This window comes from Neobacillus sp. C211 (genome assembly GCF_051842875.1).
Taxonomy (GTDB): Bacteria; Bacillota; Bacilli; order Bacillales; family Cytobacillaceae; genus Neobacillus.
In genome coordinates this window covers 1-57,671 of the sequence record NZ_JBPXRO010000023.1, presented here as the reverse complement: position 1 = coordinate 57,671, position 57,671 = coordinate 1, and the positions used below count along the sequence as shown (strand labels likewise).

Genomic DNA, 57,671 nt, shown 5'->3' with positions numbered 1-57,671 from the left:
AGCATCAAAGGTTCAGCCTGGCCAATTGTGGTTAAAGCGTGTCATTGCTGAGATGGGCGGCAAGGATGGGGTTGTTGTCGATGAAACAGCCGACTTAGATGCAGCAGCAGCGGCGATTGTCGCATCCGCTTTTGGCTTCCAAGGACAAAAATGTTCCGCTGGCTCGAGAGCAATTATTGTGGAATCGGTTTATGATGCAGTGGTTGAGAAAGTAACGGAGTTAACAAAAAATCTAACGGTGGGTCTTCCTGAAGAGAACTATCCGATTGGACCGGTAATCGACCAAAAATCAGTGGATAAAATCATGGGCTATATCGAAGTTGGTAAAACAGAAGGCCGATTGCTTACAGGCGGCTCAAGAGCAAATGGGAACGGCTTCTACATTGAACCAACAGTGATTGCGGATGTTCAACCAAAAGCGCGGATCATGCAGGAGGAAATCTTTGGCCCGGTCCTTGCCCTAGCGAAAGCAGCTGACTGGCAGGAAGCGATTGAAATCTATAATGATACGGACTATGGATTGACAGGCGCTTATCATTCCCAGGATGAAGAACGCATTCAGTATGCCCTTGAAAACATGTATTGTGGAAATCTTTATATTAATAAAAAGTGTACGGGTGCATTAGTTGGTGCCCATCCATTTGGCGGATTCAACATGTCAGGCACCGATTCAAAAGCTGGCGGATACGATTACCTGCTGTTGTTTACGCAAGCGAAACTGAAATCTAGAAAACGTTAATCACATCCTAAACGGGGAACCCCCTCTACAGGGGGGGGGATTCCCCAAAAAACAACCGTGTTTAAACTTTTATTGTAAGCGCTTCATATGATTTTTGGAATCAAAAACAGAATGGGGGATGAGCTTTTGAATACACAGATTCTTATTTCTATCGGTATTTATATGGTGGGTATGCTGATCATTGGTTATTTTGCTTACAAGCGAACGTCTAATCTAGAAGATTATATGTTAGGCGGAAGAGGGCTGGGGCCTGCTGTCACAGCACTAAGTGCTGGGGCATCTGATATGAGCGGCTGGCTGCTCATGGGTCTTCCCGGGGCGATGTTTTCTCAAGGAGTGAGTGCCTCATGGATTGCGATTGGTTTAACCATAGGGGCCTATTTAAACTGGCTTTATGTAGCACCACAGTTAAGAACTTATACAGAGAACGCCAACAACTCGATGACGATTCCTGCGTTCCTGGAAAACCGTTTTGGTGATCGTTCGAATATGCTGCGTTTGACCTCTGGACTCATTATTATTGTCTTTTTTACTTTCTATGTATCGTCGGGAATGGTTTCAGGCGGGGTTCTTTTTGAAACCACTTTTAATCTGCATTACCAGGCAGGACTTTGGATTATCGCTGCAGTTGTGATTGCCTATACCTTATTTGGCGGATTTCTAGCGGTGAGCTGGACCGATTTTGTACAAGGTTTAATTATGGTAACTGCACTTATATTAGTTCCAGCTGTGACCATTATGGAAATAGGCGGATTTGGGTCCGCATTTCAAGAAATTAAGGGGATCGATCCTAAGTTATTTGATATTTTTAAAGGGACCACTTTTTTAGGAATTGTTTCGTTGATGGCATGGGGCTTGGGGTACTTTGGCCAGCCGCATATCATTGTCCGCTTTATGGCTATTTCGTCCGTTAAAGAAATTAAAAAAGCAAGACAAATTGGTATGGGCTGGATGATTTTTTCTGTCGGTGGTGCGATGTTTACTGGTTTCATCGGCTTGGCCTTTTATTCGAAACAAGGTCTCACACTATCTGATCCTGAGACCGTCTTTATTGAACTTAGCAGAATTTTATTTCATCCATTAATTACTGGATTTTTACTAGCCGCATTATTAGCAGCGGTGATGAGTACGATCTCTTCCCAGCTGCTTGTGACAGCAAGCTCACTGACTGAAGATGTGTATAAGACGTTCTTCCGCCGCTCCGCATCAGATAAAGAACTACTGTTTATCAGCAGACTATCGGTGTTAGTCGTTGCCATTATTTCAGTTGTGATTGCCTTTGATAAAAATGGAACCATTTTATCGCTGGTCGGATACGCGTGGGCTGGCTTTGGAGCCTCTTTTGGGCCTGTCATTCTGCTGAGCCTTTACTGGAAACGGATGAACAGATGGGGCGCTCTTGCCGGAATGGTTGGCGGTGCCGTCACGGTCATCATTTGGGCTAGTGTACCGGTATTAAAAAATAGTTTATACGAAATCATTCCAGGATTCATCGTAGGCTTGACTGCCATCTGGATTGTCAGCTTAATGACACCCGAACCGAGTGCGCAATTACAAAGAGAATTTGATCAGTATAAACACTCGGCATGACCATAATCCTGTTGACCCTGAAACAGGTGGTTGAACCAAAAGAGTAGGTTTATAGAATATTTTTGTGAAAATGCTGATACCCGAATAATCATACGGGTTCAGCTTTTTTTATTAATGTTCATTCATATTAGGATAGTCCTACTGTTGTGCTATTACGATATCACACCTAAAAGGGCTGGTTCGCTAGAATAGCCGTACAATTTATGTTAAAGTGAAGAAAAAGCATGAAAGGATTTTAGTATGTTCAAAAGTGCACCATTTATACTGGATGACTCCTTTACAATAGTAAATTATCATATACCCTTACTAGAAATAAAAAAGAAACTTAACGAGTACAATTTTGTTATTGTGTCTGGTGGAACCTACTTTATCATTACTCATGATGAAAACAGTCTGATGGCCTTAGGCGACGACTCCATACCCATTATTGATTGGCTTGAACAGCTCCATTGGCTGAAATCCACTGTCATTTCTGATGTCAATGAAATCGATACCGCTGTTGATTGGCGCAGACCGGTTCTTGTTAAAAACGAACAGGGAATGATCGGTGTTCTTTCAGCTGAAAAGCGGATTGAAATGCTAGAGGTTGAAAACCGCCAAGTTTCAGCTTATTTTCAGACATTAGCGGAGACGATTAATGAATCGGTTACAGCAGTCGATCATGCTGGACATGTCGTCTATTGGAATACGACAGCGGAAGAAACCTACAAGATTAAAAAAGAGTACATTCTCGGAAAAAAAATAGGGGAACACTTTCGTGATGAATCGATTGTCCTTCACCGAATTTTAAATGAAGGACGCCCGGTAAGAGGACAATATCATCGGCCTGATAAGGATACACATGTTCTCATTAACGCTTCACCCATCATGATCGAAAATAAGATTATTGGCGGCGTCGCGACCGAACATAATATCACGAATATTATCCGGCTTAACGAAGAATTGGATTCAAACTCAACCTTACTTGTTCAAAAGTCCAATCCCTTTTCAACCCTGGTAAGCGGGAGTCCTAAATTTCAGGAAACCTTGAAGATTGCGCAAAAGGTCGCCCATGCCGATATCCCCATTCATTTAACAGGGGAACCTGGGTCTGGAAAGGAAATGCTGGCACAAGCGATTCATTATGGGGGCACAAAAGCCGAAGGTCCTTTTATCACCCTCAATTGTTCGGTCATCCCTCCTGCCTTGTTGGAAATGGAACTTTTCGGATTTCAAAAGGAAACCTTTACAGCGGAACAACAAACCTTACAAATCGGCCGGATCGAGCAAGCATTAGAAGGTACGTTATTCATAGAAGATATTGATAAGATGCCGCTTCAGGTCCAAGGGAAACTATTAAATTATATGGTTGATCAAGGTTTTTACCGGGTGGGTGGGGTTGAGAAAATTACCTCGCCCACACGAATTATTACTTCCACCTCAGAATCGATTGAGGTTCTCGTGAAACAAGGAAATTTTAACGAGCAGCTTTATTTTCATTTATCCGTTATTACCATCGATATCCCGCCATTAAGAACCAGAAAAGAGGATATCATTGCTCATGCCCAGAATTATATTCAAGAATTCAGCTCTAAGTATAAAAAGCCTGTCCCGGAAATCACTTCGGAAACGATGAACCAGTTAGTGAACTATGATTGGCCAGGAAACATCCGTGAGCTTAGAAACACGATGGAACGGTTGGTTCTCCTTAATGATAAATCCGTTATTACCGAGGAACATTTGCCTGATACTATGAAGAGTAAGTTGATAGTGAAACAAACGAACAGCCCAATAGGGGAAAGCGATCAACAGGAAGATGTTGTAATAAATTCTGAAGTGTTAGAGATTGAAGAAGCATTACGAAAAACGTATGGAAATAAAAGTGCAGCGGCAAACCTTTTAGGGATTTCAAGAGGGACATTATATAACAAAATAAAAGAATTTGGATTAAATTAAACGGAAAATACACTCAAAAGTTATATTTAGGTTATATAAGTAAACCACTTGAAATTAAAAGGACCACACATTTTAGATATGTCTAATAGTGTGGTGTGAATTTAAAATAAGTTTTGTTTAAAATCCTGTATTAATTTAAACAGGATTTTTCTTTTTATGTTCTTGTCGATTTTGTAATTCTCCAGTATGATACTCCACTAAAGGCCATTAAATGGAAGAATTCCTCAATTTTAGTGCAAAGGAATTGGGCTTTTTAATATCGGAATTCCCTTAACGTTGTAAATCCGCATTTTCCTGACGCTACCCTGAAGGTCCCCCCTACTTTGAGAAACATGGCTACGTTTCGATATAAATTCATACCATAGATAAATTATCTGAGATAAAGGGGAAAGAATATTTATGAATTAAAGATCTATGAATGGTTAGGATTTATAATGAATGAATTTTGTCTATTTTTGTAATGTTTTGATATCTTTTGTAGAAACTATGTTTATTTTTCTTAATATGATCCATAATATTTTTTGTGGAATTAAAAAATATAATCTAAAGTGGTCCCAATGAAGGAGTGACGGATCTTGAAAGAATAAAAAAGTAACAAGAAAAATTTTTTTACACCAATCGGGACATTTTATGTCTATGCGGGACGAATTAAGTCCTGACGCATTATGTATCAATTTATTCAAAATATATTAAAAACTTCAAGGAGGATTTATTATGCCAACAAACGTATTATCCTTAACAGCTTATCCTTTTTATATAAATGGGGAATGGAGAGAAAGTAAGTCTAGTGAAACAATTAAAATCACGTCACCTTATCTTTATGAAGAGATTGGAGAAGTACAGGCGATTACAACTGAAGAGGTAGATGAGGCAATTTCTGATGCTTATATAGCCCAAAAAAGTTGGGCAGAAACTTCCCTTCAAGAACGAGCAAAGTTTTTGTATAAATGGGCAGATGAATTAGTGAATATGCAAGATGAAATTGCTGAAATCATTTTGAAAGAAGTAGGGAAAAGTTTGAAAGATGCAAAGAGTGAAGTCGTACGTACTGCCGGTTTCATTCGTTACACGGTTGAAGAAGCAATGCATATGCATGGTGAAAGTATGAAGGGAGATAGCTTCCCGGGCGGTTCTAAGTCTAAGATTGCGATTGTTGATCGTGTTCCACTCGGAGTTGTCCTAGCCATCCCTCCATTTAACTATCCGGTCAATTTAGCTGCTGCTAAACTGGCACCTGCACTTATTTCAGGGAATGCAGTCATCTTTAAACCTGCTACACAAGGCGCGATCAGCGGGATTAAAATGATTGAGGCTCTTCACAAAGCAAACTTTCCAAAAGGTCTTGTCAATATCGTGACAGGTCGTGGTTCGGTTATTGGTGATTACTTAGTGGAGCATAAAGGAATTAATATGATTTCCTTTACAGGTGGAACAAATACCGGAACTCGCTTAGCGAAAAAAGCGGGCATGATTCCACTTGTCCTTGAGCTTGGAGGGAAAGATCCTGGTATTGTGCGTGAAGATGCTGATTTAAATGAAGCGGCGAAACATATTATCAGCGGTGCATTTTCTTATTCTGGTCAGCGTTGCACAGCGATTAAACGCGTATTAGTTCATGACAGTGTTGCGGACGAGCTTGCTTCGATTTTAAAAGAAGAAATTGAAAAACTGGTGGTAGGCTCCCCGGAAGACGGCAGCACGGTTGTCCCGTTAATTGATAAACAGTCTGCTGACTTTGTTCAAGGATTAATTGAGGATGCCATTGAAAAAGGTGCAACTCTTGTAACAGGAAATAAGCGTGAACGCAATTTAATTTACCCTACTCTTCTTGATCATGTGACAGAAGACATGGCCGTAGCTTGGGAGGAACCGTTCGGACCTGTGCTGCCAATAATCCGTGTATCCTCTGATGAAGAAGCGATCAATATTGCGAATGAATCTGAATTTGGTTTACAGGCAAGTGTCTTTACCAAAGATATTAATAAAGCATTTGCGATTGCGAATAAAATTGAAACAGGCTCAGTTCAAATAAACGGACGTACCGAACGCGGCCCGGATCATTTCCCATTTATCGGTGTAAAAGGATCCGGAATGGGTGCGCAAGGTATCCGTAAGAGCCTTGAATCGATGACGCGTGAAAAAGTAACTGTATTAAATCTTGCTGAGTAATATAAATTTATAAAATTGTAACTTTAATTCCTAATAGAGGGGTCCTTGTTGGCCCTTCTTTGTTAATTTCCTTTGGAAGCTTTAAAAGCAATTTGCGTTGCATTGGCCCCAGCAAGTCCAGGGGTCCCACCAAATAAAAGGAGTTGGAAGATTTATGAAGAATACTAATAGCCTTACTATAGAGGAATTAGAAAGACGAATTGCCCATTTTGAGGATCGTCTTAAGGATTTTATTATTACCGAGGAACAAATTGAGTTTATCAAAGAAAGGTTAAGGGAACTAAAAAACGCTAAAGAGTGTTTTTCATGGGAATCGGTCCGGTACCTGCCAGTCAAGTAGCGTTACAGAAAGCAGGGCTTAACATGCATTATCAATCTTTCTGGCTCGATTTTTTGTAAATCAAAAAGAGGTGACTAGATTGAAAACAAAACAAGAAATACTTGAAGAGTTGAAAACAGAATTGCTACGGATTGGTTCAACCAACCAAAGGGATTATGATTTGTTGAAGAAGAAAGGACAAGTTTTTAGTACAACTATTTGTCGCAGGTTAAAGTTAAGCTGGCCTGAAGTCGTCAATCAAACTGGATTAAAGTTTTTTTTACATAGACATAATTCGTAAAAAATAAACTTTGTTTAACGAGATCAAAACCTTAATTTATATAATTAAGCTTGTCGGTAATTAATTAGGAAAAATAATTTTCTAATTAATTTTTCTATTATTTTTAACTAACAGAATTGTTTTGTTATTCAGACATGTTATAATAGACCGATCTAAATAAGAAAAGAGTGTTATAATGCGTAAGCATAAAAAATCATTTGAAGAGTTAATAAAAGAGAATAAGCTAGAATTACTTAAAGATAAACAAGCAATCGAAACAATTGAAAAGCGTATAGAAAAACGCCATGAGGTTAAAAAGCTAGCTTAATATAGCTAGCTTTTTTATGTTTTATGAACTATTTTACATAATCAGTGAATTTTAGGAACTGGATAGATTTTAAAAACGTTTATAAACCAACCTTTCGTTCGCTTCACAATTTTCTCTATTATGCATGATTTTATACATCGTTAATAAATCAGTTTAATTTCTGAATTAAGAAAAAGTTTAAGTTCAACAGAAAACTTATTGGGTGTTTTTGGAACATTAATGATACGATTGAATTTGCCAGACTAATCGTTGCAGTCATGTCATTTACATAAAAATAGGAGGTAATGTTTTGACATTTATTCCAAAGCAACAGCATGATAAGGTGAGTTCTTATAAAAATCTACGTTCTTTATACGAGCGAAACATCACGGTGAACAGTATTTCAGAAACTATGGATACTTGTCATCTTCATGACGATGCCGAAATGATTCAAAGTATGATGGTTATAAAAGACTATGATGTTTTGGGTGTTGAAGATAACGGAATCGTCATTGGTTATGTAGTAAGAAATGAATTGAAGGAAGGATCCTGTAAAGAATATTATCGGAGTTTTAGTCCGACGGAACTTGTCTCGGAATCAACACCACTTATCGATACGTTATTTTTTTTAAAAGAGATAGAAAGAATATTTATACTAGAGGGAAATAGGGTAACAAAAGTTGTGACACTTGCCGATCTCCAGAAACCTCCGATTCGAATGTTATTATTTGGGTTGATTTCATTATTAGAGATGCATCTTTATCGGATTATTAATCATTATTTTCCTGAAGATACCTGGAAGACACATTTAAGTACCAATCGAATTAGCTTAGCTGAGGAATTATTTTCTCTTAGAAAGTCACAAAATGAAGCGATTCAATTAAGTGATTGTCTACAGATTTGTGATAAAAGAGACATTGTCCTTAATGAAAAACAATTAAGGGAACTTTTGGGTATTGAAACAAAAAGCAAGGGTAACCATTATTTCAAACAATTAGAAAAATTAAGAAACAACTTGGCGCATTCCCAGAATATTAATACCCAAAATTCTTGGGATGAAATGTTCTTGTTAATTGAACAGACTGAGAAATTATTAGGAGCATGTGAAAAGATATGATTTTGAATTTCTACAGAAAGTGTTTCAAGTGGTATGTAAAAGATTAATAAACTACAAGGTGAAGGTAATGGGTTAAGTTGTGAAAACATCAATATTAGTGGAAAAACTGTAGGTAAGAATCCTACAGTTTTTTATTTAAATCCTCAGAAAAAAGCTGACTTCAAAAGATCACATTTTAGTGATTTGAAATCAGCTTTTTTTCGTATTTTAATTCGCCGACTTGGACACGCTCTTTTATAATTTCAAGCTGTTCTTCACGGAGTCGGACGGCTCCTGTATCTACCCGAGAGGTATACAATTGAAACATGTAAAAATAGAAATGAAGTATAATATTTTCTTAAAAAAATAGGAGGTTTACCGAAAAAACAAGTCAAATAGGCACATTTCTAGAGCTACATTTTTGTTTCGAAATTGACTAAAAAAGCGACGCAAAAAAAAACGGAATAGTAAACGCAAAAAACATCAAAGAAATTGCTTTGATGTTTTAAAAACCTTTTTCATTAACAAATAGATATTTTATTAGGCATTTTTATTATAAATCGTTTCTTGCCATTTGTGATAACCATAAATAATTATCGATAAAGAGACAAAGAGAACAAATCTGCCCCAAGGAGTAATGTTTATTAGTTGGTAAATTTTTAATTTATCTTGAAACAAATAATGAATGGGGAAAATCGCAAACATAAAGTCTAATATTAGATTTGTTATTAAATACACCCAAAATTTCCCATATGTATAATAAAAAATCCAAAGAGTTACTATCAAAAAAGCTCCTAAAATTCCAGGCATAAAAAAATGTTTGAACCATGGTACTATTGTAACTTTTACAATCCAATGCTTTTGATTGTATGCTATAACATTATAAAGAAGCATTAAAAAAGACGAAAAAATAGATACAGGCATAAATCGTTTTATATCGTCCTTCTTTAGAAAAAATAAAGAGAACCAAGGAGCAATAAGAATAGTCCATAATACAATTTTATTTATCATATTGTTCATTACAGCTCCTTCAAAAAGAATATGAAGTTAATATTTGTTTTTTTAGGAGTAAATATTCAATAAATTTCCTAAGTTATGAAAAGAATGCTTAACGTCACACTTGAAAAAACATTTACGAAATTAAAAATAATAACCAACGTAAATGTGACGTGTGCCAACCGCCAAAAGCGACACGATAATGTATAGGGAATAAACGAAGTGCCGATTTCTATAAAAGAAAAGTTGGCACTATTTTTATTTATAGGGGGAATTATGATAACTTTAAAGTATAATATGAAATATGTTTGTAAGGAATAGTAACAAACATATTGAAAATGAATATCTTCTGCACGAATTAGGTTTGAACAGATTATGAAAGGTAACAAAAATGAGTATAATAAAGGATTTTTTGCTGCAATTAACGTTTATGGTAATACCCATTTTTACGTACTTTACATTTATTACGGAGAGGGTAAAAGGTGATAAAAATAGAAACGTAATAATGTCCATTTTGTGGGGCATATCAATATTATTTTGCATGTCCTTTCCAGTGAGTTTTGGCCAAAATGCTCGTTTGGAGTTAAGAATTATTCCTCTATTATTAGGGACCTTATACGGCGGATTTTGGCCAGGCATCTTCCTTTCAGTGCTAATTATACTTTATCGACTTTATTCTGGAATCAGTTTAGGATTTTATAATACTTTTCTTGTCTTATTATTTACATTGCCTGTTATATTGTTTTTTCAAAAGTCATTTGCAAGTTCGCATAAAGAAAAAAGGATTAAAATTGCTGTTGGTCTTTCCTTTTACTACTGTCTTATTGGCCTTACTTTTTTTGGTATTCTAAGAGGTTTTTCCGTAGATCATCTTAAAGTACCGATTATTCATCTTATCTTTGTAGTGGTAGTTACTTGGTTCTTCACTATGTTAAATGAAACGATTAGGGAGATTCATCAGCTTCGATCAGAGATGCAGAACTCAGAGAAATTACGAATGATAAGTGAGTTAACAAGTGTTTTCGCTCATGAAATTAGAAATCCGATGCAAGTGACCCGTGGCTTTCTGCAACTTCTAAATGAGCCTGATTTGCCTAAGAAAAAGAAGGAATATATCCAAATATCCATTGAAGAATTAGATCGTGCAAATGAAATTATTAATGACTTTTTATCTTTTGGAAAACCCACAATGAATAACAGCGATAGAATCGACGTAGGTTATCAGTTACAACGTGTAGTAAATATCATTCAAGGTTACTCGCTGAACCAAAATGTTGAGATTAAAACTGATTTTTTGGATAACTGTTGGATTTATGCTAATCCTCAAAAATTGAACCAGTTTTTGATTAATATTTTGAAAAATGCGATAGAGTCTATGCCGAATGGTGGAATGGTTTGGTTTACATGTACTTCAACAGATGATGGATATATAAAGATTACCATTAAGGATCAAGGAATTGGTATGACAAAAAAGCAAATAGATAGGCTTGGATCTCCGTTTTATTCCTTAAAGGAAAGTGGTACAGGACTTGGAATGATGGTAAGTTATCAAATTGTCCATTCTTTCAATGGTAAAATACAAGTGAACAGTGAAAAGGATATGGGGACAGAATTTATTATTCTTTTACCCCAGATAACCTAAAGATTAGCCATTAATGTGAGAATGCTGCACAATCCCTTTTTTTGATAAGGAATAATAACAATTTTTCTGCAGAAAATACTTCTATTAAATTCAAAGTAGGAGTGTATACATGGAACAATCACTTTATGAAAAAGTTGGCGGAGAAGAAGCGATTGCAAAAGTTGTGGACTATTTTTACTCCGAGTTGGTTCTTAAAGATGAGACTGTTAATCATTTCTTTAAAGAAACGGATATGGAAAAACAACGCCGTCATCAGTCAAAATTTATTAGTTTTGCATTAGGCGGTCCAAATCAATATTCTGGTCAATCTATGGCAAAAGCTCATCAAGGAATGAATCTCCAACCAGCCCATTATAATGCTATTGTAAAACATCTTCACGATGCTCTTGCTCACTTTGGAGTGAATGAAAGAGACATAGATACAGCTTTAACTCAAGTAGCTTCACTAAGAGACGATATATTATATCAATAACTGTTATTCTGCTAACGGATCCAAGAAGGGAAGATCGAGCTGCCACTAAGGTAGCTTTTTCTTTTAAACAATGTCAGTTTGGACGTTTCTTTCTTAAGAATATTGTTAATCCGTTCCTGGCACGACCCGAAGAATGTTCTTTAAGAAATGTTTTACTTTCTAAACTCATTTAATCTTTCGTAGGTTTCAAGTAAGAAATCATAAAACAATGCTTCGGTTGGGAGCAGTTGACGTTGTGTCGGGTAGATGACACCGACTGTGCGTGTGAGACTCGCATCTGATATGGGAATCACGACAGTGGACCGCGGTGTGTTATCTACCAATGTCATCTCTGGCATCAATGCTACCCCTAAGCCAGCAGACACTAACCCTTTTAATGCATCAATATCTTTCCCTTCGAATGCGATTTGTGGTGAAAAGCCTGCATCCTTACATGCTTGAACAACCTGTTCGCGAAACACAAATCCTTCAGGCAGGACACAAAATGGGTCATTTCTTAAATCCCGTAACCGAATCGATTCCCGATCAGCTAATGGATGATGAAGAGGGATGAGGGCAACGATATTTTCTGTAAATAACGTAGCTCCTTGAATTTTTTTTTCTTTTTCCGGATTGGGCATGGGCGCCATCATGGCCAAATTAAATTCCCCATTTACCACACCATCAATTAAAATCATAATAAAGGGCATTGCTCATTTGAAATTTCGCATCCGGGTACCGAATGCGAAAAGCATAAATGATGGAAGGTAATGTATGGGCGGCCATGCTAATAGGGAATGCAATTCGAACGGTTCCTTTTTCCGGATTTAAATTTTCTTCTACTTCTCTTTTTGCGTCCTCCATCAAATACCACACTTGTTTCATCCGTTCATAAAAGATTCTTCCTATAGGGGTTAACTTTACGCTTCTTCCCTCACGAATAAAAAGTTTCACACCTAATTCGTCTTCTAAATTGAAGATTTGCCTGCTAACGGAAGACTGGGCAACATGCAAGACATCTGCTGCCTCTGTTACATGCTCTCTTTTAGCCACTTCCAGGAAATATTGAATTTGCCTCGTCTCCATTTTTTAATCACTCCAGATTCATGCGTTAAATGCATTAATTTCATCGGAAATTAAGATTGAAACTATTAATTATAAAATTATAAAATGAAAATACATTTAAGAAAAGTAATTTTTCATTGTTTTTAATAAATTTTAGGGGCGAACGTTATGAAAATGCTGGACAAAATAGAAGAAAATCAAACGCAAATCGTGAAAGATTACGTAAATCGTTTATTTGAAAGTGTTCAAATGCGGAATCCAAATGAATGGGAGTTCCAGCAGGCAGTTAAAGAAGTACTTGATTCTTTAGTACCGGTCCTTGTGAAAAATCCAATATATATCAAACAGGCCGTTCTAGAAAGAATAGTCGAACCAGAGCGAATGATTACCTTTCGGGTTCCATGGGTAGATGATAAAGGGAATGTAAAAGTGAATCGTGGATTTCGTGTACAGTTTAGCAGCGCGATTGGCCCTTATAAGGGAGGAATAAGATTTCACCCGTCTGTTAACGCAAGTATTATCAAGTTTCTCGGGTTTGAGCAAATCTTCAAAAACTCATTAACTGGTCAGCCGATAGGCGGTGGAAAAGGCGGTTCTGACTTTGATCCAAAAGGTAAATCTAATTTAGAAATTATGCGCTTTTGTCAGAGCTTTATGACAGAGCTTAGCAGACATATCGGGCCGGATATCGATGTTCCCGCTGGGGATATAGGAGTAGGGGCAAAAGAGATCGGTTATATGTTCGGGCAATATAAAAAATTAAAAGGAGCTTATGAAGCAGGTGTGCTAACTGGAAAAGGCATTGGTTATGGTGGAAGCTTAGGCCGGAAAGAAGCGACAGGATATGGATTGGTTTATTTTGTAGAAGAAATGCTGAAACATCAGGCATTAAGCTTTCAAGGAAGTACCGTTGTGGTATCTGGTTCAGGAAATGTTTCGATTTATGCAATGGAAAAAGCGATGCAGTTTGGTGCAAAAGTGATAGCATGCAGTGATTCAAACGGCTATGTTTATGATCGAAATGGAATTAACCTAGATACGGTTAAACGATTAAAAGAAGTAGAGAATAAAAGAATAATCGAATATGTCAAAGAACATCCAGATGCTATCTATCAAGAAGGGTGTTCAGGCATCTGGGCGATCCCGTGCGATATTGCTTTACCGTGTGCAACGCAAAATGAGGTAAATAAGGAAGCGGCAGAAATGCTAGTTTCAAATGGGGTAAAGGCAGTGGGAGAAGGTGCAAACATGCCTTCTACGCTAGAAGCCATCGATACGTATTTGGAGCATCATGTTTTATTTGCACCTGCCAAAGCAGCAAATGCAGGCGGGGTTGCAGTCTCCGCGTTAGAAATGGCGCAAAATAGTGCAAGGCTGTCTTGGACACAAGAAGAAGTGGATATGAAATTACAAGACATCATGAAAGATATTTATAGTAAGAGTATGAAGGCATCAGAAGATTATGATGCTCGAGGAAATCTTGTTGTCGGTGCTAATATAGCTGGATTCGTAAAAGTAGCTAATGCCATGATTGAACAGGGTGTTATCTAAAATATAATATCTTGCTATCATAATAATAGAATATAGATACCGTTCAAAACAACGATGAAAGGTCACAAATTGGTGGCCTTTCATCGTTGTTTTTTCATATCTATCAAAAGTAATCCGATTTTGTCAGCTTAAAGGAATATTCCTTATAATTCCCCCAACAGCGAAGATAAATAGACTTACAAAACTAACTCCACATAAAATAGACTCTTTTACGAGTTTTACATAATATGGTATAATTACAATTGATTTAGAAGTAAAAATAAGTGCGGTATAAACAACACTCAAAAATATTCGAATAGCCATGCAAATCGGATGAATAGTAAAAAAGGAGAAATAACAATGCCAAAACAATTTTGGATTAACTTGCCGGTAAAAGACATCAATAAATCAAAAGAGTTTTATAGGAAAGTAGGATTTATGGTTAATGAGCAACATGGCAATAGCGATCAAGCACAATTGATCATCGGGGATCATAATGCTAGGGTTATGCTTTTTCCAGCGTCTACTTTCGAAAAATTTACCAGACAGGTAATTGTTGATACAAAGCAAGCTACGGAAGTATTGCTATCCGTGGATGCCGACAGCAGAGAAGAAGTAGATGTAATGGCAAAGAATGCAGTAGAGGCTGGCGGTACAATATTTGGAGAGTCTTCAGAGAGCCAAGGATGGATGTACGGCTGCGGTTTTACTGATTTGGATGGTCATCGGTGGAATTTGTTGTATATGGATATGAGCAAAATGCCGAAAGAATGAGATAGGATTATAAAGGAAATATTCTCGGGCGATAAGAGCATTTCTGTATAATCCATAGTAGCGGATGCCTTCTGCGATACGTTCACCTGCGTTGGGCCATCCGCCTTTACTTATTTGTTAACGAAAATTTTCAATAAAGTTTACGACATCTCTCACAGTTTGAAGCGTCGCTGCAACTTTGTCACTAATTTCGATTGCGAATTCATCTTCAATTTCCATCGTCAGGTTCACCATATCAAGCGAATCAGCTTCGAAGTCATCTTTGAATGATGCCTCCGGTTTGATATTCTCCATTTTCACACCCAGTTGGTCTGCAATAATAGGTTTTAACTTTTCAAATGTGGTCATTGTGACATCCCCCTAGATATTTCATAGCCTCCATTATAACAACCAATCTCGGAACGTAAAACATAAAAGTATTGCCAATATCCGGCGAACAGCTCACTTTCTTCGTGTGCCCATGGTTGATTACTTAAACACTACAAGACAATACCTTGTTTGATGATTTCAACTTTTACATTCGTATTAATCTTTATATTTTTAAAATAAACCTTCTTATCTAGCTTTTCCCAAGTATTGGGGTGAAACGCGATCAATCTCCTCCCAATTCCGAATGCATCACAATTCGCTTGCTGTAATTTTGTTATAACCAGTTTCGCGTCTTCTGTAAGCTCCTTTGATAACACCTTGTTTAGTCGTTCTATATCTTTTGGAACATCCCCTTTGGGATATTCTTCTATGTTGATCTTTAAATGTAGGTTTAATTGAACAGAAACCTCTCCATTTTTTACATGAACTTTTAATTTTCTTTTCATATTGTTGACATTAAATGAAATATAATTTTTTATTTTCTGCTGCTTTTCTTTATTCACTCGTTTTGTAAATCGTGCGTATTTACCTTTTTTGTTATTCAATAAAAGAAGGAGGCATGAATCTTGCGGAGATAAATTTCCCGAATATTTTTTTTCATCCATTAGGGCTAGGCCGACCACTACTGCGCTTTTCTTTTTATTCATTTTAAGATAAGGGAGGACAATATCTTCTCCCGGATCAAGCATTTCTGAGGCTAGTGTCTGGATGGTTTGAAATGGAACGATCGAGTTTTCTTCTGCGCTAGTAAGAGCTTCTTGGATATATTCGCTAACGTTTGGCTCATGTTTTGGATTAATTTCAAGCAGATCCACCGCTTCACCGGCCACTACCCCTAGTGTCGCCCCCAGTGAATTGCGCGGATCTCTCCAAATCACATCTAATGGTGGATAAATACCTGCAGCCGCCATCCGCTCGCCGAACAAAATCAGTTTATTTTTAGATGAATCTAATATTCCAGATACTTCCCGATCGATTTTAAGCCGACAATCCCTTGGTGTATGACCTTTTGCAGAAAGTGTTTCACTTTTTACCCTAGCTTGCGGTCCCTCGGAGGACTCCTCGACTATGGGAATGGAAACCCCTAATAACATTTCGTCGTTATCTGCTAAATCAAAACTTAATATCTGTACCAATACTGCATTTTTCATCAGGTGCTGGTCCCAGCATCCAGTAAGTAATAAACATAAAAGTACAAGGATAGGCTTTTTGCTTTTCATGGCTTATTCACCAATTCTTTTTTCGACAAAACCCACGAGAGAATGAGTAGAAGTACGGGTATGATGCCGATAAAAATATAGTGCGTCGGCCCAAGAAAGTGATTAAAATTTTCAAAGTCTCTTCCTTGATCAGGAAGAAGAGCCAAAATTAAATTGACTCCTGCAACAATTGGCAGTAAGCGGGCATAGTTTTTTTTTCTAAAAAGACTGGCCAACCCCATTGCAGATAATAATAGCCAGTTCGCAATCGAAGTTGCAACGACTACAAGCCAGAGCGATAAGAAAAATAAATCCGTCCTTTCGAGAACCTGAAACGAATAGGCTTTAATCATATATAATAATGGCTCTGGAGTCAGTCCGATATCTATATTGGGCTCGAAATAGACAAGGGCTGCAAACACCAAAAAAGTATAAAAGAAGGTGACAAAAATATTCGCTGTTGTGATGGCGATCAGCTTCTCTTTTCCGGAAGCTTGCACATAGGGATGGATAAAAAGAAACAGTTCAAAGCCCAACATAGAGAAAGCAGCTTCTTTTGAACCTTTCAATATCGTTAGAATGCTATGGTTCCCTACTGGAAAGATATACAGGAAGTTCGCATCCTTCATTGCATACACAATCAACACTAATAATACAAATAGAATGGGGGATACCAGTACATAAAATCTCGCTATACTGGTTAAACCTGCACTGACGATGTAAATGCAGGTGATGAGGATTAAAACCATTGTAATCCAATTAGGGGTACGCGGTAAGATCCATTTATCCAGGATATCACTATATCTTGCTAAAACTAAGCTCCCCGTTACCATAAAATAGAGTGCATAACTAAGAATGAATAGCTTCCCGACAACTTTCCCCAGTAATTTTGGAAGTATTTCGTACAAAGATGACGAAGGAAATCTTCTGCTTAGTCCCCAAAATGCAAAAATAATCGCCTGCGAGATGACTCCTGCTAGTAGAGTGGAAATCCAGCCATCCTGTTTGGCTAATAATGCCACATCATGGGGCAACGATAATATTCCTACACCAATTTGGGCCTGGATAATCATTAAGACAAGCTGTTTGTTCGTAATGCTATTCTTGTTTTGTTTCATTACTATCCCAGCCCCTTGCCAAAGATTGCTTTTTCAGCGTGTTCGGTTTTGAATCAAGCGGACGTGAATTAAATTTCCATAGGGGTAAACGGATAAACGTATCTTTCATGTCTTTTAATCGAAATGGTGCCCAAGGTGCAAAGTAGGCTGTGCCAAATGATTCTAACCTGCATAAATGAGCTAAAGTAAACATAAACCCAAAGGTAATCCCTACAAATCCAAAGGTTGATGCCAAAATCATATGGGGAAAACGCAAAAATCGTACGGCATCACTCATTTCTGTGGTCGGGATGCTGTAGGCTGCAATGGCCGTAATCGCCACAACCACAATCATGGTATTCGAAATGAGACCTGCACGGACAACTGCATCACCAATAACCAAACCTCCGACAATACCGATGGTTTGGCCAATCCTTGACGGAAGGCGTACCCCTGCTTCACGAATCAGTTCAATGGTCAACTCCATGACAAGTGCTTCAATTAACGGAGGAAAAGGTATATTTTTGATGGAACTTACAACAGGGAGAACTAAATCATCCGGCAGTACTTCAAAATGAAAACCAATCACCGCGATATAAATAGCAGGCAAATTAACCGCAATGAAGATGCTTACGAGCCTCATGGAACGGATAAAGGTTCCGATCATCCAGCGTGAATTATAATCATCAGGTGAATGGAAAAATGCAAAAAAAGTGACGGGAATAATTAAACAAGCAGGAGACCCTTCCATCAACACCGCCACTCGTCCTTCATTCAGATGACTTACAACACGATCTACTCTCTCTGTACTTAAAACCTGAGGAAAGGGTGACCAGGTGGAATCTTCGATCAATTCCTGAAGAGCTCCAGTACTGGGGATATAATCCATTGAAATATGATGTACCCTTCGTTTGAATTCGGTGACCATGTCATTATTGGCAAGGTCTTTCATATAAACCATGGCTATTTTGGATTGAATCTGGTCACCCACTGTTATTTGTTCCATGGTAAGGTTTGCGGTCCTACACGTTTTCCTAATTAAATGAAGATTGGTTGAAAGATTTTCGATAAAACCTTCATGAGATCCCTGAATGACTTGTTCATTACTAGGTTCTATAATGGTCCTCTCTTTGGAGAGGCCAACCTCTATCATGTAGAATTCTTTGACACCATCCAAGAACATGATACAAGACCCATTCAAAAGTGCTTCTTTAGCTTTGAATAAGTTATCTGATTTAAGAAAGTTAGAATAAAGTACACTTTCGAACGGGGCACACTCCGATTCCATCATCGGTTTTACAATATCTCTTTGAATCTTATCCTTATCTGCCATCGTATCTAAGAAAATCAAAATTCCCCGATTATTTCTTTCATTTAATTCCTTAATCATTAAATCAGCTGAATCAGAAAATGTATGTTTAAAAAAAGAAATATTTTCATCGATTGCATGGAAAACCTCTTTAAACGATATAGAGTTCTGATTTAAAGCAACTGGTCGGATATCCCTTTTTATGAACTTTTTTAAAGCGAGGTTAATGAATTTCATTTTTTTACTCCATTATTAAAATGTTTCCATTATCATCCCCAAAATATGGTATAACTATGTATTTTTTTGTGGCATGAAGGAAGTAATACTTAAGAAGACCCTGCTCGATCGTTAAAAAAAAAGAGGAGAGCGATAATTAATAAGTCTATGGATTAGGGTTGACTGGATTAAGGTCAGTATCAGTATTGACACTTCCTAACCATTTTCATTCTCTGTGGTGAAGCGCCGATTTTTGCGCTTAAATGGATGGCAACCAATGGAATAAAGTAAAGACCCACCATAACAAGTTAGTCTCACTCCTTAATAAAAATTATTATAATCTCATTTTCACAAATAGGTGTCTTTTTTAAATGGTATAGCTTTACATGTATATGCAGATAATACCTTTAGAAAAAATCCAGAGGTGGGAAAATGTTTAATAATAATGGCAAAAATCTTTTTTTATCAATATTGGTTGAAGTTCTTTCTAATGTTGTATATTCAGTTTTAATTTCTTCAAAATCATATGGTAAATGAAATAATTATTCGGTTCCCTTTCAAAGACCGAACAGAAGAGATAAAAATGAAAGTCTCTTTGACATCTGAAGACATGAATAAAATTAAGGATGCTGCAGGAATGAGTATGAAAATAATAGTAAAGCAGTCAGAAACAGGTACAGAAAAAGTATTTACTGTGGCAATAGAACGTTTCAATCAAATAGATGGAAAAGTGATAGCTATTCCTAGTGAATCATCTGTAAACGAGATTGAAGAATTCATGTACGGGAAAAACAAAGGGTTATAGCGTATCGTAAATCTTAAATACTTATTTCTTTTTTAGTTTTGGCTGATTTTCTTTTTCCAGCACTTTCATTTTGCCCAGGAACTAATCCTGCCCAATTCTTCATTCTTCTTCTTCATACTACGTCTAAAGGCACCTAATTTTATCGAGCCGAAAACGAAGAAAAAAAGGAATCATGGAGAGATTCGCAGTCTTTCACCAGAGACACGAACAAGTTAAATGATCGCTATAAAAAAAGAGGCAACGAACCCAATCGGGGGCGTTGCCTTTTCTTTTATCTGGTAAAAAGCAGGTAGAAAACAAATTGATTCAATTACCTTTTATTATTTGAGCCCTATCCTCCATTTGTGGAGGTTCTTCAAACCACCTATGCTTAATCTTAATTTCAATTCCTTCTTGTCCGTAGAAAAATATATCTTTGGCAATTAATGAAAATTTTATAGATATATCATTTCTTAAGCTAAAAAAGGTTCCAAAACTACCTCCTACAAGTCCAAATCCATTGAGAAGGTAGACGCAATGCATCATGAGCCTATCCGAAAATGGAGCGATTGTTGAAGTAGTTACCGTGCTTCCAGATGTAGCAGAGAAATGAACATTGCTTTCTAAAAGCATTTCCTCACATGTTTTGATTTGTTTCTTACAAAGTTCAATTCCTTTTACAAAATATTGTTTAACATCTTTGTTCACTGCACATTGTGCGAAACCAGTAATCAATTGCATTCCAATATTATTTGTCTCAATTCCATGGTGAAGAATACCAAGCTCAAGGTCATTTAAAGTCCTCTTGTCACCAAAAGGGTTAAATCCTTGCATGTACCTTTTGTTTTTAATAAATTCATTTGTTTTTGGCATAGTAACTTTTGGGGGAAGGGTTAGAATCCCTCTTTCCAACAGATAAAGGGTAGACAATTTATAAATTTTTTGAGTAACAGAAGTAAGACCCTCATAAATCTGCATAACTTTATCGTTATATGCCATATTCATATTAATGGTGTACATACCCATGCTAACTTCTTTTAAAATACGGACGAACATGATATCAAATCCATTATCGAATAACTTAGGAGCTTCTACGTTGACGTCTTCTTTTGTGTATCCAACAGGTTTCACCATTTTTTGGTCTCTAAATATCTCTTCCATTTGCAAAAGAAAATAATTCAGTTCTTGCCACAAACCGCCCATAATATTCGTAGCTTGTGGGTCATCCGATTTTTCTATAAAGTATTCCAACATTCTCATAATAAGGGTTTTTTCTATGTATGTAAGCCAAAGTGTTCCCACCTCTGGTGCACTTATAGGGTTTGTTAGAATCAAATCTATATCCTCCATGACTTTTTAATTTTAGTGTGTTCAAAGGGAGGGAAATTAGTCAATTTTAAAACGTTACTTCAATAAGGAGTCGATCCTCCTTCTTTTTTGGAATAATTTTTAACTTTTATACCATAATAAGACAATAAAAGAAAAAAGAGGTTACTGTAATGTTTTTTAAAGAATCTACAACAATCTCTAAAAATTCAAATGAAAATCTTGAGAAATTAAAATCTGTTCTTTCTAACTGTGAAGATTTAAAAATCTTTCCGTGGCAATATGGACCGGATTTAATCTATAACGCTTTCTCGGTTTATTTCGAGACATTGGTTCAAGAAAAAGCCGTAAATTATATGAAAGAATCCATGCAGGATTTGGTACCACATGAAGTTGGTCCAGCAACGATGATTAAACCGAGAGATATCATAAAATTTTTCAGTCAACATGGAATATCTGGTCAAAACGCTGTTCTAGTTGATAGCTTTGACCAGGCTGTGGACAACGTTTTACAAGGACACATTGTGATCTTTTTTGATGGTTGGAACAAAGTGTTGTCTTATGCGCAAGCGAGTCAAATTAACTCACGACAAGTCTCTGAACCTGTCACTGAATCTGTGGTACAAGGCCCCCGTGAAGGAACCGTTGAAGATCTGCAAAGAAATATCGGGTTGCTTCGAACACGATTACAGAACCCTCATTTTAAAATTGAGAAATTTAGAGCAGGAGGAGCTACTAAAACCGAGATCGCCTTTGGTTATTTAGAGGGAACGGTTAACGCGGAAATGTTAGTTGAATTTAAAAACAGGATTGAAGTTGCTAAAAAAGGAGACGTTTTAGAAACAGCATATATTGAGGAGTTAATTGAAGATTCAACTTATTCACCATTTCCCCAATATCGGTCTACTGAACGACCTGATGTAGCTATTTCTGGTTTATTAGAAGGGAAAATAATTGTAATGGTACAAGGTACCGGAACCATATTAATTTGCCCCGGATTATTAACGGAATTCTTCCAAGCAAGTGAGGATTATTATCATCGTGTCGTGTTTTCATCATGTATTCGTCTATTAAGAATTGCTGCCTTTTTTATCGCTCTATCATTACCGAGTATTTATGTTGCTTTAACGACTTTTCATCCTGAACTCATACCAACCACCCTTTTAATGGCCATTCTTGATACTCGGGAAGGGCTTCCTTTTCCGGCGTTTGTTGAAGCAATCATAATGATTTTTTTCTTTGAATTACTCCGAGAAGCCGGCATTCGTTTGCCAAGGCCAGTTGGTTCGGCGGTAAGTATTGTTGGAGCCTTAATAGTTGGTGATGCAGCCATTACTGCCAACATCGCTTCTCCTATTATTGTTATTTTAGTCGCATTAACTGGAATTGCTTCATTTTCTATCCCTCACTATAGCATCTCTATCAGTTTACGGATTCTCCAATTCCCTTTAATGGTTTTAGCTGCTGTATTGGGGGGATTTGGGATTATGATCGGATACCTGCTCATTATGTTACATATAACACAGTTAAGGTCATTAGGACAGCCATACTTTAGTCCACTAACTCCATTCAGACCGAGGCTGTTACTCGATGTATTAATTCGTGCACCAATTAAAACATTGTGGAAGTCCCCACGAGTACGTGGAATGCGTAAAAATTAAATCACCTAAGAAAGTATGGTAGACAATGAATTCAAGCGCCATGAAAGCTTTGCCTATTATGTTTTTATTACTATCTTTAACAGGATGTTGGGACAGTAGGGAGTTAACGGAATTTGGATTTATCATGGGGATTAGTTTAGACCAAACAGAAGAAGGCAGTATTGAAATAAACGCTCAATCCTATTCACCGACAGAAACGACAGGAGGAATGGGCGGCGGGGAAAAACAAGCCTATACAAATATAAAAGCGATAAATGAAAGTGTCTTTGACGGAGTTCGTGACATAAATCGATATTTAGGACGTTTACCCCGTTGGAGTCATATGCGTGTCATATTAATTGGAGAAGAGTTTGCAAAGGAACACGATATTGGGGAGATTCTTGACTTTTTTAATCGTAATGAAGATGTTCGCCTCACTACCTTGGTTATTGTTACTAATGGAAAAGCGGCTGATTATTTGACAATAAAGCCGTTTATTGAAAAAACAGTAAGTCAGCAATTGCAAACTATTATCGAAAGTTCTACCAAATATGCAGGTAAGACAATTAAAGCTAGCATGTTAGATATAGATTTGCAATTAAAAAGTAAAGCGAAAACGGCTTTAATCCCGTATTTTAAAATAAAGGAAGATCAACAAAAAGCTCCCTATAGCAGCGGGGTGGCAATTATTAGTAAAGGGAAAATGGCAGAACTCCTAGAACCGAGTGACGTTCAAGAAGTTCTTATGTTAATGAATAAATTTAAAAGCGGGATAATTGAGTTTCCTTGTTTGGATGAAGGGAGTCAAGATTCTTCGAAAATGGAAGCGTTAGAAACTTCCTTAATTAAAACAAAAATAACTCCCAAATTCACCATGAAACCACCCACTATTCACATGTTGACTAAAATAGAAGGGACGATTGGTGAACTAAGTTGTACTACTATAACCAATGTTGGCGAAGAAAAAAAATTAGAAGATCATATAAAAAAAATAATAGAAAAGAAGATCGAATCCGTGATTGAACGTATGCAGGAAGAGAAAGTGGATGTGTTGGGAATGGGGAATAAACTGTATCAACAAGACCCTGCCTTATGGAAAAAATGGGAAAAGGATTGGGACGACATTTTTGCTGACATCCACTTTATCATTGATGTTGAAGTGAATATTAGAAGTACGGGCATGCCTATTGGCGAAAAAGTAACGGGGGAATAGACATTGTTTGAGAAAACTGTTTTTCTTGTTATCGTGTGCGTAGGTATTTTGTTTTGCGACGCTCCAAAATTAAAGCAATCAAATCGTAGAGATCGTATCGTTTATGGACTACTGGCGCTGCCCATCCTATACCTTAGTGGCGTTTATGTGTTGGATTTAGCATGGCCAAATTTAGATGAACTCGTTCACTTCCTTTTTTCAAAACCTGCCCATAAAATTGTCGAAGCTATCAAGGTACCCATATAAGCTCTAAATGGGATAGGAAAGGAGGGAATAAATTGAATAAAGTGGAAACAGTAAGTTCTGGACAAATGGCGTGTTTATTTCTCTCTTTTATGCTTGGATCTGCCTATATTAATATCCCACAGCCTTTGACGTTAGCTGCTAATAATGGAGCGTGGCTATCAGTAATTATTGCTAATGGTTATGGATTACTTTTATTGGCATGTGTTTTATATTTATATGGAAAAAATCCAAATTGGACTATAATCGATTATAGCAGGAAATTACTTGGAAAATGGATTGCGCTATGTATTTGTATTCCGATACTGATCGTGCTTTTTTTAATTATTTCTTACATTATCATAGATATAGGTGGATTTTTCACTACTTCAATGATGACAGAAACACCCGCTTATGTATTTCATGTTCTCATATTGCTGGTAGCTGCGTTAACGGTCAAAGCAGGTATCGAGGTAATGGCCAGAATGTTTATTTTGCTTCTTTGCTATTCAATCTTTTTTGCATTGATAGTAATAATATTGAATTTACCAAATTATCACGTAGGAAATCTCCTACCTGTTTTTCCAGAAGGAATGAAACCGGTTATACATGGTACTTATTCCATACTGGGTTTCCCATATGGTGAAATAGTCCTTTTTTCATTTTTACTTCCATTTGTTAATAAGGAACAGGCCAAGTCATTAAAAAAATATATGTTCTCAGCTCTTTTGCTTCAAGGGTTTTTAATCATTACCTCTATTCTTTGCACGATTATGGCTTTAGGACCACTTTCAGGTACATATAAATTTTCACTTTTTGAATTGGCACGTTTGGTTAATATTAAGGAAATTATTACAAGGAATGAGTCTTTCATTGGTATCGCCTTGATTGTTGGTTCCTATATGAAAGCAACCATCATGCTGTTTGTTTTAAAAGTAATCCTATCAAGATTATTAAAATTAAAGGATGAACAGATTATTATCTTTCCTGTTACGTTTATTACCCTCCTTCTCACACTTACCATGTTCAAGTCAGATATGGAGCATTTTGAAGCAACATTTATTATTTGGCCATTAATTGTTACTACCCTTGTCGTTTTTCCTTTCCTTTTTATTACCATCATGGCATTTTTCAGGGGAGAAAAAATAGAAGTGAAAGACGATCGCTTTTAGTTGTAGCCTATGTTGGTTTCCCTAGGGAAATCAAGTACATTCATTTTTCTTCTGTATATGATAAGCAGCCTATGCTTTTTTAAAGCACTTGGCTGCTTCTTTTTATGCCTAACTTCTAGGAATAACTAGGAATCTTAAATAATATGAATGAGGAGACGGTATCTGTAATTGTATCTTTTTAATATAGATCACTTTTGCTTACGGTCAGATTCAGATTATAGTTAAGCATCAATAAAGGGATGTGAGAAGCCATTGAGGAATAATTGGATTCCTTCTACTCCTTTAGAACAGATGGCCAATACCGAATACGATGTTTTGATTATTGGCACTGGTGCAGGCGGGGGAGCAGTTACCTGGAGAATATGCGAACAATGGGGGAAAAATGAAAAAAAAGTAGGTGTCGTTGAATCTGGTGATTTTTTGCTCCCAACACAAGCAGCCAATATTCCTACTATGAATAGTGAACGTATGAACAAACTTCATGAGTATGTATCAAAACCATTAGGTAGATTTAATCCCGAATTTCAGGGGGCTAAACAAGTTTTTGCCTTTGGTGGAAGAACTTTATTTTGGAATGCAATCACCCCACGGTTGAATCAGTTAGAATTTAGACAATGGCCTGTCACGGTCCAAGAGATGGAAGCTTATTATACAATTGCAGAAAGGATAATGAATGTATCAAGAGAATACACAAAGGGTTCCCAAATGACAGAAATATTGTTGAATAGATTGCAGTGGAAGGGTATTACAGAAGCTGCTTCTGCTCCTATAGCCGCCGAACTTGGTCCTGGAATTTATGGACAGGAGGGTTCAGATGTATTTTTTGGAGCAATCGATTTCTTTGCAAATGCATTAAATCACCGCCCATTCGATTTAACTGTAAAAACTCGTGCCGTTCAAGTACTTGTTGAAAGTGGAGAAGTAGTTGGCGTAAAGGTCCTATCTTCAGAAAAAAAACCTTATATTTTAAAAGCAAAGACCGTTGTATTATCAGCTAGTACATTTGAAACACCTCGATTGCTTCTTCACTCGGGAATTAAAGGGAAAGCCATCGGACATTATTTAATGAATCATTCTTTTGTGTTAGCCACTGGAACAATGAGCCGTGAGGAATTTCCGGAACCTTTAGGAACTTTAAGCATTTTAATTCCTTCAACATCTGATAGGCACTATCAAATACAGCTAAGAGGACCAAATGGATACTTTTGGTACCAACCATACCAAACAAAACCTTTTCTAAAGGAACTAGAAATAAATTTTGTTTGTTCTGGTGAGGTTGATCCTAGATTTGAAAATAAAGTTACATTAGATCCCTATAAAACGGATGAATTCGGGGTGCCAGAAGTACAAATACATTTTTCCTATAGTAAAAAGGATCAAGCCATCATCCGTGAAATTGCTGGTGCAATTGAACAGATTTCTTCTTTTTGTGGTATAAGTATGCATTCGAAACCGGGCCAGCCTTCCATCTGTCTAATGCCGCCGGGTGATCAAAATCATGACTCAGGAACCTGCCGAATGGGTAAGGATCCATCAACCTCTGCAGTTAACAAGTATGGGCAAATACATGGTGTGAAGGGACTATATGTTGCTGATAACAGTGTCATTCCCTCCATCGGTTCGGCAAACCTGACACTGACGACAGTTGCCTTAGCCATTCGAACAGCAGATTATATCATCCATCAGGATCAGGAGCGTGCCTTCACATGATTACATTAACAGCTTTTGGTGATGAAATTTCACCCGATTTGGAAATTCAAATGGATACTTTGGCCTCCGAAGGGATTTATTATATTGATTTACGTGGTGTAGGAGGAAAAAATGTTTTACAACTCAATGATGAGGTAGTAGCAGAAGTAAAAAAACGCCTGGATGCTCGAGGTTTTCGCATTTCCTCCATTGCTTCACCGATCGGGATTATTCCTATAACAGATGATTTTACTCCACAGCTTAATGATATGAGGCGGGCTATTTATTTAGCCAAATATTTTGGTACACCCTACATTCGGATTCGCTCTTTTATCATTCCTCAAGGAGAATATCCTTTAAAGTATAGAGATGAAGTTTTAAGGCGAATAAAAGATCTGACTCATATCGCTGAACATGAAAGTGTCATCCTTCTTCTTGAGAACGATACGACAATGTATGGGGATACCGGGGAACGCACACTTGATATTCTTCAAAGTATCAACTCCACTAATCTTCGTTTTGCGTTTGATCCGGTTAATTTTTTACGCTCCTCCGTGCTGCCAATGACCCATGCCTATCCTCTTGTAGAGCCTTATATTTCTTACATTCATCTGAAGGATGCTCAAATAGATACGGGTAAAGTGGTTCCGCCTGGAAAAGGAGACGCTGAAATTGTAAAATTACTTACTTCATTAAAAGAGAAAAGATATTCCGGATTTATATCGATTGAACCAAAGGGTATGCCAGGTATCGCTGATCGGGATTTCTTCTTGGTTGCAGCAAAAGCCTTGAAAACGCTTTTAAATAAAATGGGATTAAAATGGGATAAAAATAATCCCGATCTGGATACTTACAGTAAATTTTCTACTTCATCTGCCATTAAACCGAAACAAGCCTCTTTTCCCCCGGCTTGCCCTCAGGTGATCTCACCGGAAACTGTTGATTCCTGGATTCCACTCACCCCGTTAGAAAAAATGGCGCAAACAGATTATGATGTGTTGGTTATAGGGAGTGGAGCAGGAGGAGGAGCTGCCTTATGGCGGCTTTGTGATCAATGGAGAAATAAAGGAAAACGAGTTGGTATGATTGAAGCAGGAGACCTATTGTTACCAACACATGTTGAAAATCTCGGATTATTCTCCCGCGAACGAGCATTACAATATATTTCTTCTATAACAAGACCACTTGGGAAAAGACTTCCTGAATTTTCAGGTGCAAAACAAGTTTTTGGTCTAGGGGGCCGGACTATACAGTGGGCAGCAGCTTGTCCTCGAATTCCTTCCTATCTTATTTCACAATGGCCTATCCCACTAAAAGAGATGAATATTTACTACAAAATCGCTGAACAGGTCATGAATGTGAATAAAACCTTTTCGAAATCGAGTTTACCCACTCGAATCATTCTAAACCGTCTTTGGGCAAATGGATTTTATAAAGCGACAAGTATTCCTTTTGCTGTCGACATAACACCTACTAAATATGGCGTGATCCATTCCAACGCTGTATTTAGTTCCATCCTATTCCTTGCAGAAGCTTTAAATTACAGGCCATTTGATCTTGCTGTCAATGCTCGTGCCGTTCAACTGCTTATTGAAAAAGGAAAAACAGCGGGTGTTAAGGTCGTATCTCCGGATTTGAAATCATACTGGATCAAAGCAAAAACGATTGTTTTGTCGGCAAGTACTTTTGAAACTCCACGCCTGCTCCTTCATTCAGAAATTTCTGGTCCAGCCATTGGCCACTTTCTTATCGATCATTCTGCTTTAGCTGCAAATCCAATAATCAACCGGAAGTTGTTACCAGAGGATTTGGGGAGGATTGGTATTTTGATTCCAAATACGAAGGACAATCCTTATCAAATCGAATTTGGCATGCTTGAAAAACCGCTTCAAGATGAGTTAGAGATGATCTTCCATGGTTATGGAAATGTAGAACCACGATTTGAAAACATGATCTTTCTTGATCCCTATGAGAGAGACAAATATGGTGTACCAAAGATCCAGGTTCATTTCAATTTTAGTAATCGGGATCGAGTTGTCATTCAGCAATTGGCAGCAGGAATGGAAAGGGTTCTTACGTCCTTAGGCATCATTGACGGGCAGCCCAAGATTTATCTGCGTGCACCCGGGGATGATAACCATGAATCAGGAACTTGCCGCATGGGTAATGACCCTTACACTTCTGCAGTTAATAAATTCGGTCAAATTCACGGCATTTCAGGACTTTATGTAGCGGATAACAGTATCTTACCGACTTTAGGGGCCAATCCTACACTTACAACAGTTGCCTTGGCCATTCGAACAGCGGATTATATTATTCATCAAAACAAATAAATATGGTTGCTGAAAAGCTTCATGGATGGTTAACTGGTGCTTATAGTAAAGAACCAGCTGCCATTGATGCGGCTTTTCTTATTGAACAAATTTACATTTCGATAAATGTAAAAACATCAGGATGTGGTATATTAGGAGAATATACAGATTATTTATAATGGAAAATAATTTAAATAAAAAGTAGGTTTTAATTCGGAAAGAAAGAGTGATACATCCCTTGAAATACAAAGGAAGAATAGTAACAACCTTAATTAGTATAATTGTTGGAATACCTTATGTTGCTTATAATTATATTACACTTCAAAGTTCGATTCGGACGTTCATAGATACAACCGTTTTGATTGTAACTACCGTGACACTCTGGTGGCTGGGAAAACAATATGACAAGGCTAAGTTTTATTCCGAAAAAGACTATTTAACTGGGCTTTACAATAGACGTTTTATTGAGGAGATTTTCCCAAAACTAATATCATCAGCGAAAAAAATCGAACAACTAAGTATATTAATATTAGATTGTAATGACTTTAAACAAATAAATGATACAGATGGTCATAAATATGGAGATCTGGTACTTGAAAATATTTCGACTATACTTCTAAAAAGCACTAGCGTCAGTGACATTATCGCAAGATGGGGAGGAGATGAATTTTTAATCATTTCCCCCTTCTCAGATCAAACTGAAACTGAAGCAATGATTAAGAGGATTGAAAACGGATTGAGAGAGCTATCCCAAAAGACAGAAAAAAAAATTTCAGTTTCTGCTGGATTTGCTATTTATCCAATTGATGGAAAAGATATGGACAGTCTAATTAAGATTGCTGATAAAAATATGTATAAATTAAAAACCTTAAGTAAAAAAGCTACCCTTAAAAAAATATGAAACAATGAATAATTATCATTCAATTAATGAGAGTAGAAAGGAGTTCTACATGAAGATGATTGATGAGTACTTCGAAACAGCGATGGAAGCCTGGAGTATGATGCAAAAGACTTCTGGTGATGAAGGAGCAGAATGGGCAGAAAGATTTGAACGCTACTTTTATGAATTTATCGATGAATTGAAGAAATGGTGGGCAACTCTTCATCCAAAACCAACGAATATAGATGAGGCTGAGGAGTTACCAGAAATAAAAAAGTGGATGGAGCAAATCCCTGCACCTGTACAACTAAATTTTCTTACAGAATTAGAGGATATTTTGGATGGAATAGATACAGAACGTTTTGATTAGGTAGTAGAGTATGGTGGAGATGTGTTGTTGTACTAAAGAAGAAGTTTAGTTGAACATAGAGAAATGACTCCTTTCTGTCGCTTTTGACATATATTACGACAGAAAGGTGGCTTATGAAATCCCTCCTTTACCGAAGGATGTGGCTAAAATTACTTTTAAGCAACTCAGTGGTTTGTAAGTAACCTTGGAGGTTTATCCATTGTTATTCAAGACAGTACATCAATGGAAGTGTGTAGAATGAGCAAAATTGGCTACACAATACCATTTGATTCACATAAAATAAAGCAAATTTTAGTTTTGGGGTTGGTAATAATGGAACTTCCAAAAAATATGAGCAATAACAGAAAAGAATTCAGCGAGAAAAAAAGTAATAAAATTTTAGGACTGGAAAAAGAGGTTGCATTAGGGCTTTGGATTCAAGTAATAGGTCAGATCATTGAAATTAAAGGTTTATCAGGGCTTTTGCATATTGAGGAAGATGCAAATACAATAGGTGAACAACAAATACTAACCGGTGTTTGGATTAAGACGATTGGACAAATATTAGAGGCTATTTCTGTATCAAGTCAAATAGGAGAAACAGATTTAATTAAACTGCTACAAGAACAAAAACTCGCCATCACAGGAGATATGCTTGTGTCAATTGGTTCAGCTTATGAAGTAATCGGAGGAATTCATGTACTTGAAGAGGAAACAGACAAAATTTCTCGCATAGTTCCATAACGAAGAGAACTCGCCAATACTTGAACTGACCCATAAAAGTTAGACAAATAACTTTTATGCAACTTTTAAGACTTGAGTTCGGAATTCGACCGGACTCAGGTCTTTTAATTTGGACTTCATTCTTTTGTGATTGTAATAGTATATATAATCAGCTAATTCCCGTTCAAAATGCTCTATACTATCAAATTCCTGTAGATAAAGGAGTTCGGACTTTAATAAGCCAAAGAAATTTTCCATGACTGCATTATCAAAACAGTTTCCTTTCCGGGACATACTCTGTGTAATTTGATGTTGTTTCAATTTTTTTTGATATTTTCCCATTTCGAATGGTAGAAGGATCAGCTATCTTAAAAATAGCAGCTGTTTCATTCGGTGACGTCCTGTAATCTTTCATATATTTTAGTACGTCTAGTTTAAACTCTGTTGAGAAACTTGTATAGGATTTTTGAAACGCTTCTACACCGTTTATCTCGTATTGCTTCACCCAGGTTTTTATAAGAGAAGAGTGTGCTCCAATGGAAGCCCCAATCTTTTGATAACTATCATTGCCATTCAAATAGCGCTGAGCAGCAGCTATTTTATCTTCCGCATTAAATTTAGCCATAAAAAAACACCCCGAAAATGTTAGAATGGTGTCTAACATTTACGGGGCAGATCATACTGTGGCGAGTTATGCTTTTATGTACATCAATTGCTATGTCAAAATGAATGTCATTCCACTTATAGTTCCGAGAAAGTAACCTTAAAAAGAACTCAATAAAATATAAATCAATAACTGTTTTCACTAGCTATTTATTTCAAGACCTTATTCAACATCATAACAAATCTAAAAGGTGGATAATTTATCCTAAGAAAATCATAAAAAATGCTTAGCATATTGCCAAGATTTTTTATTCACCTTATTTGGCTTTAGGGAATACTCTACGAATTGTTTCAGTAAACTCATTAAAGAAACCTGAGATTGGTCTACCATTACGAATATCAGAGGCATATGTGTTCATGCGATCATAAAAGTCAGGGTTTTCCGATACATATACGTTATCAATATCTCGATCAGTGGATTTCACTCTTTGTGAAATCTTATGTTCAATACTATTAGTATCCTCATTTTGGGATGTAGGTGATAGCTTTACGGCTACATATGCATTATTTTCTGTAACAATGACATTTGCCGTGTCCACTTCTTTCAGGTCGGTTACTTTTTTAGCAGCAACATCAGCAACTCCCATTCTGGAATCATTATTGTCCCTGACGTTGTTGATGTTGTTCCTTGTTACATTTTGATCACGATTTACAAGATCATTTTTATTTACGTTATTTCTGGCGCACCCTGTTAAATCAAGGCTAAATATAAGGATTGGAATTAAGATTAGGATCTTTTTCATGGTGTATTCCCTCCGTGAATTTAGTTAACAAGATTAAGTTCTCCATTTCCTTTAAAGATTAGTCATATGATGGTTTAGTTATTCAAATAATTTATTTACATTGAATTGGAATCATTTTTTATGAAATCGAAAAATACGCAGTAAAACAAAAGGTATTTTTAAAAAACATCGTAACCGAAATAAATGCATATTTTCTGCACATTTTTGTTGTAGGATTTGTATGATTCTAATTTTTAGGAGGATTACGATGAAGCGAAGATTTCTTACATTGGTTGTTTTTTCACTAATTATATCAGTATTCTTAGCGGCTTGTTCAAAAGATGATTCAATGGATTATGGAGATATGGACCATAACTCAAATAAAAAACAAACGGAAACAAGCCATGAAGGGATGAATCACGGAGATATGACATCCACTCCTCAAAAGGATAATACCAAAGTAGAGTTTTCCTTTAATGAAAAACCTGAAAGTGGAAAACAAATCCCTTTAAACATTCAGGTAAATAATAAGAATGGTCAACCAATAAAGGATTTTGATGTCGAACATGAAAAACTCATGCACTTAATTGTTGTAAGTAAAGATTTATCCCATTTTGACCATATTCATCCTGAATATAAAGGGAACGGATTATTTACAATTAATTCAAATTTTCCTTCCGGAGGGGAATATAAGCTCTTTGCTGATTTTGTACCTAAAGGAGCAGAAAAAATGGTAAAAACTTATGACGTAACAGTAGCAGGAAACAAAGTAAAGACTACAGCTTTAACAGAAGAAAAGGAATTAACAAAAGTAGTGGATGGAAAAGAGGTGACGTTGAAATTTGACCATTTGATGACTGGAATGGACTTGACGATGACATTCACGATTAAAGATGCTAATACAAAGCAGCCTATTACTAATTTACAACCATATTTAGGTGCAGTAGGACATGTTGTAGCAATTAGTGGTGATACAGAAACTTATTTACATGTTCATCCAATAGACGAAAAAGCAACAGGTCCAGATGCGAAATTTATGACAAGTTTCCCTGATGGTGGTCTCTATAAAATTTGGGGACAATTCCAACAAAACGGAAAAGTAATTACTGTGCCATTTACCATAAATGTACCAAAATAAAAAATAACTTTATTATTAAGCATTTGATAGAAGTTATTAGTAATCATTGTGATATTAAACAACATACATAACACCATTCATATAATTCTGAACGGTGTTATGTATTTTTGCAGCTTTAATTGGAAATGCCGCTATCCTCCAATAGGAAGAAACACATTTTTATCTTTCACTTAAACTTTGAAATCCAATACCCTACGATGACAATAGCTAAACCGAGCAACGTCTTCCAATTCGGAACTTCCTTCATGAATAAAAACCCCATCAATACACAAACCAATATTTCAATTCCTTTCGAAAAAGTAAGGGCGAAAGTTAAGTTCCCGAATACCTTGTATGTAAATTTCACCCCGAATCCGATCATCAAATTTGCAGTAAACAGAACTGGCAGAAGCTTCGTTTGATACCAAACTGTTGTCCAAAAAGCCGGATCGATGTGTTTGCTTTGATAAGCGAAAATGGCATTTACCGCTAATAGCCCTCCGAGCAGTAAAGCAATAGCATATACAAGCAACATTCTGCTACCCCCATTTCAAATAGACTGTTCCAACGATATGTTTCCCAGGGGTAACTTTTTTAACCGTGCTCAAAAGATAGAATGCGGAATAAAGAGGTATCATCTAAATTGCTATAGTGTACAAGCCCATATAAAAAGACGCATTCGAAAAAATGCGCTCCGGAAGCCAGAAAGTGGCTCCTGAAGTGCATTTTTTTAAGAGGTATTCTAGAAAATAGTACTATTTAATTTATCAAATCCGGTTTATTTTTATCACAAACCAATATTAGGGATATCCAATCACACACAATGTAGGGTTAGTCCAGTGTAGCTGACATCACCCCTATATCAAAGGAAGTATTGGGCGTACCAATTTACATTATTTGTCTTACGTATAAAATCCGCGAAATGCTGTAAGGACCCCATACTGATCATACCCCTTTTTTAGAGTAATAGTATCAGTATGTCTAAGCTTTAGAGATTAATTGCAATTGTTTTGAGTTTTTGCACCAGAACCCATTTTTTTCTTCTATTTTTATATTCGGTTTTCTTTTATACTAGAATGAGCCTAACAATGAGGTAAACTGTATGGAACATACTAAAAACTTGCTCTTACAAGTAATGATTATTTTGATCCCTGTCTTTTTTTATTCTATGTATTTAACCAATCGTCATCAATTCATCGAAACGAAACGTCAAAAATTAATTTTCAGTTTCTTGGCAACGATTACGTTAGTATTGTGCATGTCCTTCCCGATCTATTCGGATGTAAACGAGCGAAGTGACCTACGGTTTGTAGCTCTTATGATCGGTATATTTTATGGAGGAGGATACGCAACAGGTATTGTTCTCACGATCATCTTATTGTTGTATCGTTGGTATTTCGGGGGGGAAGGTTTTTATTCAACGGTATACGAAGTCCTTTTCTTCTTACCCATGTTTTTTTTAGCATATCCACGTTTCATCCAACAGGATCGAGCAGGTCGAATGAAACTGGCTTGGATGATAACATCGGGGATGTCCTTAATCTTCATCCTAGTGGATTTTCAAGAGATGGATTTTTTTAACCACACACTTCAGGAAATTTTAGCGATATGTGTTGCCACCATCGTAACCATCTTTTTGATTGAAACCTTAAGGGAAAATGCCCAGTTACACATGGAAGCTCAACAGGCGGAAAAATATAAGATACTCGGAGAATTGGCCAGTTCCTTTGCTCATGAAGTTCGAAATCCCATGCAGACCAATCGAGGATTTCTCCAGTTACTTCTACAATCACCAATTTCAGAGACGTATAAAAGGTATGTTCAAATTTGTATAGAAGAAGTGGATCGAACGAATGACGTCATTACTGAATATCTTTCGCTTGCCAAGCCAGAAGCGGATACGAAAGAGTCCGTCGATGTTTGCCAAAAAATACAAACAGTCGTCAAGATTCTCTACTCCTATGCTTTAGAACGAAAAGTAAGCATAGACGTCCGACTTCCGGAGCAAGAGTGTGCGATATTGGGTCATCCCCCAAAAATGAAACAAGCCTTCCTCAATATCATCAAAAATGGCATCGAAGCGATGCCTCAAGGTGGTGCGGTTTCCATTTGCGTGAAACAGGAGTCACAGCATGTGATGATCCAAATCCAAGATGAGGGAGTGGGGATGGATGAAGACGAAGTGAAACGTCTAGGACAACCATTTTATTCCCTGAAAGAAAAAGGAACCGGTATAGGACTCATGGTGAGCTATCGCATTATCGACTCGCTTCAAGGAAAAATCACCGTCCAAAGCCAAAAAGGAAAAGGAACCACGTTTACCATTCGGTTCCCTCTCCATAATTGTAAAAATATCATCGCCATTAACTGACAATCATGAGCGTTAGCTAAAAATAAAAGTATATGAACCGACAGGAGTTAAAGGGTATTGGATGGTAGATAACCGTACTGAGACAGTTGAAGTGTTTATCTTTATAGAAGTAAGTATTTTGAAGACTTTATCATCGATTTAAAGAACATACTTCTATAATACAAATTCTAACCATCTATGAGCGTGTCGTTTATCTAAGTGAATCAAGAGATTAACAAGCAGCCAAGCGCTTTCTCAAGAAAGCCTTGGCTTTTTTCGTATGTTTCCAGACCACGTGTCATAACAGTGGATAAAAACCCAGCTTATCCTGTAGCAATTCAGGAGTTAAAAGAGGAGAAGCGTATGCTTGAAGAGGTACGGAAACGATTCGAAGAATGAGGGGCCACATGTGAAATATTTTCCAATAGGTATGAAGTCCTCCGTGATTTATCCCCACTATACAAATCACGAAAAGATTAGAATCCGTCATAAGAAATGGATGCCAACAACTGCCTATTCAATCGATAGGTTTTTTATTGAAAAGCAAAGGGAATAGCACCAAAATTTAATGAAGACTTGGGAAGAAAAAAAGCATTAGTTTCCATTTCAAATTCTCAGGTGAATACAGCGGAAAATAAAGCATTGTTTGGTATTTATCACACACCTGCAATAGGGGACACGTCATATGATACATTAGCTTTTGAATTTAAAAGTGATTCAATCACTACTACCATACAGAACCGTATTATGGGGGGAGAGGCTTTTTTCAAAAAAGGTACTTCAGGAGGGACATTTTGAAGACATTATTATTGGAGAACATTTTAACTGCAATGAACATTCAGCCTAATGAAAAGCAAAAAGGTATACGAATCAAGAACGTCACTTATAACAGATTTGAAATTAGAAGTCATACGTTATTTTTTCGTTGGAACAATAGAGCGGTGCCTGTTGAAACTATAAAGAAATACAAAAATGTATTCATCGTTACCGATACACCATTTTCTCATATGGAAAAATTAAATCCTAATCAAATCATTATGGTAAAGGATCTCAAAGACAGTTTCTTTAAATTAACTTCGTATTACAGGCATCTGTTTAACATTCCTGTAGTCGCCATTACTGGGACATGTGGAAAGTCAACTACGAAAGAAATGCTAAAACACATTTTGGAAGAAACACAAAAGGTGCAGGCAACAATATCAAGCAAAAATGCCAATTGTTACAACCTTCCTTATTTAATGGGAATTGATGAAGATACGGATGTGGCAGTATTTGAAACAGCCGTATCTTCAAAAGGGGATATGACGGAGTCCTGTAAGTATTTTTACCCAACGATTGGGATTATGACAATGATTGATGTGGATCATACGGATAAAATCCGATCATTTGATCATTATCTAGCAGAAAAGGCAAAAATAATGCAAGGTATGAACAATAAAGGAATTCTCATCCTAAATTCGGACGACCCCTATCTTTCCACCATTGATACTTCAAAATTTATGGGAGAGATTATAACGTTCGGAAAAAACAAGGATGCTATTTTTAGGATTAAGGAGTATCAATATCATTCATCTGGCATGACTTTTTGGATGGAATATAAGCAAAGTAAATTTAAAGGATATATACCGGGTCTTGGTGAGCATAGTGTATATAATGCAGCCGCTTCATTAGCAGCCGCTGCAATCTTAGGAGTGGATATTCACTATGCTATAAAGAGATTATCTTCTTATCATCACATGAGATCCCATTTTCAAATCATCGAAGGACGAAATCAAATTACGTTGGTGGATGATACTTGGAAGTCAAATCCTGCTTCCTTAAGAAAAGGCTTAGAAACATTAAGCAGTATTGCATTGCCATCCCAAAGAAAAATTGCTGTTCTGGGAAGAATGGCAGCACTGGGAAAATATGCAGATGAAGAATACGAAAAGGCAGGACATCTAATCGGTGCCTCGGGGGTAGATATTCTCATCACCAAAGGGTTTATTGCAAGAGATTTTGAAAAGCCAGCTATAGAGGCAGGAGTAAATCCGCATAATGTTTATCATTTTTCAGATGCAGATGAAATAAAGAGGTTTTTTGATTCATTTTTAATCCCAAATGACATTGTTTATTTCAAAACGGGCGGGGATGACTCAGACTTCGATGATGTCATCGAATATTTAAGAAGTTAAAATGGTAGAAACTTTTCTCATAAAAAGGCAGCTTTCCTTTAATGAACGGCAACTCAATTGTCCACAATTGAAGGTCTGTTCATGAGCGGCAAGCTGCCTTTTGGGGATTAAATATTTGTTCTATGATGAAAACCTATAATAACTGGCTAATCTGGCTTTAGTCTATTTCCCGTTTGTATCAGCTAAATATTTAGCATACAAAATCGTATTTTTGGCTACATCCAATTCAAGATTATAAATATTAGGTGGGCCTGGTCTCCAATTTACTTCAAAAAGCCATAGTTTTTGGTTGGCATCAATTCCGACGTCAATTCCTAATTCGTCCAATTCATTGTCATATAAAGAATCAAAATGATTTGAGAAACTTATCGCAAACTGTTCAAGATACCTTTGAATATCATACCAGGAGTTACCAAACTCTGTTTTTAAAAAAATATCCAGGTAAGTACTATAACCACCACTCTTCATATTAGATGTGATGGTCCCTAAACGCCCGATCCGTGGATAAATAGAAGTAATAACCCATTTTCCTTCTCCATTTTTTTGTACATGCAACCGGAAATCAAAAACATGACCAGATTTTGTTTGACTTGTAATAAACTGTTGAACTACGTAATCTTGTTCTTGTATTTTAAGGGATATCAAGTCTAACAATTGTTTTTCATTTAAGGTTAATACTAGGCCTGCATCATTCATTTTGTAATGATTTGCCCCATATTTTTCAATAAAAACAACGCCCCCTCCTTGATGCCCCGTTAACGGTTTGATAATCACTTTTTTATAACGACGGATCATGTCAAAAAAAATCTGAACGTCAGTTAATTCATAAAAAGGAATAAGGTAATGATTAAATTTATTTGCCTTTTTAATTCTGTTATAAACCGATAATTTGTCCCCAATTGAATGACTTGTAAACGGAATCCTATCAAACAAATAATCAAAGATTTGTTTAGCTTTCTCACTTGCAACATAACTTGCATTATAAATGACATCAGGGAAAGGAAATTCCTTTTCAATCCATTGTCCATTTTCATAGGCTTTTCCTAAAATCTTTTGCTGTTTTATATTCACCTTCCCTAGGGTAAAGTAAAAAAAGGTTACACCTTCTGCTTTTGCTACAGCGGCATAAGCATATGCTTTCTTTACATTACTTGGATCACTGCGATGATGAAGCATGCCAATTAACGTCATTTTACTTCTTTTCCACCTCTCCACATTCTTTTTCTTATAAAAAGACTAGAATTTTTGTTCAATCATTAATAGCTCATCTAATCTCTTAAAACCTCTGTTTTTATAGATCCTACTCATTATTTGTCACTTGAAATTTTTAAATTGGGTCAAGGAAGAAACGTATTTCGCTAGCTGCTCCCATAGCAATTCTTTTCGCTTCGAATTTATTCTCTGAGGATGCCAAAATGTATCCGCAACGGTCTCCCATTGATAAAGGCGGACGAACTATCTGTCCTTGTCGGGGTTTTATATACACCTCTTCTACACCGGGATATTGAGAGACTCGTTCTTTCCCCGTTACCTTCATTAATTTTCCTTTAGAATCAACTGTTAAATAATGTGCATATACATACTTACTGTGTTTTTTAGTAAGGCAAGGCTCATTTCCTAACATTAATTGAATGGTTTCCTCTACTAAATTAATCCCAAATCCGACTTCAATGATTCGATTCATCGCTCCACCTGAGATTCTTGGGTTAATTTCAATTAATTTCCAAACTCCATTTACTAAACGCATTTCAAGGTGACAGGCACCGTTTTTCATTTGAAAAGCCTTTAAGATGGAACTTACTGTCTCAAGGATACTATTGTATGTCCTTTGATTGACATCTGTTAGTAAACAATATCCGGTTACGATAAATCGTTGTAAAAAAGTAATCTGTTGTTCGATTATCGCGACAATATGAACTTTTCCATTGTGTACTAAAACTTCAATTAAATATTGGGGTCCTATTAGATACTCTTCCAATAAAATCTGTTCATTTTTTTTTAGTAATTCTTGTAATGCCAGCCTTAACTGATTCTCGTTATTTGCCAAATGGACATCTTTTGAGCCGGCAGATGTGGGAGACTTTACAATAAGAGGTAAATAGTTATTGGCTTGACCAATAAAATTCTCTAAGGAAAAATCATCTGGTTTATAAAGGGCATAATAAGGAGAATTTGGGTGTCCTTTGAGAAGCTCACGAGTTAAAACTTTATTTTCCATTTTTAATATTGAATCAGTAGAGACTACACTTGAACAAAATTCTTCCGATAAGGCGGCTGCTACATGAACGTAAGAATGTACAAAACTCAAAATGCCTTTTATTCGTTTGCCTTGTCTTTGTAGTTTGCTGAGGGTTTTTTTTATTTCACCATTATTGGATAATTCTACTAAAATCATTTGATGGACTTCGGGAAATTCTGTTCTTTGGTGAATGTATTTTTGCCTATTGGTTAATAACACCGTAAAATATCCGAGTCTCTCAGCAGCTTTTATTGCTTCTCTACTGGATCCGGATTTGTTAGTTTCAATAAATACAATGGTTTGCATAAGCTTTGTCATCCTATCTTTGGCGGTTTTTTATTGAAGGATTTAGCTTTACCAGTTTTTCTTGAATAAACTGATAAGTACAATTTATTATATTGTTATTAGACAACAGTGGTATGGACAATCGTCATCATTCTTAAGACAATTAAATTAGAATTTGTACAGAGTTCATAAAAGGACAAAACTACCGTATGTAGAAAGGGGATACACATGAAGATGATTGATGAGTACTTCGAAACAGCGATGGAAGCCTGGAGTATGATGCAAAAGACTTCTGGTGATGAAGGGGCAGAATGGGCAGAAAGATTTGAACGTTACTTTTATGAATTTATCGATGAATTGAAGAAATGGTGGGCAACTCTTCAGCCAAAACCAACGAATATAGATGAGGCTGAGGAGTTACCTCAAATAAAAAAGTGGATGGAGCAAATTCCTGAACCTGTACAACTAAATTTTCTTACAGAATTAGAGGATATTTTGGATGGATTAGATACAGAACGTTTTGATTAAGAAATAGAGTATGGTGGAGATGTGTTATTGTCCGGTGAAGTTTAATGGAAGAAGGGGTTTGTGTATTATTTGTGGAAGTTTAAAAAGTTACAAACGAATGGGTTTACGCGTAAAAGAACAATGGGACTGCTGAAACAGCAGTCCCATTGTTCTTTTACGTTTCAAGTAAATGACAGGTTAGTTCAAAAACAATATCAGTTGTACCCTATACATCTGCATTTAAAATGTAGTAGATGGTACAATTTCAAAAATAGTACCTTGGTTAAAATCAGTCACTTTCATAGAGCCATAAACCCCTAAATATAGTCTAGTTTGATCCAGATTCGTTCCCAAAGTAACATAATAAGCTGATTGAGACCCAAAATTATAATCGGTTTCAATCACACTAAAATCATTTTGTTTACCATCTGTTCTAACCCTGCTATATGCTAAAACCCCTCTAACTGGAGGGCGAGATTCTTCAACACGGGAAAGGTCGGTAAACACAACACTTCCCGTTAAATTGGGGATTCCATTCCCCATAAAGGCTTGCACTCCTGTAAGTGCCGTTCCTCCAAACTTATCGGGGCGGGGATCTTTATGAAAATAACTAGTTAGAGGATGAAGACGTTTCGCGGAAGTGTTTATAGCTTCATTGTAATAAGCAATTGTTTTCTCATCTAAAGTCGGATTTGCAGAACAGCCCCTTATAATTGACGTCGGAAAAGCACCTTCCCACCCTCGCCAGCCAAAGTTAATAAATCCCTCTTGGTTAGGTTCGGTGTTTCTTAAAGAAGCTTGAATCAGCTGAGTAACCGGAATTGGTTTATAATGAACGAATGAAAAAATCGACTCTACCAAATCCTGTCCGACATTTCCCACATATTTGATATACTGTTTATTAAACTTTTGAAATGAAATGCCTGGTATATTACGAACCCCTTTGGCCATTACCGTGATCGTTTCCTGAATAGTTGCAGGAAGTTCATTAAAACGTGTGACTACAGGTGGATTGTTGATAAATGTATTCTTACCTACATCAATTTCAATGATTTTACCGGCGATTTCCATATCGTTCTGGCTTAAATTAAATGGATCATAACCTGATCCACCATCTCCGGTTGTTAAAACAAGTTTTCCTGTTTCAGGTGAAAAGTTTAAGCTATTGACACCATTATGATTTAAAAATGGTCTTCTTAAGTTAAGTAAAGTCTGTCGTCTTTGAGGTTGACCATTCGATTGTAAGATCCATTCTTCAACTGTATCAATATGATCATATTGAGTTTCTCTATTTATCCACCTTAGGTTTAAAGTGCTGGGATCACACGGGTTAGGATTAAAAGGTTCAGGAAGAGCACCTGGACCTTGTGTTCCAGCTACTGAATAATGAAGATAAAACAGACCGTTATAATAAAATTCGGGATGAAACGCTAGCCCTAGCAATCCCCGTTCATCATATCCACCACCAGAAACACCTAGTTTTATGACTCGCGGGCGAATATCTAAAAAAGTCTTTAAACTTGAGTTTCCTATGTAAAAGATCTCTCCTACCTGGGTTGCAATAAATAATCTTTCAATTGAGTCACCCGGAAGTATAGTTGATTTCAAAACAGTGGGTAAATTTATCTTACTTACCATGGGCCGAAAACTAACCTTAATTTTTATCAACTAACTTTACCTCCTTCTTAATTGTTTTCATTTTTAAGAATATGATTAGAACTGTTCTATTAGTACCAAATTAGGGCAGGGGAGTCTGACAACTATCCTGCTTACTTTAATAGAAAAAGAGATCGTCTATCGACGATCTTTTTTATGAGTAAACATAATCGTTTGGGAACATGATGTACAGGTAATGGTTGAAGGACCTGGACATGTACCTATGCACCTAATTAAAGAAAATATGGATAAACAACTAGAAGTGTGTCAGGAAGCACCATTCTACACACTTGGACCTCTTACGACTGATATAGCACCTGGTTATGATCACATTACATCTGCTATTGGGGCAGCAATGATTGGTTGGTATGGCACAGCTATGCTTTGTTATGTAACGCCTAAAGAACATTTAGGTTTACCGAATAGAGAGGATGTTCGTGTAGGGGTTATTACTTACAAAATTGCCGCCCATGCTGCTGATTTGGCAAAAGGACATCCAGGAGCCCAAAAAAGAGATGATGGCTTATCAAAAGCTCGTTTTGAATTCCGTTGGAGAGATCAGTTTAATTTATCTTTAGATCCTGAACGTGCGATAGAATATCATGATGTTAACTAAAAAACCGACGAAAAGACACTCTCAACAAGAGGGTATTAAAAATATAGCCATTTAACCTTACCTTGATTAATATCGGGGTAAGGTTTATTAATATAACTGGTTCGGTGAGAAAGCGATAACAGTCTTCGCGAACTAGAAAACACCACTTATTAAATGCGACATAACAGAGAAAAAAGGGATAAAGATCCTTTCGTGTTACTCTCTTTTTTGAATGAATAAGCGGGCAGGAAGGAAACAGGAGTTGTTTTGTATATTTTTCAAAATAAATCAGAGAATAAAAAGATGAAAGAAAATAATGGAGGAATTGACAATGAAGGAAAGTAATCGAAATCAGAACGGTCCTGAAAATAAAATGAAAAAATTTAAAAACATAAATCAGTCAGCTTTAAACTACGTACAGCCAGCTATTGAAAATGCGGCGGAGTCGTCTCGAGATGCAACTCAAAACTTAATTAACAATACAATCAATAAACAAGAAACGTAATGGTTTAAGTCAATTGATAATAGTTTTGAAAGGGGATATTATGGAAGAGAATAAAAAGGTACCGCAGAAATTAAGTTATGAATCAGATGGAAAAATGGGTAAAAACAACAATAAGGTAAAGGATAACAAAAAAGATCCGTCTGAATTTTTTAATACTACACAAAGCAGTGAATGAAAAATAAAAGAGGTATACCCTAAGCAGGTAGAATAAAATATTTCGGCAGCCTTTAACTGCCGGGATCTTATGTCATAGAAATGCGAAAGAAGTGCTCAAAATTTTGAGTGCTTCTTTTTTTAAAGTTCTTTCAATACCGGGGCCGTTTTCCAAAAGGGAAATACAAAATAAGCCAAGAGGTAATTCAATAGTTCTTTGGGGAGTTAGGGGCAGTGATGCCCCTTGTTTACCCGACTTAACTATTAATGAATAAGTTTTAAAAAATTTATAATTCAATTACAAATTAGGGTTCTTGTTTCTTTTTCCATGACGGATCACCATAATCGTGAAATTTTTGATTCAGCTTATAGAATGCCATAGGAAGTAATACGGATACTACAGTAGAAAAGATGATAAGGTTGGAGGGCAATCGGCCGATTACTCTTTCCCACATCTAGCTCGCCTCTTTCTATTGTTTTTCACTTTCAATTATTGCTCCAGAAGTTTGGACAATGATGTCTGCTTGAACTTTAATGGTGCTTGTGGAAAAGTAATTTTTCCCATCATCCCAATCTTGTTTGATTCGTTTCCATGTGTCATAATCTTCCCGTTGAAGATAACCACCTAACCCAAGAGCGTCAACTCTTAAATCTTCTTGAAAAGTTTTAATTGTTTTAGATACTTTTCGTTCAATTTCTTTTTCAACGGCTGTTTCCACTTTGGATAGGATTTTAGGATTCATGTAATCAAGAGAACCAAAAGACTCTCCAATTTGTCCTTCTGCCTCAATTTTAATATGAAACTGAATGTTTTCCTTATTCTTTGATACGACCTTCACACTGCTTTTTTCCCTTTTTATTTCATAAACAACTAGCTTATTCTCTACTTTTGTTTTCAAAATTCCCCCTTTATAGTCACCTGTTATCAAATTTAAACCTTCAGTGATATCACCGTTAATAAAGCCGATCATTTGATTATTATGACCATGAAAGACGGCTGCCCCTGCTATGTTTATCTTTTGATTATCCCTTTTTATTTTGGGAACGACAAAGCTTGTTTTATCTATTAAACGTTCATGAATACTACCGATTCGTTTTTCAGGAAGAATCCTTGCGTTTTTAAATGAATTTTCAACAATTGAATCAATATGCATGACCGGAAGATTTTCAGGTGTTGGTTGAATACCCAATATAGGACCTGCTTCCCCTTCTGCAATCATAACTTTTATTCCTCTTCGTGTTTCACTATCTCGCAGGAAAAAATCAAGGACATTACCTAATGCTTTTGGTATTTTAGCGACATTTTCTGATATGATAATGGTTTGCAAATGTTCATTGAATGGTGTTCGACTCGTTTCTTCTCCTAAATGGCGCGATTGCCCCGATATAGTCTCATCCTCGATTACCAAATTATTATACGCCTTCTGTGAAGTGCCGCCTTGGCCGCCTTGGCCTGAGCCTCCCTGGGATAATCCAGAGGGAACGACGAATTGATAGGTTCCTTTATAACGATATTCTCCTTCTGATTCTTCTAGCTTCTCACCTGTTTCCTCAGCTAAATCAATGGCTATTCCAATAATAAAGCCACGATCTTCAATTTCCACGTGATCCCAACACCCGGTAAGGAAAGCAGAAAATACTCCTAATAGGGTTATGCATAACTTGAATCTACTCATTTCCCTTGATTCCCCTGACTTTCGCTAGTATTAGTAAAACTGTTGGAATCAAAACTCCCAGTCCGAAGATAAAGTAACTTAAGTACCTGCCTAGTATAGTCACCTCTATTAGATTTATAGGAAACATGGCGATTAGGTAAATACAAGGTGTTAGAAGAAAAATAAATGTTCTTTTTTTTACTTTTTGAAAGAGGGAACTGAAGGCCATTAAACTTACATCGAGGCATAAGGATGCCGTATTAAAAATAGTCATAATCCAAATCATATAAAATAACGATTCAATACGCCCAAAAAAGCCTCCTGGTACCTCTGCTTCTTTAGCAAGTTCAATCGTGGGATAAATGAGCGTGGCAGTTGTTTCTGCAGTGAAAACACCAATGGCCATCATATATATAAGTAGGTATAGAACTAACGGAATACCTGCACCAATCATGGCATATTTTGTCACTCCTTTCGGTCTATTTACAAATGCAACATAAAAGAGAAGAATGTCAGAACCAAAAAGAGAAAAAAAACTTTCTTTGCTGCCTTTCCAATAGCCCTCCCAGTTTGTGGTGAACAAGGGAAATAGATTCTTAGGTTCAAAATTGGGGATATTCATTACCAATACCAATAAAGCAATGAAAAGAATAATGGGAAAGAACAACAAATTTAACCGTATGACACCAACCCGAGAACCTGAAACCGCATAAACTATGACAAGTAGAAACAGTAACGCAATGATTTCTACTGGTGTCCGGGCCAATAAGTATTGTTTAGCAGTGATTGCAACAAATCTCGTCTGATAGGCAGCACTTACCATATAATAAATAGCAAAGCATATGGTGATCAGTGCAGCTACAGGTTTTGAACAAATCGCAGAGGTATACGTAAAAAATGTCTGGTTCGGAAAACGTATGGCGAGTTTTGCGCTAACCCATGTAATGAAAATGATTAAAATACCCGTTATCACTAAAGAAATCCAGCCATCAAAGAAATTCGTTGTCACTGCCAATGTGCGTGGAATGGAAAGTACCCCTACCGCAATCGTATACGAAGCCACCATGAAGAGAATTTCTAGTTCTCCAATTTCCTCATCTCCATATTCAAAGGGCTTCACGATGAGTGTCCTCCTTTCTTGATCCCCATTCGTTTTTCATCTTCTGTTTGCAGATAGTTAGGGCGTCTTGTCAGCATAGTGATCGGGAAACGAAGAACAAGGTCTTTCCAGTCGCGGCCAAAGCTTGGGGCAAAGGGAGTTGTATAGGGGACACCCAAACTTTTTAAATTCACCAAATGGATATTAACTACAATGTAAGCCAGAATAATACCATACAATCCAAAAAGAGCCGCCGCCCCCATAAAACCAAAACGGAGAATTCGAAAAGCAAGTGCCGTACTATAACCGGGCATAGAAAAAGAAGAAACAGCTGTAACCGCGACTACTATGACCATAACCGGGCTCACAATCCCTGCAGCGACGGCAGCTTGACCAATAACCAGCCCCCCAACAATTCCTATCGTTTGTCCAATAGGTTTTGGCAAGCGGATCCCGGCTTCACGTAGTAATTCCATGGTCGTTTCCATTAATAATGCTTCAATAAAAACCGGAAAAGGAACCCCCTCCCTGGTCGCAGCAATGGAAAATGCTAATTTAGACGGGATCATTCCAGGATGATACGAAACGAGCGCAATGTATAAAGAGGGTAAAAAAACAGCAATAAAGGCTCCGAGATATCGCAATATACGAACTAAGGACCCCACAATCCATCGTTCATAATAGTCTTCCTGGGACTGGAGCGTATTTCCAAAAGTCATGGGTGCGATTAAAACGAAAGGTGTTCCATCTAACAAAATCGCCACTTTACCTTGTAAAACAGCTCCAACTACTTTATCCGGTCTTTCTGTATGGTCTATTTGTGGAAACGGTGATAGAAAGTTATCTTCAATCCATTGCTCGATGTAGCCTGTTTCCAGGGCGTCATCCATATCAATTGATGCCAATCTTTGATTGACTTCTTTCACAATATCCGGATTCACGATTCCGTCGACATAGACGAGAACAAGGTCTTTTTTTGAACGTCTTCCTATCTTGTACGATTTGAAACGCAAATTGGGATCCCGAATAGATCTTCTAATCAGCATCGTATTGGTTCTCAGATTCTCAATGAACCCGTTTCTCGGCCCGCGAATTACTGCCTCTGTAATTGGTTCTTCAATACTTCGGTTTTCCCAGCCTTTACTACCAATTGTTAATGCTTGGTCCGTACCATCTACGTAGAGTACGGTGTCTCCAGAAAGTATAGAATATAAGATTTCATCTGATGATTTCGTTCTTTTTCCTTCACTAACGGAGAGGACTTTGTTATATAATTGATTGACAAGATGAACGGCCTTGTCCGATAATTCTTTTTCACTTACTACAGATTCAATTTGAATGTTTTTTATGATTTGATCGTTGATTACCATTTTGTCGGCTAAACCATCCAGATACACGATGGCACATCGATGATGGGTATTCCCTATAGTAAATTCCCTCGTAATGAGATCACTCGGTTTATTTAACATCGCTTTTATGTTATAAAGATTTTCATCAAGATTGGAAAACAATTGAAGAGACAAATCTTCTTGTTCTTCCTGTATTGACTGAAACGATTGTTTTCCGGTCTTGTTTAGTTTAAAAAAGGGTTTTGAATCCAAATTATTATCCTTCCTTCGTCTTCAATGGATGTTTCTGCTATAATTTTTCTTTCATTCATTTTATGAATAAACCCTTTCTCTAAATAATTAATGATAGGGTTCAATACTCAAAAAGATTTTTCTTTAATAGAATCTTTATGTTTTATGAAATGTAGACCCTTTCCTTTAACAAAACAAGAGGGTTTTCTTTAAATATTCATAACTTTGGTGAACTCTCTTAATTTAAGTTAGCAAGGAAGAGTACCTTTCTATAAATAGTTAACGTTTAACTTTTACGGTCTTATTTATATACCATCAGTTATAAAAACATCTTTGCCAAAAAACATAAACTTATACCCTTGTAAAACAGTAACTGAAGAGTCAAGAAGGAAAGAAAGAATATACTAACAATTACGTCCAAAATTTTGAGTGCTTCTTTTATTTTCTTTTTCAACTTAAGAGCAGTTTAGTTGCATTTGAGAAATAATTCCATAAAATATGTGTGGCTTTTATAACTAATATAAACTTGAAATTTTTGGTTACATTAATATTCTGGAGGTGAATATTAATGGTAGATAACAAAAAGCAAAGTAGGTCAACAGATGCCGAAGTACGTGCAAATCAAGCTGAAGCGTCTCGGCACCAAGCTGGATCTTCAGGTAAATACGGAACGGAATTTGATAGTGTAGATAACAAAGTAACCAGAAAAATTGAACCAGTAATTGAACAACAATAGAAAAAAGGCACCCTTTATGGGTGCTTAACCTTTTTACAGTGGAAAATGCAGAAAAATTTAATGATCTATTTCTAAATATAGAAACGGGTGAATTTATTTTAGTAACTTCGGAAGAGTTAAGAGCTGCTGAAGAGGAAGAACCGTTCGATCATTTACCTGATTGGCAACAGGAAGATAGAAAGGTGGCTATTGATGTAATTGAAAACTTTGAGAATTACAAAGAGCTGCCAACATAAGATGAAGTTAATGAGTATGAGATTATGGAAGATTATTGCCTAACTATTAGTGATCAAGTCAAGCGAGATGCGTTATTAAAGGCAATTAAGGGAAAGGGTGCCTTTAGAAGATTTAAGGATAAAATCATCGATTTTGATATTGAAGAGCAATGGTATTCATTTCGAGTGAACGATATAAAGAGATTGCCATAGAATGGTGTCAAGAAAATAACGTAAAATATATAGAATAAAAATCTGTTTAAGAATTAGAGCGATTTCTTAATGGTTGCTCGTTGTTCAATTAACGGTGCTTGAGTCTTTTTCTAGAATTGAGTTCCCATTTCCACTAAACAAAGGAAAAAAGAAACTATATTTCATGAAGTATATCCTTCTAAGAACGGGGGAACGGGGATATTTGTAAATTATCATTTTCTGTTAAATAATTATTCGAGAGTATAAAATATGATTATTTCTAAAGCTATATATATATACTCTCGAACTAAAAGTGAAAAATAATAGCTATTCGTCTTTTAATAAAATTTTCACTCTTTGAAAACTATCCTAAAAGGTTATCACTTTAAAAACAGTTTTATAAAATTAATGTGCATTCATTTCTTCTACGATTTCTTTTCCACTTAAATTAGAAAAATAATAAGTTGGCCAATTGTCTAATTCATTTAAAAGAGTGACATGATCTTCATCTCCAAAATAAATATGGTAATGTTCTGCTTTTGTTGGAAAAATACTATGATCACTAAATTGAACATGTTTTGGGACACCATCTGCTTCTCCAACTAAATCAAATAAATAACGAACGCCTCTATTTCCAGATTCATAAGTCAAAATTTCGTATCCATGATACTTATATTCTCCTGTTTTTCCTTCTCCATTTTTATAAAATGTCATCGTATTATCTTTTATCACGATTCGTTCAATGTCTGTTTCATACCCAACTTTATAATATTCTTTGTACTCTTCAAAGGTTTTATCTTTCTTTGTTTCTACTTTTTTCTGTAAGACCTCATCTAAAGTTCCATTTAATAAGTAGGAATAGACTGATTGCCAATCTCCTTCCCAATCTGATAATTCTCTATCTTCAACTTCGTCATCTTCAAATATCCCTGAATATATTTCTTTTTGTTTTTCATCATCGCCACTATGGTTATGATCATGGCTATGATTGGTACTGTCTGTAGATTCAGTATTGGAATCAGAAGAAGCAGGTTCAGAATTAGAGGAAGCATTTTCGACGGGTGTATCTACTTTTTCTTGACAGCCTGTAAGGATTAAACCTAATAAGAAAAACACAAGTATTGATTTGATAAGTTCCTTTTGCATAAATAAAATCTCTCCTTTTCCTTTTTAATATTCAGTGAAAATCGTAACCATTACTATTTACACCTTTATGAATATACTATGTTTTAAATTTTCCGTCAATATAAAACGTAATGATTATGATTTGTGCTATTTTGTAATTTAATAAAAAATGGAAAGAATATAATTAAACAAATTGCCTATCGTCAATGTTAGCGAGTAAGGGAGCACCTTATTTTCGTTGTCGTTTCCTGGAGTTTGTCATCGAAGAGTAAAAAGGGAGAATTAAATATAACTGAAGTAAATTCATATTATGTTTAGAAATGCCTATTTAAAGGGATTGGAATGGAAGTCTTATGAGGGAATCAAAGAGATTGACGGAACTGTCCAAATTACCAGATTCAAAAACAGAAAAATTATATGATTGTTTCACTCTTATTTCCTCACAAATCTAATAACACGATTTATTATTTTCCAATAAAAAGCAGCTGACAAATGTAACCGCTTCCATTAATATAGAAAGTAAGCAATAGGAGAGGGGATACAAACAATGGAACTTTTATTAGAACAATGTGAACATAACCAGTCGGAAGAACCTTGTGAAGAGTGTACCCCAAAAAAAGAAAGAGAAGAGAATTACGATATCTCTGAATATGATTATCATAAAAGATTGTGGTTTTAATATAAAGAGGGCTTCCTTTAGAAGTTGTTTTAGAAAGGGTAGTGGTTGACGGAAAAAATGACATAGATATAAGAGATGTGTTGATTTTCTTCTTCAGCTAACGGGTGCAAGAGTTTAACACCCCGTTACCATTTTGGTGGTTATTAGAAAAGAGTTAAACGAAGCAACACTCTTTAAAGGTGTTGCTTTTTTACATATTTGAGCCACTGATTAAAAATATTTTCTATACAATTCTTGTCTAAGACTACCACTTAATGGGCATAAATTTTTGTAGTTTCACTCTTCTGGAACGTATACAGTGCGCTAAGCTGGATGGCTTTAGATTTTCACTTGACTTTGCCAAGTATTCTTTTAATTTGATAGTAGTAATGGTTTCGAGTTTTACATCCTCAAAATACCTTATCACCAACAACGCTTGAAGTTTATAGGCCCTTAAAGTCTGTTGGAAGAACCCTTCAATTCGTTTATCAGATTCATAAATTTCCCAGGCTTTTGATAATAGCAAAATACATCTCTCCCTAAAAATTCTATTTTTAGAGGAATTATTGACCTGATTATAAAATTTGATACAGTACGGCAATCTTCAACTATCGAGGCAGTTTTGTTGAACAGTATTAAATTACCATTAAATCTATATAATGTTATAAATGAATTATACACTCGTAAAAGAAGGAGGACTATAAATGGGAGAGCATACGTTTCATTTTGAAGGAACTTGGGATGGTGGATACAAAGGAAAAGGACAAATTACTGTAGGGAATTTATCTACAGTAATTTCTAGAGCAAAATCTATGGACGGTCTTGGGGAAGGGACGAATCCTGATGAAATGCTTATTGGAGCAGCAGGTTCCTGTTTTTTAATGTCTCTTACTTATATCTTAGATAAAGGACGGATTCCAGTTGAGAGGCTTACGGTTTCTTCAACAGGAACATTTTATGATGATAAAGATGGCGTTCACTTTGAAAGGCTTGTTCACCATCCTCATATCGTACTTTCAAAGGAAACGGGTGTTAATGCGGATAAGGTTCATAAATTTATCAAGTTAGCAGAAGACCGCTGTATGGTGTCAAACGCATTTCGCGGAAATGTAGATGTCATTGTTAAACCTACAATTGAAATAATATAATGTGAAATATTTAATAATTTAAAATAAAACTGAGGAAGAGATTGTAAATAAATGTACTTACACTAACGGGTGCAAGAGTTGAAAATCCAGCCTCCAAAAATTCTTGGCGGCTTTTTCTTATGCAGCTAACGGGGCAGAATTGTTTATGATAAAGGACTGTTCGGCAGTCCTTTTTTCATTACAATTATAAGTTAAAGGTCAGATTAGTTGGAATTAAATTATTTTCCAATGGAAACCATAAGCGAAAATGAGGGAAAAGGAGATTAGTTATGACCACGGATAAAGAATTAAATCCAATGAATGTGATGAAACCATTAAATATAAATCCAAAACTATCAGATGAGACCCAACCTTTTACGTCTTTTGAAATTGGTAAACTTTGGGCTACCTATATGGGAAACAGCATGTCCATTCAAATTTTAAGTTATTTTCTTCAACATTGCGAAGAAGAAAATGTTAGGATGCTATTAGAAAATGGTTTATCCTTATCTAAGGATTTCAAGCAGAGGATAGAAGGATTTTTTAAAAGGGAAAATTTTCCGATACCAATTGGATTTACTAAAGATGATGTCAATCTTGGTGCCCCTCGTTTATACGCAGATGAATTTTATGTTCACTATTTAAAATATGCTGCAAAGGCAGGTTTGAGCCTTTACGCAGTAGCAGTTCCATTGTTAATGAGGGAGGATATAAGAGAGTTCTTTATTTATTGTAATCAATGTACTACTGTCCTGTTAGGGCAAATTAATAATGTTTTAATGGAAAATAAATTTATTGCAAAACCTCCTATCATTCCGACACCAGATAGAATTGATAAAATTGAAAAACAAAGTTACTTAAATGGGTTTTTTGGAGATGTCCGACCGTTACAGGCATTAGAAATCATTCATCTTTGGGATAACGTAGAGAATAACACAACAAGTATGGCATTATTAATGGGCTTTCATCAAATAGTTCAAGATGAAAAGGTAAGAGCTTTGTTTAAAAGAGGTATAGACATGACTGATAAAGCTGTAAAACAGTATAAGGAAAAACTTCACCTTGAACGTATACAATCACCTGAGTACCTAGACCATTTGGTTACAACATCTTCCTATCCTCCATTTTCCGATAAAATAATGCTGTTTCATAAAGTGGATATGTTTGCAATGAAAATAAGGGCATTTGGAAACTCACTGGCAGTAACTGCAAGAAGAGATATCGATATGTTGTATATAAGAACTCTTATCAACATTGGCGAATTTGTCGATGATGGTATGAATATCTTGATTCATAAAGGTTGGTTGGAATCACCGCCAAAAGCGTATGAAAGGGCTTAAGAAACAATTAGAAAGCTTGAACAACATCCAAATGACAGCTGGTCGAAAGAGATTTTAGAAAAGGAATAGAGCAATTTGGGAACAGTAAAGAAGCGTTGTTATGGAGTATTGCACTTCCCGGATTCGGTCAATTTCTAAATGGTAAACCTATAAAGGATATTGCCAGTATGGATTCCAATACTATTTGTGATACCTGGATAAGTTGTCGGGTTAATAATAAATAAATTGATTAAATAAAAGGTGGGCGATCTCCTTCTTATTTGCAAGTGTAAAATATGATTGAATTTAAAGATGGTGAAGAATATTGGAACGGAAGTAAGTGTGATGGTAATTTTGTATTTCGTACATTAGCAAATATGTACTCTCAAGATTATGAGCGATATATAAATGAATCAATAGAATTCAAAAAAAACATACAGTACTACACTGCTCGACTTGTCATTATGAGTGGGTACATAATGAAACCGATATATCTACCGCTCAATGTCCTTCCTGCAAATCATTGGAGTTTAAAAAATTATAAGCCTATTAAAGATTTGAATATATATACATAAGTAAAGGTGCAAGAGTCGTAAATCAAGCTGTCATTCTGGCAGCTTTACTTTTTTTACTAACTGGGCAGTTTAGTTGAACAAGAAATAGAAAAATATGGTTGACCAATTTAATGATACATAATAAAATTAAGAAAATTATAAAATATTGAAACACAGTGACTGGGAGTATTAAGGAAAGTTTATTGTATAGAGAGCTGTCGGTTGGTGAAAGACAGTCAATAAAGTCCCCAACTCGCCCACGAGTGGTTAGGCTGATATGTAAGTCTTAACGGTTGACATCCGTAATCAGTTATAAAGTGGATTTGTTGTAATAACAAATCAACAAGAGTGGTACCACGAAGGTTAAGCCTATCGTCTCTTATGAGATGGTAGGCTTTTTATTTTAAATAATTAGTGAGGCGAGGAGGAATATATTATGGGAACAGTTTATTCATCAATACTTCCAAAACATGAAGAATTTATAAGAAAACAACGGATTTTTTTCGTTGGTTCAGCACCACTATCAACAGACGGACATGTTAACATTTCCCCTAAAGGTCATGATGTACTAAGGATATTTTCACCAAATGAGGTCGCTTATTTAGATTTAACTGGTAGTGGAAATGAAACAAGCGCCCATTTAATAGATAACGGTAGAATGACATTTATGTTCTTAGCTTTTGAAGGTCCCCCGATGATTTTACGTCTATACGGAAGAGGTAAGGTCGTATTACCAGACTCACCAAAATGGGATGACATGGCTAAGCACTTTGACATCCTACCTGGTTCTCGTCAAATAATTCATGCAAAGATTGAAATGGTAAAAACGTCATGTGGTTTTAGTGTTCCATTTTATTCATACAATGGTGAACGAGATACTCTTCAACAGTGGGCTACCAATAAAAGTGAACAAGACTTAAAAGAATATCGTAAAAAGAAAAATTCTATTAGTATGGATGGAATAGTTACACCAATTGGGGAGAAGTTTATCTAGCTTTAATAACGTTTAAATAGTAATATTCCTTGTTGAGTAAACTGGGGCGATACTTCAAGAAGGAGGTCGCCTTTTTTCTTTTTGCACAAGAAAGATTGTGAAATGTAGTACTTAAACTATCGTGGTAGGTTAGTTGAACAAGCATCGGTGTATTAATCTAGAGTAAAAATCAAATAATACTGAGGATAAAGCGAGAAAAGAAGGTTGTGGTATCCTTGGTCAAAAGAATGATTTAATCACTTTGCTAAATTAGTGGAAGCTTGAATTCAAGAAAGTAAGGCTGATTCGCACCTTTTCCTTTTTCAACTAACTGGCAGAATAAGCATCAGGCTGCATCTGAAGATTTTTTTATAATATAAGAATTTATAAGTTTTAGCATCTTATAGAACCTGCTACCCAAAGTTAAATTACCCCTGAACAATAAAGGTAAGTTCGTGTTATAATTCTCTCAAATTTTCATCATCGAGTACAAAGAGGTAGACGAGGAAGGCGTATATTGAAAATGGTTCTTCGGAGGACATTTAATGAAAAATCTTATATCATTTATCGGAATTATGTTTATATTAGGTTTGGGTTTAGGTTTCTTTTCTGTTAATTGGATACTCTCTCTTATTTGTATTGTCGGAGTAGTAAGTGTTTATTTGTTTATATCGTTTTCTCCTATTTTGTTTACTAATGACATTTCAAAAACCGAAAAATTTTTAATTAGGAACCAGAAAAGACCTATTTACTATTTGTTTTATTCACTGGCAAACAATTTGGATGGCGATGTTGAGGATGCCATAAAAAAAGTATTGTTAAAATATAAAACCCCGGCTAGACAAGCACTTTTTCGTACTATTTATTCTCTTTATAAGCATGATACCGAAAAGGCAAAAACGAACCTAGAACGAATACAGCCTTTAAAACTAAGGCAATATTATCTGGCTTTAGTTTGTATAGAGGAAGATAAACTTCAGGATGCTATATCAATATCAGATAAAATTAATTCAAACTGGATGAAAAATACAATATTGGCTGAAGTTTATCTTAAGGAGGGTAATATTGAAAAAGCCAAAACCTATGCAAATCAAGCTGTAAAAGAAACAAAAGGTATTCAAAAGTATTCCATATATAAAAATTTCGAAAAAATTTTAGGCGACAAAACAATGTGAGACCGCAAGCCGCTAGCTTCAGCCAAGGGGATTGATCTCCTTTTTTATGGATTCAGACAAAACTGAATGTAACAAAGTGTATATTTTGTTACATCTGGGTCAATTGCGGTCTTTTTCTTTTTCAACTATTGGGGCTAGAGGTCAGGAAGGTATAGTGCCACAATCCTTTTATAAGGGGGATTCCAGTAAATTAATTAGGAGGATTTCGTGTGGTTCGATGGAAATTTGATAACGGATCAAAAAAGAAAGTTAGGGGTTTAAGGAGAAGATACAATACTTTTGTAGAGAATTTAACTGAATTAACCAAAACAATGCCTAATCCTAATGATTATGGTTTAGGATATTGGCATTTACACTTGCCATTCAGCCAAGAATACATAGATTCGAAAAAAACTCCGAACAAATTCAGGCGGGATATTATGCGAAAATTAATCGAACGGGTAGAACATTTATAAACATAAAGACGAAAGAACAAAGTGATTATTGTATTTATGCGATTATATCATTACCCCATTTGTTTGATTCACAGATTGTAGTAATACCAGATAAAAGTTGGTTTGATGGTTTTTTCGAGAGAAACTCAGCAGAACAAAAATGGATACCTTTCGAAAGCGAAAGAAATTTAATAAGAGAGTGGATTATTGTTTTATCTTCTGATTTAAAAGTACGTGGTTTCAAGGAAATAATTTCGGACGATGACTTCAACCATGAAGGCGAAATCTGGTTTATTGGTGAGTTAAATTAGATTAATGAGGTTCTGTTAAAAGGTGGTATTCTTCAAACCAAGTTGGTACTATACTTTACAAGTTTGTGAAATTTTGTACTTGAACTATAGGGTGCAAGAGTTGAAGATCCAGCTGCCATTTGGCGGCTTTTTCTTATTGAAGTAACGAAGCAGGTTAGC

Annotated in this window: 55 protein-coding genes, 5 pseudogenes and 1 other annotated feature (1 of these 61 running past the window's edge); of the genes and pseudogenes, 39 read left to right on the top strand and 21 right to left on the bottom strand. The window is 36.1% G+C overall.

What is annotated here, in order from left to right; genetic code table 11:
* The 8 genes from pruA to ACSU6B_RS19895 form a co-directional block, all read left to right on the top strand.
* Positions 1-739 carry the final stretch of an L-glutamate gamma-semialdehyde dehydrogenase gene (pruA, locus tag ACSU6B_RS19930; RefSeq protein WP_410887992.1) on the top strand. The gene continues 830 nt to the left of window position 1, outside the view, so 739 of the gene's 1,569 nt are visible here — the last part of the coding sequence; its start codon lies off the left edge, out of view; its stop codon occupies positions 737-739.
* A 111-nt stretch (positions 740-850) separates the two neighbouring features.
* Positions 851-2,329 (top strand): sodium/proline symporter PutP, encoded by a 1,479-nt coding sequence (gene putP / locus ACSU6B_RS19925; RefSeq protein ID WP_410887990.1) that lies wholly within the window; start codon positions 851-853, stop codon positions 2,327-2,329.
* 240 nt (positions 2,330-2,569) lie between these two features.
* Positions 2,570-4,264: a sigma-54 interaction domain-containing protein gene (locus ACSU6B_RS19920; RefSeq protein ID WP_410887988.1), complete on the top strand. Its 1,695-nt coding sequence runs from the start codon at positions 2,570-2,572 to the stop codon at positions 4,262-4,264.
* Positions 4,265-4,978: 714 nt separating this feature from the next.
* On the top strand, positions 4,979-6,433 hold the full coding sequence (locus tag ACSU6B_RS19915) for an NADP-dependent glyceraldehyde-3-phosphate dehydrogenase (RefSeq protein WP_410887986.1): 1,455 nt from the start codon (positions 4,979-4,981) through the stop codon (positions 6,431-6,433).
* A gap of 154 nt (positions 6,434-6,587) precedes the next feature.
* Positions 6,588-6,773 (top strand): hypothetical protein, encoded by a 186-nt coding sequence (locus ACSU6B_RS19910; protein ID WP_410887984.1) that lies wholly within the window; start codon positions 6,588-6,590, stop codon positions 6,771-6,773.
* A gap of 79 nt (positions 6,774-6,852) precedes the next feature.
* Positions 6,853-7,053, top strand: coding sequence for a hypothetical protein (locus tag ACSU6B_RS19905; protein ID WP_410887982.1), 201 nt, complete (start codon positions 6,853-6,855; stop codon positions 7,051-7,053).
* Positions 7,054-7,228: 175 nt separating this feature from the next.
* Positions 7,229-7,360, top strand: coding sequence for an FbpB family small basic protein (locus tag ACSU6B_RS19900; RefSeq protein WP_410887980.1), 132 nt, complete (start codon positions 7,229-7,231; stop codon positions 7,358-7,360).
* 289 nt (positions 7,361-7,649) lie between these two features.
* Positions 7,650-8,456, top strand: coding sequence for a hypothetical protein (locus tag ACSU6B_RS19895; protein WP_410887978.1), 807 nt, complete (start codon positions 7,650-7,652; stop codon positions 8,454-8,456).
* Positions 8,457-8,975: 519 nt separating this feature from the next.
* On the opposite strand, the gene ACSU6B_RS19890 is transcribed toward ACSU6B_RS19895, so the two are convergent.
* Positions 8,976-9,455, bottom strand: coding sequence for a hypothetical protein (locus ACSU6B_RS19890; protein ID WP_410887976.1), 480 nt, complete (start codon positions 9,453-9,455; stop codon positions 8,976-8,978).
* A 367-nt stretch (positions 9,456-9,822) separates the two neighbouring features.
* Here ACSU6B_RS19890 and ACSU6B_RS19885 point away from each other — a divergent pair, with 367 nt between their 5' ends.
* Positions 9,823-11,073, top strand: a complete 1,251-nt coding sequence (locus ACSU6B_RS19885; RefSeq protein WP_410887974.1) for an ATP-binding protein — start codon at positions 9,823-9,825, stop codon at positions 11,071-11,073.
* 109 nt (positions 11,074-11,182) lie between these two features.
* Positions 11,183-11,545 carry a group I truncated hemoglobin gene (locus ACSU6B_RS19880; RefSeq protein ID WP_410887972.1) on the top strand — a complete coding sequence of 121 codons (363 nt, stop codon included), beginning with the start codon at positions 11,183-11,185 and terminating at the stop codon, positions 11,543-11,545.
* Between the two features lie 152 nt (positions 11,546-11,697).
* Here ACSU6B_RS19880 and ACSU6B_RS19875 read toward each other — a convergent pair.
* A pseudogene (locus tag ACSU6B_RS19875) lies at positions 11,698-12,610 on the bottom strand (LysR family transcriptional regulator).
* A 147-nt stretch (positions 12,611-12,757) separates the two neighbouring features.
* Between ACSU6B_RS19875 and gdhA the strand changes: the two are divergent.
* Complete coding sequence (gene gdhA / locus ACSU6B_RS19870; RefSeq protein ID WP_410887970.1) at positions 12,758-14,140, top strand: NADP-specific glutamate dehydrogenase; 1,383 nt, start codon at positions 12,758-12,760, stop codon at positions 14,138-14,140.
* 339 nt (positions 14,141-14,479) lie between these two features.
* Positions 14,480-14,893, top strand: a complete 414-nt coding sequence (locus tag ACSU6B_RS19865) for a VOC family protein (protein WP_410887968.1) — start codon at positions 14,480-14,482, stop codon at positions 14,891-14,893.
* A gap of 117 nt (positions 14,894-15,010) precedes the next feature.
* Here the strand turns inward: ACSU6B_RS19865 and acpP are convergent, their stop codons facing one another.
* The 4 genes from acpP to ACSU6B_RS19845 all read right to left on the bottom strand — a co-directional run bounded on the left by acpP (position 15,011) and on the right by ACSU6B_RS19845 (position 19,104).
* Positions 15,011-15,241 (bottom strand): acyl carrier protein, encoded by a 231-nt coding sequence (acpP, locus tag ACSU6B_RS19860; RefSeq protein ID WP_410887966.1) that lies wholly within the window; start codon positions 15,239-15,241, stop codon positions 15,011-15,013.
* Positions 15,242-15,372: 131 nt separating this feature from the next.
* The gene (locus ACSU6B_RS19855; RefSeq protein ID WP_410887964.1) at positions 15,373-16,482 is read right to left on the bottom strand and encodes a Ger(x)C family spore germination protein; all 1,110 of its coding nucleotides are present in this window, start codon (positions 16,480-16,482) and stop codon (positions 15,373-15,375) included.
* Positions 16,479-17,579, bottom strand: coding sequence for a GerAB/ArcD/ProY family transporter (locus ACSU6B_RS19850; RefSeq protein WP_410887962.1), 1,101 nt, complete (start codon positions 17,577-17,579; stop codon positions 16,479-16,481). Before ACSU6B_RS19850 ends, ACSU6B_RS19855 begins: the two co-directional genes overlap by 4 nt.
* Complete coding sequence (locus ACSU6B_RS19845) at positions 17,560-19,104, bottom strand: spore germination protein (RefSeq protein WP_410887960.1); 1,545 nt, start codon at positions 19,102-19,104, stop codon at positions 17,560-17,562. The genes ACSU6B_RS19850 and ACSU6B_RS19845 overlap by 20 nt, the downstream gene beginning before the upstream one ends.
* 562 nt (positions 19,105-19,666) lie before the next feature.
* On the opposite strand from ACSU6B_RS19845, the gene ACSU6B_RS19840 reads away from it, so the two are divergent.
* Complete coding sequence (locus ACSU6B_RS19840; protein ID WP_410887958.1) at positions 19,667-19,888, top strand: hypothetical protein; 222 nt, start codon at positions 19,667-19,669, stop codon at positions 19,886-19,888.
* A gap of 13 nt (positions 19,889-19,901) precedes the next feature.
* On the opposite strand, the gene ACSU6B_RS19835 is transcribed toward ACSU6B_RS19840, so the two are convergent.
* Both ACSU6B_RS19835 and ACSU6B_RS19830 read right to left on the bottom strand, forming a co-directional pair.
* Positions 19,902-19,991 (bottom strand): hypothetical protein, encoded by a 90-nt coding sequence (locus ACSU6B_RS19835; RefSeq protein WP_410887956.1) that lies wholly within the window; start codon positions 19,989-19,991, stop codon positions 19,902-19,904.
* Positions 19,992-20,194: 203 nt separating this feature from the next.
* The gene (locus tag ACSU6B_RS19830) at positions 20,195-21,202 is read right to left on the bottom strand and encodes a DUF3231 family protein (RefSeq protein WP_410887954.1); all 1,008 of its coding nucleotides are present in this window, start codon (positions 21,200-21,202) and stop codon (positions 20,195-20,197) included.
* 164 nt (positions 21,203-21,366) lie between these two features.
* Here ACSU6B_RS19830 and ACSU6B_RS19825 point away from each other — a divergent pair, with 164 nt between their 5' ends.
* From ACSU6B_RS19825 to ACSU6B_RS19785, 9 genes are all read left to right on the top strand, one after another.
* Positions 21,367-22,854: a spore germination protein gene (locus tag ACSU6B_RS19825; RefSeq protein WP_410887952.1), complete on the top strand. Its 1,488-nt coding sequence runs from the start codon at positions 21,367-21,369 to the stop codon at positions 22,852-22,854.
* A 40-nt stretch (positions 22,855-22,894) separates the two neighbouring features.
* Positions 22,895-24,046 carry a Ger(x)C family spore germination protein gene (locus tag ACSU6B_RS19820; RefSeq protein WP_439277514.1) on the top strand — a complete coding sequence of 384 codons (1,152 nt, stop codon included), beginning with the start codon at positions 22,895-22,897 and terminating at the stop codon, positions 24,044-24,046.
* A gap of 3 nt (positions 24,047-24,049) precedes the next feature.
* Positions 24,050-24,292: a hypothetical protein gene (locus tag ACSU6B_RS19815; protein ID WP_410887948.1), complete on the top strand. Its 243-nt coding sequence runs from the start codon at positions 24,050-24,052 to the stop codon at positions 24,290-24,292.
* 41 nt (positions 24,293-24,333) lie between these two features.
* Complete coding sequence (locus ACSU6B_RS19810; RefSeq protein ID WP_410888069.1) at positions 24,334-25,440, top strand: GerAB/ArcD/ProY family transporter; 1,107 nt, start codon at positions 24,334-24,336, stop codon at positions 25,438-25,440.
* 252 nt (positions 25,441-25,692) lie between these two features.
* Positions 25,693-27,150, top strand: coding sequence for a GMC oxidoreductase (locus ACSU6B_RS19805; protein WP_410887946.1), 1,458 nt, complete (start codon positions 25,693-25,695; stop codon positions 27,148-27,150).
* Positions 27,147-29,462: a TIM barrel protein gene (locus tag ACSU6B_RS19800; RefSeq protein WP_410887943.1), complete on the top strand. Its 2,316-nt coding sequence runs from the start codon at positions 27,147-27,149 to the stop codon at positions 29,460-29,462. Before ACSU6B_RS19805 ends, ACSU6B_RS19800 begins: the two co-directional genes overlap by 4 nt.
* Before the next feature lie 217 nt (positions 29,463-29,679).
* A complete protein-coding gene (locus tag ACSU6B_RS19795; protein ID WP_410887941.1) occupies positions 29,680-30,342 on the top strand; it encodes a GGDEF domain-containing protein in 663 nt (220 codons plus the stop codon).
* Positions 30,343-30,391: 49 nt separating this feature from the next.
* Positions 30,392-30,691, top strand: coding sequence for a hypothetical protein (locus tag ACSU6B_RS19790; RefSeq protein WP_168243944.1), 300 nt, complete (start codon positions 30,392-30,394; stop codon positions 30,689-30,691).
* Between the two features lie 237 nt (positions 30,692-30,928).
* Positions 30,929-31,414 (top strand): hypothetical protein, encoded by a 486-nt coding sequence (locus tag ACSU6B_RS19785; protein ID WP_410887939.1) that lies wholly within the window; start codon positions 30,929-30,931, stop codon positions 31,412-31,414.
* A gap of 54 nt (positions 31,415-31,468) precedes the next feature.
* On the opposite strand, the pseudogene ACSU6B_RS19780 reads toward ACSU6B_RS19785, so the two are convergent.
* The 3 genes and pseudogenes from ACSU6B_RS19780 to ACSU6B_RS19770 all read right to left on the bottom strand — a co-directional run.
* Positions 31,469-31,741, bottom strand: a pseudogene (locus ACSU6B_RS19780) (IS3 family transposase); the annotation flags it as partial.
* The gene (locus ACSU6B_RS19775) at positions 31,662-32,018 is read right to left on the bottom strand and encodes a transposase (protein ID WP_410887937.1); all 357 of its coding nucleotides are present in this window, start codon (positions 32,016-32,018) and stop codon (positions 31,662-31,664) included. The gene ACSU6B_RS19775 and the pseudogene ACSU6B_RS19780, both read right to left, overlap by 80 nt.
* Before the next feature lie 295 nt (positions 32,019-32,313).
* Positions 32,314-32,799: a YhcN/YlaJ family sporulation lipoprotein gene (locus ACSU6B_RS19770; protein WP_410887935.1), complete on the bottom strand. Its 486-nt coding sequence runs from the start codon at positions 32,797-32,799 to the stop codon at positions 32,314-32,316.
* A gap of 247 nt (positions 32,800-33,046) precedes the next feature.
* Here ACSU6B_RS19770 and ACSU6B_RS19765 point away from each other — a divergent pair, with 247 nt between their 5' ends.
* Positions 33,047-33,916 carry a hypothetical protein gene (locus ACSU6B_RS19765; RefSeq protein ID WP_410887933.1) on the top strand — a complete coding sequence of 290 codons (870 nt, stop codon included), beginning with the start codon at positions 33,047-33,049 and terminating at the stop codon, positions 33,914-33,916.
* Positions 33,917-34,082: 166 nt separating this feature from the next.
* On the opposite strand, the gene ACSU6B_RS19760 is transcribed toward ACSU6B_RS19765, so the two are convergent.
* Complete coding sequence (locus ACSU6B_RS19760) at positions 34,083-34,430, bottom strand: hypothetical protein (protein WP_215007765.1); 348 nt, start codon at positions 34,428-34,430, stop codon at positions 34,083-34,085.
* Positions 34,431-34,997: 567 nt separating this feature from the next.
* Here ACSU6B_RS19760 and ACSU6B_RS19755 point away from each other — a divergent pair.
* The 3 genes and pseudogenes from ACSU6B_RS19755 (at position 34,998) to ACSU6B_RS19745 (ending at position 38,419) form a co-directional block, all read left to right on the top strand.
* A complete protein-coding gene (locus ACSU6B_RS19755; protein WP_410887930.1) occupies positions 34,998-36,266 on the top strand; it encodes an ATP-binding protein in 1,269 nt (422 codons plus the stop codon).
* 191 nt (positions 36,267-36,457) lie between these two features.
* Positions 36,458-36,632, top strand: a pseudogene (locus tag ACSU6B_RS19750) (DDE-type integrase/transposase/recombinase); the annotation flags it as partial.
* Between the two features lie 407 nt (positions 36,633-37,039).
* Positions 37,040-38,419, top strand: coding sequence for a Mur ligase family protein (locus tag ACSU6B_RS19745; protein WP_410887928.1), 1,380 nt, complete (start codon positions 37,040-37,042; stop codon positions 38,417-38,419).
* A 162-nt stretch (positions 38,420-38,581) separates the two neighbouring features.
* On the opposite strand, the gene ACSU6B_RS19740 is transcribed toward ACSU6B_RS19745, so the two are convergent.
* Together ACSU6B_RS19740 and ACSU6B_RS19735 are read right to left on the bottom strand one after the other, a co-directional pair.
* Positions 38,582-39,610: a YheC/YheD family endospore coat-associated protein gene (locus ACSU6B_RS19740; RefSeq protein WP_410887926.1), complete on the bottom strand. Its 1,029-nt coding sequence runs from the start codon at positions 39,608-39,610 to the stop codon at positions 38,582-38,584.
* Positions 39,611-39,746: 136 nt separating this feature from the next.
* Positions 39,747-40,964, bottom strand: coding sequence for an ATP-grasp domain-containing protein (locus ACSU6B_RS19735; protein WP_410887924.1), 1,218 nt, complete (start codon positions 40,962-40,964; stop codon positions 39,747-39,749).
* A 207-nt stretch (positions 40,965-41,171) separates the two neighbouring features.
* Here ACSU6B_RS19735 and ACSU6B_RS19730 point away from each other — a divergent pair, with 207 nt between their 5' ends.
* The gene (locus ACSU6B_RS19730) at positions 41,172-41,471 is read left to right on the top strand and encodes a hypothetical protein (RefSeq protein WP_410887922.1); all 300 of its coding nucleotides are present in this window, start codon (positions 41,172-41,174) and stop codon (positions 41,469-41,471) included.
* Positions 41,472-41,690: 219 nt separating this feature from the next.
* Here ACSU6B_RS19730 and ACSU6B_RS19725 read toward each other — a convergent pair whose 3' ends face one another.
* A complete protein-coding gene (locus ACSU6B_RS19725; RefSeq protein ID WP_410887920.1) occupies positions 41,691-43,118 on the bottom strand; it encodes a PQQ-dependent sugar dehydrogenase in 1,428 nt (475 codons plus the stop codon).
* 157 nt (positions 43,119-43,275) lie between these two features.
* On the opposite strand from ACSU6B_RS19725, the pseudogene ACSU6B_RS19720 reads away from it, so the two are divergent.
* The 3 genes and pseudogenes from ACSU6B_RS19720 to ACSU6B_RS19710 all read left to right on the top strand — a co-directional run.
* Positions 43,276-43,713 (top strand): annotated as a pseudogene (locus ACSU6B_RS19720) (phosphomethylpyrimidine synthase ThiC); the annotation flags it as partial.
* Between the two features lie 319 nt (positions 43,714-44,032).
* A complete protein-coding gene (locus ACSU6B_RS19715; RefSeq protein ID WP_410887918.1) occupies positions 44,033-44,206 on the top strand; it encodes a hypothetical protein in 174 nt (57 codons plus the stop codon).
* Positions 44,207-44,246: 40 nt separating this feature from the next.
* Complete coding sequence (locus tag ACSU6B_RS19710; protein WP_410887916.1) at positions 44,247-44,381, top strand: hypothetical protein; 135 nt, start codon at positions 44,247-44,249, stop codon at positions 44,379-44,381.
* Between the two features lie 283 nt (positions 44,382-44,664).
* Here the strand turns inward: ACSU6B_RS19710 and ACSU6B_RS19705 are convergent, their stop codons facing one another.
* The 4 genes from ACSU6B_RS19705 to ACSU6B_RS19690 are packed head-to-tail and all read right to left on the bottom strand — an operon-like array spanning position 44,665 to position 48,714.
* The gene (locus ACSU6B_RS19705) at positions 44,665-44,814 is read right to left on the bottom strand and encodes a hypothetical protein (protein WP_214713910.1); all 150 of its coding nucleotides are present in this window, start codon (positions 44,812-44,814) and stop codon (positions 44,665-44,667) included.
* Positions 44,815-44,829: 15 nt separating this feature from the next.
* The gene (locus ACSU6B_RS19700) at positions 44,830-46,035 is read right to left on the bottom strand and encodes a Ger(x)C family spore germination protein (RefSeq protein ID WP_410887914.1); all 1,206 of its coding nucleotides are present in this window, start codon (positions 46,033-46,035) and stop codon (positions 44,830-44,832) included.
* The gene (locus tag ACSU6B_RS19695; protein ID WP_410887912.1) at positions 46,028-47,134 is read right to left on the bottom strand and encodes a GerAB/ArcD/ProY family transporter; all 1,107 of its coding nucleotides are present in this window, start codon (positions 47,132-47,134) and stop codon (positions 46,028-46,030) included. Before ACSU6B_RS19695 ends, ACSU6B_RS19700 begins: the two co-directional genes overlap by 8 nt.
* Positions 47,131-48,714, bottom strand: coding sequence for a spore germination protein (locus ACSU6B_RS19690; RefSeq protein ID WP_410887910.1), 1,584 nt, complete (start codon positions 48,712-48,714; stop codon positions 47,131-47,133). The genes ACSU6B_RS19695 and ACSU6B_RS19690 overlap by 4 nt, the downstream gene beginning before the upstream one ends.
* A 547-nt stretch (positions 48,715-49,261) precedes the next feature.
* Here ACSU6B_RS19690 and ACSU6B_RS19685 point away from each other — a divergent pair.
* Genes ACSU6B_RS19685 through ACSU6B_RS19675 form a run of 3 tightly spaced genes read left to right on the top strand, consistent with a single transcriptional unit; the run spans position 49,262 to position 49,857 of the window.
* Positions 49,262-49,429, top strand: coding sequence for a hypothetical protein (locus ACSU6B_RS19685; RefSeq protein ID WP_410887908.1), 168 nt, complete (start codon positions 49,262-49,264; stop codon positions 49,427-49,429).
* Between the two features lie 20 nt (positions 49,430-49,449).
* The gene (locus ACSU6B_RS19680; RefSeq protein WP_410887906.1) at positions 49,450-49,665 is read left to right on the top strand and encodes a hypothetical protein; all 216 of its coding nucleotides are present in this window, start codon (positions 49,450-49,452) and stop codon (positions 49,663-49,665) included.
* Between the two features lie 24 nt (positions 49,666-49,689).
* Positions 49,690-49,857: a hypothetical protein gene (locus ACSU6B_RS19675; protein ID WP_410887904.1), complete on the top strand. Its 168-nt coding sequence runs from the start codon at positions 49,690-49,692 to the stop codon at positions 49,855-49,857.
* Between the two features lie 384 nt (positions 49,858-50,241).
* Here the strand turns inward: ACSU6B_RS19675 and ACSU6B_RS19670 are convergent, their stop codons facing one another.
* Positions 50,242-50,982 carry a metal-binding protein ZinT gene (locus ACSU6B_RS19670; RefSeq protein WP_410887902.1) on the bottom strand — a complete coding sequence of 247 codons (741 nt, stop codon included), beginning with the start codon at positions 50,980-50,982 and terminating at the stop codon, positions 50,242-50,244.
* A gap of 526 nt (positions 50,983-51,508) precedes the next feature.
* Here ACSU6B_RS19670 and ACSU6B_RS19665 point away from each other — a divergent pair.
* Positions 51,509-51,640 (top strand): hypothetical protein, encoded by a 132-nt coding sequence (locus ACSU6B_RS19665; protein WP_256942356.1) that lies wholly within the window; start codon positions 51,509-51,511, stop codon positions 51,638-51,640.
* A gap of 244 nt (positions 51,641-51,884) precedes the next feature.
* Here the strand turns inward: ACSU6B_RS19665 and ACSU6B_RS19660 are convergent, their stop codons facing one another.
* Positions 51,885-52,145: an integrase gene (locus ACSU6B_RS19660; RefSeq protein ID WP_410887900.1), complete on the bottom strand. Its 261-nt coding sequence runs from the start codon at positions 52,143-52,145 to the stop codon at positions 51,885-51,887.
* Between the two features lie 178 nt (positions 52,146-52,323).
* On the opposite strand from ACSU6B_RS19660, the gene ACSU6B_RS19655 reads away from it, so the two are divergent.
* The 5 genes and pseudogenes from ACSU6B_RS19655 (at position 52,324) to ACSU6B_RS19635 (ending at position 57,512) form a co-directional block, all read left to right on the top strand.
* Positions 52,324-52,767: an OsmC family protein gene (locus ACSU6B_RS19655; RefSeq protein ID WP_215006481.1), complete on the top strand. Its 444-nt coding sequence runs from the start codon at positions 52,324-52,326 to the stop codon at positions 52,765-52,767.
* Positions 52,768-53,063: 296 nt separating this feature from the next.
* Positions 53,064-54,086 carry a DUF3231 family protein gene (locus tag ACSU6B_RS19650; protein ID WP_410887898.1) on the top strand — a complete coding sequence of 341 codons (1,023 nt, stop codon included), beginning with the start codon at positions 53,064-53,066 and terminating at the stop codon, positions 54,084-54,086.
* 700 nt (positions 54,087-54,786) lie between these two features.
* Positions 54,787-55,002 (top strand) — a binding site (T-box leader).
* A gap of 53 nt (positions 55,003-55,055) precedes the next feature.
* Positions 55,056-55,613 (top strand): pyridoxamine 5'-phosphate oxidase family protein, encoded by a 558-nt coding sequence (locus ACSU6B_RS19645; protein WP_410887896.1) that lies wholly within the window; start codon positions 55,056-55,058, stop codon positions 55,611-55,613.
* Positions 55,614-56,137: 524 nt separating this feature from the next.
* Complete coding sequence (locus ACSU6B_RS19640; RefSeq protein WP_410887894.1) at positions 56,138-56,767, top strand: hypothetical protein; 630 nt, start codon at positions 56,138-56,140, stop codon at positions 56,765-56,767.
* Between the two features lie 311 nt (positions 56,768-57,078).
* A pseudogene (locus ACSU6B_RS19635) lies at positions 57,079-57,512 on the top strand (DUF3916 domain-containing protein).
* The last annotated feature ends 159 nt before the right edge of the window (positions 57,513-57,671 follow it).

Excerpts from the sequence above, each read along its gene's own strand:
- putP (WP_410887990.1), top strand. The coding sequence starts at position 851 with ATGGGGGATGAGCTTTTGAATACACAGATTCTTATTTCTATCGGTATT.
- ACSU6B_RS19920 (WP_410887988.1), top strand. The coding sequence starts at position 2,570 with ATGTTCAAAAGTGCACCATTTATACTGGATGACTCCTTTACAATAGTA.
- ACSU6B_RS19915 (WP_410887986.1), top strand. The coding sequence starts at position 4,979 with ATGCCAACAAACGTATTATCCTTAACAGCTTATCCTTTTTATATAAAT.
- ACSU6B_RS19910 (WP_410887984.1), top strand. The coding sequence starts at position 6,588 with ATGAAGAATACTAATAGCCTTACTATAGAGGAATTAGAAAGACGAATT.
- ACSU6B_RS19900 (WP_410887980.1), top strand. The coding sequence starts at position 7,229 with ATGCGTAAGCATAAAAAATCATTTGAAGAGTTAATAAAAGAGAATAAG.
- ACSU6B_RS19890 (WP_410887976.1), bottom strand. The coding sequence starts at position 9,455 with ATGAACAATATGATAAATAAAATTGTATTATGGACTATTCTTATTGCT.
- ACSU6B_RS19885 (WP_410887974.1), top strand. The coding sequence starts at position 9,823 with ATGAGTATAATAAAGGATTTTTTGCTGCAATTAACGTTTATGGTAATA.
- ACSU6B_RS19880 (WP_410887972.1), top strand. The coding sequence starts at position 11,183 with ATGGAACAATCACTTTATGAAAAAGTTGGCGGAGAAGAAGCGATTGCA.
- gdhA (WP_410887970.1), top strand. The coding sequence starts at position 12,758 with ATGAAAATGCTGGACAAAATAGAAGAAAATCAAACGCAAATCGTGAAA.
- ACSU6B_RS19865 (WP_410887968.1), top strand. The coding sequence starts at position 14,480 with ATGCCAAAACAATTTTGGATTAACTTGCCGGTAAAAGACATCAATAAA.
- acpP (WP_410887966.1), bottom strand. The coding sequence starts at position 15,241 with ATGACCACATTTGAAAAGTTAAAACCTATTATTGCAGACCAACTGGGT.
- ACSU6B_RS19855 (WP_410887964.1), bottom strand. The coding sequence starts at position 16,482 with ATGAAAAGCAAAAAGCCTATCCTTGTACTTTTATGTTTATTACTTACT.
- ACSU6B_RS19850 (WP_410887962.1), bottom strand. The coding sequence starts at position 17,579 with ATGAAACAAAACAAGAATAGCATTACGAACAAACAGCTTGTCTTAATG.
- ACSU6B_RS19845 (WP_410887960.1), bottom strand. The coding sequence starts at position 19,104 with ATGAAATTCATTAACCTCGCTTTAAAAAAGTTCATAAAAAGGGATATC.
- ACSU6B_RS19840 (WP_410887958.1), top strand. The coding sequence starts at position 19,667 with ATGAAAGTCTCTTTGACATCTGAAGACATGAATAAAATTAAGGATGCT.
- ACSU6B_RS19835 (WP_410887956.1), bottom strand. The coding sequence starts at position 19,991 with ATGAAGAATTGGGCAGGATTAGTTCCTGGGCAAAATGAAAGTGCTGGA.
- ACSU6B_RS19825 (WP_410887952.1), top strand. The coding sequence starts at position 21,367 with ATGTTTTTTAAAGAATCTACAACAATCTCTAAAAATTCAAATGAAAAT.
- ACSU6B_RS19820 (WP_439277514.1), top strand. The coding sequence starts at position 22,895 with ATGAAAGCTTTGCCTATTATGTTTTTATTACTATCTTTAACAGGATGT.
- ACSU6B_RS19800 (WP_410887943.1), top strand. The coding sequence starts at position 27,147 with ATGATTACATTAACAGCTTTTGGTGATGAAATTTCACCCGATTTGGAA.
- ACSU6B_RS19790 (WP_168243944.1), top strand. The coding sequence starts at position 30,392 with ATGAAGATGATTGATGAGTACTTCGAAACAGCGATGGAAGCCTGGAGT.
- ACSU6B_RS19785 (WP_410887939.1), top strand. The coding sequence starts at position 30,929 with ATGAGCAAAATTGGCTACACAATACCATTTGATTCACATAAAATAAAG.
- ACSU6B_RS19775 (WP_410887937.1), bottom strand. The coding sequence starts at position 32,018 with ATGGCTAAATTTAATGCGGAAGATAAAATAGCTGCTGCTCAGCGCTAT.
- ACSU6B_RS19770 (WP_410887935.1), bottom strand. The coding sequence starts at position 32,799 with ATGAAAAAGATCCTAATCTTAATTCCAATCCTTATATTTAGCCTTGAT.
- ACSU6B_RS19765 (WP_410887933.1), top strand. The coding sequence starts at position 33,047 with ATGAAGCGAAGATTTCTTACATTGGTTGTTTTTTCACTAATTATATCA.
- ACSU6B_RS19760 (WP_215007765.1), bottom strand. The coding sequence starts at position 34,430 with ATGTTGCTTGTATATGCTATTGCTTTACTGCTCGGAGGGCTATTAGCG.
- ACSU6B_RS19755 (WP_410887930.1), top strand. The coding sequence starts at position 34,998 with ATGGAACATACTAAAAACTTGCTCTTACAAGTAATGATTATTTTGATC.
- ACSU6B_RS19740 (WP_410887926.1), bottom strand. The coding sequence starts at position 39,610 with ATGACGTTAATTGGCATGCTTCATCATCGCAGTGATCCAAGTAATGTA.
- ACSU6B_RS19735 (WP_410887924.1), bottom strand. The coding sequence starts at position 40,964 with ATGCAAACCATTGTATTTATTGAAACTAACAAATCCGGATCCAGTAGA.
- ACSU6B_RS19730 (WP_410887922.1), top strand. The coding sequence starts at position 41,172 with ATGAAGATGATTGATGAGTACTTCGAAACAGCGATGGAAGCCTGGAGT.
- ACSU6B_RS19715 (WP_410887918.1), top strand. The coding sequence starts at position 44,033 with ATGAAGGAAAGTAATCGAAATCAGAACGGTCCTGAAAATAAAATGAAA.
- ACSU6B_RS19710 (WP_410887916.1), top strand. The coding sequence starts at position 44,247 with ATGGAAGAGAATAAAAAGGTACCGCAGAAATTAAGTTATGAATCAGAT.
- ACSU6B_RS19705 (WP_214713910.1), bottom strand. The coding sequence starts at position 44,814 with ATGTGGGAAAGAGTAATCGGCCGATTGCCCTCCAACCTTATCATCTTT.
- ACSU6B_RS19700 (WP_410887914.1), bottom strand. The coding sequence starts at position 46,035 with ATGAGTAGATTCAAGTTATGCATAACCCTATTAGGAGTATTTTCTGCT.
- ACSU6B_RS19685 (WP_410887908.1), top strand. The coding sequence starts at position 49,262 with ATGGTAGATAACAAAAAGCAAAGTAGGTCAACAGATGCCGAAGTACGT.
- ACSU6B_RS19675 (WP_410887904.1), top strand. The coding sequence starts at position 49,690 with ATGGAAGATTATTGCCTAACTATTAGTGATCAAGTCAAGCGAGATGCG.
- ACSU6B_RS19670 (WP_410887902.1), bottom strand. The coding sequence starts at position 50,982 with ATGCAAAAGGAACTTATCAAATCAATACTTGTGTTTTTCTTATTAGGT.
- ACSU6B_RS19665 (WP_256942356.1), top strand. The coding sequence starts at position 51,509 with ATGGAACTTTTATTAGAACAATGTGAACATAACCAGTCGGAAGAACCT.
- ACSU6B_RS19655 (WP_215006481.1), top strand. The coding sequence starts at position 52,324 with ATGGGAGAGCATACGTTTCATTTTGAAGGAACTTGGGATGGTGGATAC.
- ACSU6B_RS19650 (WP_410887898.1), top strand. The coding sequence starts at position 53,064 with ATGAATGTGATGAAACCATTAAATATAAATCCAAAACTATCAGATGAG.
- ACSU6B_RS19645 (WP_410887896.1), top strand. The coding sequence starts at position 55,056 with ATGGGAACAGTTTATTCATCAATACTTCCAAAACATGAAGAATTTATA.
- ACSU6B_RS19640 (WP_410887894.1), top strand. The coding sequence starts at position 56,138 with ATGAAAAATCTTATATCATTTATCGGAATTATGTTTATATTAGGTTTG.